Origin of the sequence: Vibrio sp. 1F263 (assembly GCF_041439035.1) — a bacterium.
Lineage (GTDB): Bacteria > Pseudomonadota > Gammaproteobacteria > Enterobacterales > Vibrionaceae > Vibrio > Vibrio tasmaniensis_A.
This window is the reverse complement of sequence record NZ_JBGONI010000039.1, coordinates 1-41046: the sequence shown is the minus strand read 5'-3', so window position 1 is coordinate 41046 and position 41046 is coordinate 1. Positions and strand designations below refer to the sequence as shown.

42 protein-coding genes and 5 pseudogenes are annotated in these 41046 nt (G+C 42.4%); 33 read left to right on the top strand and 14 right to left on the bottom strand.

Features of this window, described 5'->3' with window-relative positions:
* Positions 1-54: 54 nt before the first annotated feature.
* Positions 55-566: pseudogene (locus tag ACED25_RS19525) on the top strand (IS630 family transposase); the annotation flags it as partial.
* Between the two features lie 198 nt (positions 567-764).
* Here ACED25_RS19525 and ACED25_RS19520 read toward each other — a convergent pair.
* The 9 genes and pseudogenes from ACED25_RS19520 to sctN form a co-directional block, all read right to left on the bottom strand.
* Positions 765-1164: pseudogene (locus ACED25_RS19520) on the bottom strand (IS3 family transposase); the annotation flags it as partial.
* A gap of 114 nt (positions 1165-1278) precedes the next feature.
* Positions 1279-2331, bottom strand: a complete 1053-nt coding sequence (gene sctU, locus ACED25_RS19515) for a type III secretion system export apparatus subunit SctU (protein WP_017096437.1) — start codon at positions 2329-2331, stop codon at positions 1279-1281.
* 287 nt (positions 2332-2618) lie between these two features.
* A complete protein-coding gene (gene sctT, locus ACED25_RS19510; RefSeq protein WP_029222875.1) occupies positions 2619-3401 on the bottom strand; it encodes a type III secretion system export apparatus subunit SctT in 783 nt (260 codons plus the stop codon).
* Positions 3398-3664: a type III secretion system export apparatus subunit SctS gene (sctS, locus tag ACED25_RS19505; RefSeq protein WP_017096439.1), complete on the bottom strand. Its 267-nt coding sequence runs from the start codon at positions 3662-3664 to the stop codon at positions 3398-3400. The genes sctT and sctS overlap by 4 nt, the downstream gene beginning before the upstream one ends.
* Before the next feature lie 13 nt (positions 3665-3677).
* Complete coding sequence (vscR, locus tag ACED25_RS19500) at positions 3678-4328, bottom strand: SctR family type III secretion system export apparatus subunit VscR (RefSeq protein ID WP_017096440.1); 651 nt, start codon at positions 4326-4328, stop codon at positions 3678-3680.
* A complete protein-coding gene (sctQ, locus tag ACED25_RS19495) occupies positions 4325-5290 on the bottom strand; it encodes a type III secretion system cytoplasmic ring protein SctQ (protein ID WP_029223742.1) in 966 nt (321 codons plus the stop codon). Before sctQ ends, vscR begins: the two co-directional genes overlap by 4 nt.
* On the bottom strand, positions 5290-6219 hold the full coding sequence (locus ACED25_RS19490; protein ID WP_371695901.1) for a type III secretion system needle length determinant: 930 nt from the start codon (positions 6217-6219) through the stop codon (positions 5290-5292). The genes sctQ and ACED25_RS19490 overlap by 1 nt, the downstream gene beginning before the upstream one ends.
* Before the next feature lie 9 nt (positions 6220-6228).
* A complete protein-coding gene (locus ACED25_RS19485; protein ID WP_017096443.1) occupies positions 6229-6690 on the bottom strand; it encodes a YscO family type III secretion system apparatus protein in 462 nt (153 codons plus the stop codon).
* Positions 6687-8009: a type III secretion system ATPase SctN gene (gene sctN / locus ACED25_RS19480; protein WP_017096444.1), complete on the bottom strand. Its 1323-nt coding sequence runs from the start codon at positions 8007-8009 to the stop codon at positions 6687-6689. The genes ACED25_RS19485 and sctN overlap by 4 nt, the downstream gene beginning before the upstream one ends.
* 186 nt (positions 8010-8195) lie before the next feature.
* On the opposite strand from sctN, the gene sctW reads away from it, so the two are divergent.
* From sctW to vopD, 12 genes are read left to right on the top strand one after another with little or no spacing between them, the layout of a single operon-like run.
* Positions 8196-9089 (top strand): type III secretion system gatekeeper subunit SctW, encoded by an 894-nt coding sequence (gene sctW / locus ACED25_RS19475; RefSeq protein ID WP_017096445.1) that lies wholly within the window; start codon positions 8196-8198, stop codon positions 9087-9089.
* Entirely contained in the window at positions 9070-9354 is a 285-nt protein-coding gene (locus tag ACED25_RS19470; RefSeq protein ID WP_017096446.1) for a TyeA family type III secretion system gatekeeper subunit, read from the top strand. Before sctW ends, ACED25_RS19470 begins: the two co-directional genes overlap by 20 nt.
* Positions 9341-9715: a type III secretion chaperone SycN gene (sycN, locus tag ACED25_RS19465; protein ID WP_371695900.1), complete on the top strand. Its 375-nt coding sequence runs from the start codon at positions 9341-9343 to the stop codon at positions 9713-9715. Before ACED25_RS19470 ends, sycN begins: the two co-directional genes overlap by 14 nt.
* Positions 9712-10089 (top strand): type III secretion system protein VscX, encoded by a 378-nt coding sequence (gene vscX / locus ACED25_RS19460; RefSeq protein WP_017096448.1) that lies wholly within the window; start codon positions 9712-9714, stop codon positions 10087-10089. Before sycN ends, vscX begins: the two co-directional genes overlap by 4 nt.
* A 5-nt stretch (positions 10090-10094) precedes the next feature.
* Positions 10095-10433 carry a type III secretion system chaperone VscY gene (gene vscY, locus ACED25_RS19455; RefSeq protein WP_017096449.1) on the top strand — a complete coding sequence of 113 codons (339 nt, stop codon included), beginning with the start codon at positions 10095-10097 and terminating at the stop codon, positions 10431-10433.
* Positions 10417-12543 (top strand): type III secretion system export apparatus subunit SctV, encoded by a 2127-nt coding sequence (gene sctV / locus ACED25_RS19450; protein ID WP_102249940.1) that lies wholly within the window; start codon positions 10417-10419, stop codon positions 12541-12543. Before vscY ends, sctV begins: the two co-directional genes overlap by 17 nt.
* Positions 12543-12977: an LcrR family type III secretion system chaperone gene (locus ACED25_RS19445; RefSeq protein WP_017096451.1), complete on the top strand. Its 435-nt coding sequence runs from the start codon at positions 12543-12545 to the stop codon at positions 12975-12977. The genes sctV and ACED25_RS19445 overlap by 1 nt, the downstream gene beginning before the upstream one ends.
* A gap of 40 nt (positions 12978-13017) precedes the next feature.
* On the top strand, positions 13018-13308 hold the full coding sequence (locus tag ACED25_RS19440) for an LcrG family type III secretion system chaperone (RefSeq protein ID WP_017096452.1): 291 nt from the start codon (positions 13018-13020) through the stop codon (positions 13306-13308).
* Positions 13309-13318: 10 nt separating this feature from the next.
* Positions 13319-15205, top strand: coding sequence for a virulence-associated V antigen (locus ACED25_RS19435; RefSeq protein WP_017096453.1), 1887 nt, complete (start codon positions 13319-13321; stop codon positions 15203-15205).
* A gap of 12 nt (positions 15206-15217) precedes the next feature.
* Positions 15218-15709, top strand: a complete 492-nt coding sequence (locus tag ACED25_RS19430; protein ID WP_017096454.1) for a SycD/LcrH family type III secretion system chaperone — start codon at positions 15218-15220, stop codon at positions 15707-15709.
* A 3-nt stretch (positions 15710-15712) separates the two neighbouring features.
* Positions 15713-16912 carry a type III secretion system translocon subunit SctE gene (gene sctE, locus ACED25_RS19425; protein ID WP_017096455.1) on the top strand — a complete coding sequence of 400 codons (1200 nt, stop codon included), beginning with the start codon at positions 15713-15715 and terminating at the stop codon, positions 16910-16912.
* Between the two features lie 9 nt (positions 16913-16921).
* A complete protein-coding gene (gene vopD, locus ACED25_RS19420) occupies positions 16922-17923 on the top strand; it encodes a type III secretion system translocon subunit VopD (protein ID WP_371695899.1) in 1002 nt (333 codons plus the stop codon).
* A 381-nt stretch (positions 17924-18304) separates the two neighbouring features.
* On the opposite strand, the pseudogene ACED25_RS19415 reads toward vopD, so the two are convergent.
* A pseudogene (locus tag ACED25_RS19415) lies at positions 18305-18619 on the bottom strand (transposase); the annotation flags it as partial.
* Positions 18620-18996: 377 nt separating this feature from the next.
* Here ACED25_RS19415 and ati1 point away from each other — a divergent pair.
* From ati1 to ACED25_RS19325, 18 genes are all read left to right on the top strand, one after another.
* Positions 18997-19446 (top strand): Ati1 family type III secretion system chaperone, encoded by a 450-nt coding sequence (gene ati1 / locus ACED25_RS19410; protein WP_017096458.1) that lies wholly within the window; start codon positions 18997-18999, stop codon positions 19444-19446.
* A 30-nt stretch (positions 19447-19476) separates the two neighbouring features.
* Positions 19477-20964: a VPA0450 family T3SS effector inositol phosphatase gene (locus ACED25_RS19405; RefSeq protein ID WP_017096459.1), complete on the top strand. Its 1488-nt coding sequence runs from the start codon at positions 19477-19479 to the stop codon at positions 20962-20964.
* A gap of 809 nt (positions 20965-21773) precedes the next feature.
* On the top strand, positions 21774-22268 hold the full coding sequence (locus ACED25_RS19400) for a YscW family type III secretion system pilotin (protein ID WP_017096461.1): 495 nt from the start codon (positions 21774-21776) through the stop codon (positions 22266-22268).
* 480 nt (positions 22269-22748) lie between these two features.
* Complete coding sequence (locus ACED25_RS19395) at positions 22749-23618, top strand: AraC family transcriptional regulator (RefSeq protein WP_017096462.1); 870 nt, start codon at positions 22749-22751, stop codon at positions 23616-23618.
* Between the two features lie 133 nt (positions 23619-23751).
* Complete coding sequence (locus ACED25_RS19390) at positions 23752-24732, top strand: T3SS regulon anti-activator ExsD domain-containing protein (protein ID WP_102249941.1); 981 nt, start codon at positions 23752-23754, stop codon at positions 24730-24732.
* A 12-nt stretch (positions 24733-24744) separates the two neighbouring features.
* Complete coding sequence (locus ACED25_RS19385; RefSeq protein WP_017096464.1) at positions 24745-25173, top strand: YscB family type III secretion system chaperone; 429 nt, start codon at positions 24745-24747, stop codon at positions 25171-25173.
* Positions 25173-27044, top strand: coding sequence for a type III secretion system outer membrane ring subunit SctC (sctC, locus tag ACED25_RS19380; protein ID WP_017096465.1), 1872 nt, complete (start codon positions 25173-25175; stop codon positions 27042-27044). The genes ACED25_RS19385 and sctC overlap by 1 nt, the downstream gene beginning before the upstream one ends.
* Positions 27045-27049: 5 nt before the next feature.
* A complete protein-coding gene (gene sctD, locus ACED25_RS19375) occupies positions 27050-28345 on the top strand; it encodes a type III secretion system inner membrane ring subunit SctD (protein ID WP_017096466.1) in 1296 nt (431 codons plus the stop codon).
* Positions 28338-28544: an EscE/YscE/SsaE family type III secretion system needle protein co-chaperone gene (locus tag ACED25_RS19370; protein ID WP_017096467.1), complete on the top strand. Its 207-nt coding sequence runs from the start codon at positions 28338-28340 to the stop codon at positions 28542-28544. The genes sctD and ACED25_RS19370 overlap by 8 nt, the downstream gene beginning before the upstream one ends.
* A 15-nt stretch (positions 28545-28559) precedes the next feature.
* Positions 28560-28808 carry a type III secretion system needle filament subunit SctF gene (gene sctF, locus ACED25_RS19365; RefSeq protein WP_017096468.1) on the top strand — a complete coding sequence of 83 codons (249 nt, stop codon included), beginning with the start codon at positions 28560-28562 and terminating at the stop codon, positions 28806-28808.
* Between the two features lie 3 nt (positions 28809-28811).
* Entirely contained in the window at positions 28812-29168 is a 357-nt protein-coding gene (locus ACED25_RS19360) for a YscG family type III secretion system chaperone (RefSeq protein ID WP_017096469.1), read from the top strand.
* On the top strand, positions 29168-29800 hold the full coding sequence (locus tag ACED25_RS19355) for a YopR family T3SS polymerization control protein (RefSeq protein WP_017096470.1): 633 nt from the start codon (positions 29168-29170) through the stop codon (positions 29798-29800). The genes ACED25_RS19360 and ACED25_RS19355 overlap by 1 nt, the downstream gene beginning before the upstream one ends.
* Positions 29801-29808: 8 nt before the next feature.
* Positions 29809-30153 (top strand): type III secretion system inner rod subunit SctI, encoded by a 345-nt coding sequence (gene sctI, locus ACED25_RS19350; protein WP_017096471.1) that lies wholly within the window; start codon positions 29809-29811, stop codon positions 30151-30153.
* A gap of 2 nt (positions 30154-30155) precedes the next feature.
* On the top strand, positions 30156-30899 hold the full coding sequence (sctJ, locus tag ACED25_RS19345; RefSeq protein WP_029223148.1) for a type III secretion system inner membrane ring lipoprotein SctJ: 744 nt from the start codon (positions 30156-30158) through the stop codon (positions 30897-30899).
* On the top strand, positions 30883-31557 hold the full coding sequence (vscK, locus tag ACED25_RS19340; protein WP_017096473.1) for a SctK family type III secretion system sorting platform protein VscK: 675 nt from the start codon (positions 30883-30885) through the stop codon (positions 31555-31557). The genes sctJ and vscK overlap by 17 nt, the downstream gene beginning before the upstream one ends.
* Positions 31536-32171: an HrpE/YscL family type III secretion apparatus protein gene (locus ACED25_RS19335; RefSeq protein WP_017096474.1), complete on the top strand. Its 636-nt coding sequence runs from the start codon at positions 31536-31538 to the stop codon at positions 32169-32171. The genes vscK and ACED25_RS19335 overlap by 22 nt, the downstream gene beginning before the upstream one ends.
* A 422-nt stretch (positions 32172-32593) precedes the next feature.
* Positions 32594-33034, top strand: a complete 441-nt coding sequence (locus ACED25_RS19330) for a type III secretion system chaperone (protein ID WP_017096475.1) — start codon at positions 32594-32596, stop codon at positions 33032-33034.
* Between the two features lie 12 nt (positions 33035-33046).
* Positions 33047-34024, top strand: a complete 978-nt coding sequence (locus tag ACED25_RS19325) for a hypothetical protein (protein WP_017096476.1) — start codon at positions 33047-33049, stop codon at positions 34022-34024.
* 97 nt (positions 34025-34121) lie between these two features.
* Here the strand turns inward: ACED25_RS19325 and ACED25_RS19320 are convergent.
* The 3 genes and pseudogenes from ACED25_RS19320 to ACED25_RS19310 form a co-directional block, all read right to left on the bottom strand.
* Positions 34122-35160: pseudogene (locus tag ACED25_RS19320) on the bottom strand (IS630 family transposase).
* A 638-nt stretch (positions 35161-35798) separates the two neighbouring features.
* A complete protein-coding gene (locus tag ACED25_RS19315) occupies positions 35799-37268 on the bottom strand; it encodes a hypothetical protein (RefSeq protein ID WP_017096479.1) in 1470 nt (489 codons plus the stop codon).
* An 11-nt stretch (positions 37269-37279) separates the two neighbouring features.
* Positions 37280-37738: a CesT family type III secretion system chaperone gene (locus tag ACED25_RS19310; protein WP_017096480.1), complete on the bottom strand. Its 459-nt coding sequence runs from the start codon at positions 37736-37738 to the stop codon at positions 37280-37282.
* A gap of 577 nt (positions 37739-38315) precedes the next feature.
* On the opposite strand from ACED25_RS19310, the gene ACED25_RS19305 reads away from it, so the two are divergent.
* Together ACED25_RS19305 and ACED25_RS19300 are read left to right on the top strand one after the other, a co-directional pair.
* On the top strand, positions 38316-40346 hold the full coding sequence (locus tag ACED25_RS19305; RefSeq protein WP_371695897.1) for a hypothetical protein: 2031 nt from the start codon (positions 38316-38318) through the stop codon (positions 40344-40346).
* 61 nt (positions 40347-40407) lie between these two features.
* Positions 40408-40827: a type III secretion system chaperone gene (locus ACED25_RS19300; protein ID WP_017096482.1), complete on the top strand. Its 420-nt coding sequence runs from the start codon at positions 40408-40410 to the stop codon at positions 40825-40827.
* Positions 40828-40950: 123 nt separating this feature from the next.
* On the opposite strand, the pseudogene ACED25_RS19295 reads toward ACED25_RS19300, so the two are convergent.
* Positions 40951-41046: pseudogene (locus ACED25_RS19295) on the bottom strand (IS5/IS1182 family transposase); the annotation flags it as partial.

The window sequence follows — 41046 nt, the reverse complement described above, 5'->3', positions numbered from 1 at the left end:
TGATCTTATTCTTCGTGCTGAAGGATTAGAATGCGGTGTTCATGGCACGCTTACACCTTATCAACCAAAATATCTCATGGCTGGATACGTACTGGTCAGGATAAAGTGATTGAAACAACGGGTGATCGCAGCAGATTGAACATTATTGGTGCACTGAACCTGTCGGATATTGGTGCCACCATTGTTCACGATTACGAAAGCATTAACAGTGAAAGTATTGTTCGCTTTTTCTGTAAGTTAAGAGAGAGCTATCTGTTAGCCCATAAGCTTCATATCATCTTAGATGGTGCAGGATATCACCGCAGTGACTTAGTCAAAGATGCGGCGTTTGTCCTAAATATCGAACTGCATTATCTTCCACCTTATAGCCCAAACCTAAACCCAATAGAGCGGCTATGGAAAGTAATGAATGAGAAGTCGAGGAACAATGTTTACTTCAAAAGCAAACGGGACTTCAAGGCGGCAATAGGTCAATTTTTTACTGTGACTCTTCCAGAGATCGCAGGCTCTTTGACATCTCGAATTAATGATAAATTCAAGTTCTCAAGCCTGCATCTTCAAGTTGATTGGGTATATAGCCACTATCATTATGTTCAATCGTGTGAATCTGTTCTTGTAGGCGTTGTTGATCAAATCAGCTTGAGGTTCAACGACGCCATATTTGACTAATAGTTAGCTTCTAACAGGCATACCTAGTCCTATGACTTTGTTTATAGCTTTGACATTCGCCCTAATGATCTGCTCCAGTTAGACTGGAGAAGGTATTAAGCGACATATTGTTTTTCAAAGTTAATTGGGCTTAGATACCCAAGAGCCCTGTGCCTTCTTGTTCGATTATAAACAACTTCGATGTATTCAAAGAGTGCTTGAAGCATCTCTTCTCGCATCATTATCGGCTCGTCTTGGACAGCTTCTACTTTCATTGAGTGGAAAAAGCTTTCAAAACAGGCGTTCCAACAATTACCACGACGGCTCATGCTTTGAGTTATACGATATCGACAAACTCTCCGCTTGCCATCTGTCTTGCGTTTTTGACTTTCCATTCACCTTCGCCATCAACCATTGGCCAGTCGCATCAATGGCTAGGTGCTGTATTGCTTTTCTCGTTTTTGGCTTAAATGAGACCTCTACTTTCTTTGCTCTACGATTGAGCCTGGTGTAATGCACAACCAATAGCTTACGGAGAAATGGATCATTTTCATGTCTTAAAAATTGTATCTTCAAGTTGAGTGAGTCGAGTACTAGCGATATTTACCTTGAACCACATAGTTTTCTCGCTTATTGCTCTTCAGATTGCTCCAGAGACGCAACCCAGCGCAGGATCTCTGCGGTGGCTTCAATAAGATCGCCAGGAATGTATTGGTCTAACTGCCCATCCGCATATAACGCACGTGCGAGCGGTACTTTCTGCATCACCGGAACCCCTTCTTCTTTGGCAATCGCAATCATACGCTTTGCCATCGCATCAGTCTCTTTTAGGGTAATCACAGGCAGAGGTGTTTCGCCCTTTTTATAGTACAAACCGATGGCAATGTGTGTTGGGTTTGTAACCAGCACATTCGAGCGTTTAACGTTATCTCTTTGGTTAGAAGTTTGCATTTCTTGGTGCAGTTGACGACGTTGACTTTTTATTTCAGGGCTGCCTTCCATCTCTTTGTATTCACGTTTCACTTCATCTTTGGTCATCTTTAACTGTTTAGTGTGGTCGAACTTTTGGTAAGAAAAATCGGCTGCGGCAATCACAATAAAGCCTACCGCAGAGATAATCATCAATTGTTTGATTAATACGCCAGTGATGATCGGTACACACTCTAACCCACAGGTAGGTATCTGCAGTAACGTGTTTAAGTTACCTTTCAGCGTTATCCAAATAATGCATGAAAGTAACGAAACTTTGAGAATGGACTTAATAAACTCAATGATACTCTTTAACGAAAAAATTCGCTTTGCCCCTTCGACTGGATTGATCTTCTTGATGTCCGGTTTGACAGACTCGCCACTAAATAGAAAGCCGAACTGTCCCATGTTAGCCATGATGGCGACTAAGGTTGCAATCAAGAGGATCGGCGCAAGCAGATAAACCATTTCTTTGGCGATGGCGATAGCTACGTCGAGTAGTGCATCTTGAAAGCCCTGATATGCCAATTTGCTTGGCAGTAAAATTAGGGCAGATATGTGCGACATATAGTAATCGGCGAATGCAAACAACACGACAATCAAAGACAGAATCAATGAAGATGAAATGATTTCCTGACTTTTTGCAACTTGCCCTTTTTGGCGGGCATCCCTGAGTTTTTTTGGGGTGGGGAGTTCAGTTTTTTCTCCGCTCATTATTAGGACCTGTTTATTTATTTTGGTTGAATTTTGTTCGAGATAAAGCGTTTTAATCAGGTGAGAGGCGGACGGCTAATTCCTTTTCGCCGAATCGTTCTAAGTAAATCCCTCTCAACAAAGAGTAAAACGTTTTAGCTGAACTCTTTGGACGGCGTTTGTGGTTTCTTTCCACTGCATTATAGGTTTATCGAATAGAGTTACCACATTTCAAAGCATCTATTTTTGCAAGAACAATCTACAAGTCGCTGCAAAAATAAGTTCGAGAGATAAGCAGACTCTAGCGATTACCAAATAGTGTTTAGCTGCTCTGAGAACAGTGCGATTTCAGAGAAAAGTGCTTGAAAGTGGTTCATCATCAGAGCCAGATACACAATCAATAACACACTGGCGATGGCACTTTTGATCGGCATTGCCAAGAAGAAAACGTTGAGTTGTGGTGCGAATCGGCTGATGAGCGCAAGCCCAAACTCGGCAAGGAACATCGCCAGTACTATAGGCGCAGACATCAAAACTCCAAGCCACATTAATTGCTCAAATTGGTCGTAGAAAAAGCGTGCCCACCCTTCTGTTATGGTTGGAAAAAAACCTATCACAGGCCATGACGAGTAACTGGAAAATAGCGCATAAAGAAAAGTGACAAAGCCACCGCCCGAGAAGAACAAAGTGATCAGAGTTTGAGTCAACAATACCGCCGTTGGCGTCGATTGCGAACCGAGGGTGGGGTTAAACATGCTCGCCATGGCTGCGCCTCGCTGGTTATCCACGAGAAAGCCTGCCGCCTCGATTGCCCAAAAGGGGATCGCCGCAATAAAGCCAATGAGCAGACCCAATAACACCTCTTTCCCCAAGATAACCATTAACCAGATTCCATCCGTTTCTGCAGGTAAATTTTGTTGATTAATTATAGGAAATATAAAAAGTGCAAGAGAACACAAGATTCCATTTCTCACCATGGTGCCACCCAGCATTTGCTTGTTTAAGATCGGCAGGAATATAAAACAAGCCATTAACCTAGGAAGCGTTAAGCTGTACAGGAACAGTGCGTGGTGCAAATCATCGTAACTCATCGTATTTGCGGGATTTTATCTAAGGTCAATGTTGCAAACGAATGCAGCTCGGCGCCCAACCACTGTGCGGTAACAAACAAGGTAATTATGACGGCAATCAGTTTAACGACAAATCCCAACGTTTGTTCTTGAACTTGAGTCAGTGCTTGGATGAGTGAGACTAAGGTGCCAACAAACGCCGCAACCAGAATCGGTGGCAGCGACAAGAATAGAACAAGCGTTAAAGCCTGAGTGGCAAAGTGGATTATTTCGGCCGGATTCATATTTCTCTCCTCACTATCCGTAGCTGAGTACTAAGCCATGAGTTAGCTTGGTCCAACCGTCAAGTAACACAAAAAGCAGTAGTTTGAATGGTAGCGAAATTGTCATCGGCGATACCATCATCATCCCCATTGCCAGTAGGATGTTGGACACGATTAGGTCGACAGCGATGAAGGGCAGATACAACAAGAAACCAATCTCAAATGCCCTAGTTAGTTCACTGACCGTGAAGGCGGGGAGTAACAACAATAAGCTGTCTGACTCTAAGCGGTCGAAGTACTTCTGTGGCCACAAGGTTCTCGCAGCATCGGTAAAAAACACCGTTTCAGTTTCACGGATGTGTTTTTTCAAAAACTCTCGATATGGCTGCAGTCCGCTTTCAATCAGCCCTTCAACACTGTCGGAATCTTCTAGGGATATTTCATGTTGTGTAACGTAGTCGTAGGTTTCAAATCCTACTGGTGCCATAATGAAGATCGACAAAATTATCGCCAATCCGTACAGCGCCATATTGGGTGGTATTTGTTGTACACCCAGTGCGTTTCTCAATAGAGAGAACACCACAGCAAGCTTTACGAAAGAGGTCGCCATCATTGCAATGAAAGGAACCAAAGCAAGTAGGGCGAGCGTGACGATTAGGTTCAGTTCATCAGGTAACTGGATCATGCTGGCTCCTGACTACCGCCAAACAATTCGAGAACGCGAACACCTAAGCGTTCATTGATGCTCACAAGTTCACACTCACCAATAATTCTTCCGTTTGCTCGCATAGTGACCGGGTTTGAAATTGGCTGGTTAAGCTCAAAGGTAAAGCCAGGTTGTAGCGCGTTAAGTTGTTCTAAAGTTATGGTTTGCTGACCAACATCAAAAGTGAGTTCAATTGGCAGTTGCTTGTGGTCGGTAAGTACTTCAGAGCTATTGATATCGTTCATATTGGTTTCTTTATCTAGGATGTGGAGTATGGTTTCGTCGAGTTGGCATCGCCAAAGGTTTTGATTGGATATCTGAAAGAGCACTTGATGTTGTGCGATGTGGCAATCATCGAAAAACACCACATCCCCCAATTCCAGTTGCTCGAATTGGCTGACTGCCAAACGTGTTTTGCCAAAACTCAACCAGAATGGTAGTGCAATATTTTGACTTAGGTAAGATGGTGCTTGTGGCAACGCGCCAAGTAGCACATCTCGACCTTCATGCACCCAGAGGCTAAGAGATGCGTCATCACGGTTGATGGTGAGCATCAATACATTCTCTTGCTGAGTTTGCTGTTCAAGAGGTTGTAACTTGCTTAAGACAGGAAGCTGCCCAAAAAGACGTTTAATCACATCGGTGTATGGTTCAATCTGGCTATTGAGTAACGCCAATTGCAATGAGTTTGGTAGTGATTCAAAAGCCGTTGAGTCAAGCATGTCATGTAACCACAACTGTAATTGCGCACCACAAAAATCTATTTTGATCGTTTGCCCTCCAATGAATAACGCCAAACGATAGCCAGTAAATTGAGGTTTTGGCCCTAGCGTAACCGACAGGCTGTTGCTCAGGCTATCTTGAAAGTGGCATTGTTTCGCACATAGTTGATTGCTTAGCGAGATGCTTGATGCGTCGACTTTAGGGAAATTAAGTATCATCATTCGTCCTCAGGCTTCCATTCATCATAAATACTGCGTTGTTGTCGAGAACGTTGTTGATCTTGTTGTTGGTTCATTTGCTCGCTGATTGAGATTCGAATCGGTTGTTCAATCCCCAAGCGTTGTAAGCGCTCAACCAATTCTTGTTTAGCGTTTGGGTTGATTAGCGAAAGGGCATGCTCTTGTTTAATTAAGACGCTGTAACCAGAACTGTCGTGCTTAATGGAGATCTCACCACCTTTCAATTGACCTTCATTGAGAAACAGTCGGACCTCCTTCTCGTTCGCTGTTGGGAGAGAAACATAGATCTTTTCGACCAACTTACTAATCAGATCGTTCACGTTTCTTGCCGAGCTGCGAGGTGTTTGCGCTTCCATACTCTTTAGGATCACATCACCTTGAGTAGTCGGTTGGTTTATATTCGCCGCCGAGTGCAGTTTGGTGCCCACTTCAGAGGTTGAATGATGTAAATCAATGCGCTTTAAGGGTTTTAGCTTCTCTTCAAATGCGGACAACGTAGCTTTCGCTTCTGTGTTAATCTGCGCGTTACTTAAGGTTACCGCTTCTTTTACTGTCGTATCGGGCTTTAGTCGCTGACCATTCAAGACGTTTTGCACAGAGGTAGCGGCTTTACCATCAAACTGGATTGGCGCTGGTTGAGTATTCAAGCCTTTTGGGAAACCGTCAATAATGTCTTTGGGATCGAGATACAAGCCATCAAGAGATGCGCTTGAATCCGTTGAATCCGTTGAATCCGTTGAATCAGCTTGGTCTTTGGCACTCTTTTGCTGAAGATTGGCTGGCTGAGTTTTAGGCTTCAGAGCATTGTTAAAGATAGACTCAAGTTCTTCCGAGACGTTAGTCGCGGGACTCTGTCGAACCTTTTTGGGAAATCCTGCTGTGTCTGGGTGATCGTGTTTGACTCGCATTTTTACCTTCTATGAAACAATGGCACTACGAAACTCTTCTTGTTCGAGCTCTTCTTGGTACTGCACTTGACGTATTTGTTCAGCGATTTCTTGTTCGTTTAGCTGAATGAATTTTTCTTTGGTTTTATGAGCGGCGATTGCTTCTTTTTTTCTCTCTTTGAGCCGTTGAGCTTCTTGCTCCAATACTTTTTTGGCTTCAGCGGCTCGCTGCTTTAAATCGGCTTCTCTTTCCCTCAATAGTGCGATTTCTTGTCGCAATATCTCGAGTTCTTTTAGCACCACCATTTTCTGCTTCGCTTTGGTAAATCGTCGCTCTTCTTCTTCTTTTCGCCATTGGTGATAATCGACTACGGACTGCTCGGATTTTCGCCTTATAGAGAGGGCGTTGTTGACTCGGTACTCTTGCTGCTGAACTGCACTGTCAGCTCGCTCGGCACGAATCGTTTTGATCTCTAGTAACTGCTCGATCATAAGCCCGCGAGTCCTTGTAACTGAGTCACGGTTTCGTCGAGCTCACTTGTTTCGTGTGTGCCTTGACGTAAAAACGCTCGGATATCATCACTTTGATCAATGGCCATATCCGCGCGGTTATCAGCACCATGTTGGTATTCGCCAATTTTAATCAGCAGTTCAACTTCTTCATATTTTGCCAGCATTTCACGCATATGAGCTGCCGATGCTTGATGAGTTTTATCCACGATTTGGTTCATTACACGGCTTGCTGAACGAAGCACGTCAATGGCTGGGTAGTGGTTCATTGCGGCCAGTTTCCGAGAAAGAATAATGTGACCATCAAGTATTGATCGGGTCTCGTCGGCAACTGGTTCTGTCATATCGTCACCTTCTACAAGTACGGTGTACAGAGCGGTGATGGAGCCTTTGTCTGATTGGCCAGCACGTTCCATCAGTCTTGGCAATGCAGCAAAAACAGAAGGCGGATAACCTCGTCGTGTTGGTGGTTCACCTGCTGCCAAGCCGATTTCACGTTGAGCTCGGGCAAAGCGAGTGACAGAATCCATAAGCAGTAGGACGCGTTTACCTTGGTCACGGAAGTACTCTGCGATGGAGGTGGCCACAAACGCAGCTTTGGCACGTTCCATTGCAGGTCTATCTGAGGTTGCTACGACTAACACCGCCCTTGTCATGCCTTCTTCACCAAGGTCGTGTTCGATAAATTCTTTAACCTCACGCCCCCTTTCGCCGATAAGGGCGAGAACTGTGACATCAACGTCAGCGGAGCGGATGAACTTGGCGAGTAGGGTACTTTTACCACCACCAGCCGCGGCAAAAATACCCATCCTTTGTCCTTCGCCGCAGGTGAGTAATCCGTCTATCGAACGAACCCCCATGGAGATGGGATTTTCGATCAATTTTCGTTGCATCGGTGGCGGTGCATCTTTGTAAACTGGATACCAAGCACTCGGTTCTTTATTTTGGGTGCCATCAAACGGGCGACCCAGTCCATCCAGTACCTTACCTAACAAGTGGTTGCCAACGCCTACTTCATGCATTTTTCCAAGTGGACTCACTTCGGTGTTGGAGGAAATACCAAGCATGTTTCCAAGTGGAGTAAGTAACGCGTGATGTTGCTGAAAACCAACCACTTCCGCGAGAAGCGACAAGGTTTGGTCAGGGTTGCGCAACTCACAAAGTTCCCCAACACGAACACCAGGAACCACGGCTTTGATGATGGTGCCAGTAACTTGAGTAACTCGGCCGCGGATTTGTATCAAACGAGTTTGTCTGATAGCAGATTGTTGCGTTTCGGTGATGTATGAGAAATCGTTCAATTTAGGAAATATGCGTAATAACTGGTAGTGATAGAGTAGAAAGGATGGGGCAGTATTTATAGTGACTATTGGTCGGGAGTTTTTAGAAAACTAAAAATGCCCTAAAAAAACACGTCTGATTTTGACAGCCTATTGCAAATACAACATTTACACTCAAGTCATATTGTACGAAAGGAGTGCAAATGAGTGAGTATTATCAACAATCAAATTGCAACGGGTAACAAGTTTGACACGCCAATTCGAAGCGGTCATGAGTACGTACGTTCTGGGGAGTCAATTGGTGGAAACTATCGAGGCGAGAGCGTCCGAGTACACAATGCTACTCAATCATTATTTGACGCAATGGAGGAGCTGACGTCATTAGGCTCAGAAAAAGCAGAAAAAGATCTAACCAAACGTAAAGTAAAAGATGGTGGTCTTCGGGTTAATGAAGCTCATGAGTTGGTGTCTGAATATTTAAGGAAAGTTCCTGATCTTGAGAAGAACCAAAAGATCAAAGACCTTGCTACCAAGATGGCGGGTGGCAACTTATCAACGATCGCGCAGCTACAAGCTTACCTTAATGGCTTTTCTGAAGAGAAGAGTCACCAGTACCTTGCATTAAAGGCGGTAAAAAAGTTTCTCGGAGCGAACCCAGAAAGTAAGAATCTGTTGGCGCTGATTGACCAAGCCCTTCTGAACTTTGAGCAAAATCCAGATTCTTGGTCTCAGATTGATACCGAGATTCGTGTGTCGAGCTTTGCTGATGAATATAGCAAAGAGCAAGACTTTAGCAGTTTGCACCAACTACGCGGTTTCTATCGTGACACAGTACACAGTTACCAAGGCTTAGGCTCGGCATACAAGGATGTGGTTGAGCGATTTGGTGAAAAAGAGGTGTCCACCGCCGTCGACTTTATGTTGCAAGGTATGAGTGCAGATTTAAGTGTTCAAGGCAGTAATATTGATTCGGTTAAGCTGCAGCTTTTGATGTCAGATATGCAAAAACTTAAGACGCTGAATACCCTTCAAGATCAAGTTAGTAATATCTATCAGATGTTTAAACCTCAGCAGGCAAGCCATGGCTTATCAAGTTACTGATTTAATGTCGGATGTCATCGACTTAGTTGAGCAGCGCTGGGTGGGAAGCGAAGAGATATGGAACTTAGTGAACGCCATGAAGTTGGGGGCCATTGAGCGACAAATTAGTTTTTTACGAGAACTGCACAACTTAGTTCGGCATATTTCCATTGATGTGTTTAACGACGAAGAACAGCGGCAAAACCTAATACAAGCAATACAAAAAGTGCTTGATGAAGCGATTGATTTAGAAGAAGAGGAAATTTGGAACGATGAATTGGATTGATGCGTCAGTGGATGATTTTTGCCGAGGAATGGGGCTTGAAGCCGTAAATTTCTCGTCGGCTGGACGTGTTCAGTTGAGCTTTGAACAAAGCGGCACCTTGTACCTTGAGACATATCAGGATTGTTTGTTTCTTATGTTGGTAAAAGCGCTGCCATGGCATCAATCTAATGAGTCAATTAAAAAGGCACTGAGCTTTTGTCATTCAGGGCAAGGGTGGCCATTCACTATTAAAACTGGGCTGTTCGATGAACAAGCGTTAGTTTTCTCAGCGCAAATTGAAGGCGATGAAGTTACCTTACCAACCATAGAACAAGCATTCGCGTTGCTAGTTCGTTTGCATAACGACGTGGTGAACTCATGAATCGGATTAGTACATTAAACGTTGGTATTGAAAGTTTTGCTCATATCTCTCTTGAGCAAGTCGAAAGCGACTTTCCACAACGTTTTCAACTGCTACCTGACGGTCAAGCCATCGCGACGCACCTAGAGAAATTGTATGAACTTCGCCCTTCAGAGCAGTACTTGATGCCACTCGCTAAGCCAAAGATTACACATACAGACTTACTTCGCCCAGAAAAATACCGTCAGCAGTTTGATATAACTCTGCAAAGACTTCAAGACTTGGCGAAGAAAAATGGTTCTCATACGCTAACTCAAGCAGCGGAAACGTTGCAAACTACTCAATTAGATCAACGTTATCTCACCATGGCGTTGAATCTACTGATTCAGGTTTAACTCCCATGTTACAAGCAAAAGATGTGGAGCTATTGCTTATCCACGGGGCTCTCCAAGTTCAATATAAAAAACCTAAACAAGCAATTATGTTACTCGAAGCGCTGTTGGAAATCGAACCTCAGCATAAAGAAGCTCGCCAAACATTAGCGGTAGCATGCCTGGATTTAGGGCGGTACGCTCGTTCAATCGAACTGTGCGAAAGCTTGTTGGAAGCCAACAACTCTAATGAAGCTGGTTTATGGTTTTGTCTTAGCCAAGCCCGCTGGAAACAAGATGATGTTGAGGGCGCGCGCCGCGCTCATCGCTGTTATATAAAATCTCTAAATAGTGAACCAAATGAATAAGTTGATCGATATTATTAACAAGGTTGGGCAGCGTAAAGACATCATGCTTGCCGTGATGCTACTGGCAATCGTCTTTATGATGATCTTGCCTTTACCTACGACATTGGTGGATGTACTTATCGGTACCAACATGAGTATAGCGGTCGTCTTATTGATGATTGCTATCTACATTACATCCCCCCTAGAGTTCTCTGCATTCCCAGCGGTTCTGTTGATCACTACACTATTTCGCTTGTCACTTTCTATCACTACAACACGACTTATCCTGCTGCAAGGTGATGCTGGTCAAATCGTTTCTACCTTTGGTAACTTCGTCGTGGGTGGTAACCTGGTCGTGGGCATCGTAGTTTTCCTGATCATCACAATCGTTCAGTTTATGGTGATTACTAAAGGTTCAGAAAGGGTAGCGGAAGTCAGTGCTCGATTCTCCCTTGATGCGATGCCGGGTAAGCAAATGAGTATAGACGGCGATATGCGCGCCGGGGTAATCGATGTTCATGAGGCGCGTCATCGCCGTTCAGTGATTGAAAAAGAAAGCCAAATGTACGGCTCTATGGACGGGGCGATGAAGTTCGTAAAAGGAGACTCTATTGCTGGTCTGGTGATAATCGTGGTGAATATTCTTGGCGGTGTAACCATAGGTGTGACTCAAAAAGGCATGTCAGCGTCGGAAGCATTGGAGCTATTTGCTGTTTTGACCGTAGGTGATGGCCTGGTATCGCAAATTCCGGCTCTCTTTATCGCGATTACTGCCGGTATTATTGTGACGCGCGTTTCGAATGAAGAGTCCTCTGACCTAGGCTCAGATATCGGAGCACAGGTTACAGCACAACCAAGAGCTTTGTTGATTGGCGGTGTGTTGCTAGTGTTGTTTGCGCTTATTCCCGGTTTCCCGAAGGTTACCTTCTTTGTTCTTGCTATTGTAGTCGGTGGTGGCGGCTTTTTCTTACTCCATAACAAAAAACAACAAAGTAAATTAAGCAGTGCCGACTTACCAAGTTTTGTTGCCCAAGGCGCGGGCTCGCCAGCCGCCAAATCGAACAAAGCGGCACCTCAGCGCAACAGCAAAGGAAAACTAGGTGAACAAGAAGAGTTCGCTATGACGGTACCGCTGCTAATCGATTTGGATGCTCGCTTACAAGAGAGCTTAGAAGCCGTCGCTTTGAATGATGAGCTCGCACGAGTAAGACGAGCGTTGTACCTAGATCTCGGCGTGCCGTTCCCGGGGATTCACTTACGATTTAACGAAGGGATGAGCAACGGTGAATACTTGATTCAATTGCAAGAAGTGCCAGTTGCCCGCGGTCGGATTCAAAGCTTAAAACTGCTGGTGACAGAAGATAATGAGCAGATCGATTTGCTTGGTATACCTTACGAGAAAGATGACGATTTTCTACCGGGAATTTCGAGTATTTGGGTAGACCACAGTCATAAAGTAAAACTAGAAAACAGCCAAGTGGGCTTTTTAACTCCCGACCGTATTTTGACTTACCACCTATCTCATGTGCTAAAAGAGTACGCCCAAGATTTTATCGGTATCCAAGAGACTCGTTATTTGCTAGAGCAAATGGAAGGCAGTTATTCCGAATTAGTAAAAGAGACACAGCGTATTGTGCCTTTGCAAAAAATGACGGAAATCCTACAACGCCTTGTCTCTGAGGATATTTCTATTCGTAACTTACGAGTGATCTTAGAAGCAATGGTGGAGTGGGGACAAAAAGAAAAAGACGTGGTTCAGTTGACTGAATACATCCGTTCAAGTTTGAAACGCTATATTTGTTACAAGTACGCCAGCGGTCAAAATATGTTGCCAGCATACCTGTTAGATCAGAGCTTGGAAGATATGCTCCGTAACGGTATTCGTCAGACTTCGTCGGGCAGTTACTTAGCGCTTGACCCTTCCGTTACTCAACAGTTTGTCAGCGACGTTAAGCAAGCAGTTGGTGATTTGAGCCGTATGCCAAATAAACCAGTGTTAGTGGTGTCAATGGACGTACGCCGTTACGTGCGAAAATTGATTGAATCTGAATACTACGATCTGCCAGTGCTGTCTTTTCAAGAACTAACGCAACAAATTAATATTCAACCTTTAGGCAGGGTGGGAATGTAATGGCATGTGTACTCAGTCAGTCTTTAGTGACGTCAGGAATCAAAGTGAGGCCTTATTTCTGGCAGAAAAGCACTATCTTACTTGGCCATCGCTACGAATACGACGGTATGGAGCTCGTGTTCCGAGTAGACGATGGTGAAATTATCATCGTTTTGTTGCGAAGAATTACTCCAAACCAAGGTTTGAGCAATCCTTTCTCTGCACTGTTTTTACTCGCAGAACATGCTATCCGATTGTACCCACTCAACTGGATCATTCGTGGCAACGTTGACGTATTGCGTGGTAGCAATATGAGTAACCAAAGATTAGCGCAATTCTATTTGGGAGCCTGTGGTGCGAGTCACGATGAACAAGATGATTGGTACTACTTGCGCCTGAGTGACTACCGCCCACTTAAAAAGAGAAAGAAAGTAAAAACTCTCGACTGTTACTGACAGCATCTAATAGATGCTTCGCTTTAATATAGGTATCAAGATGAAGCAACCCTTTACCGAAACCATTGAAAAATCAGAACTTGCTATCCTTACTGCAGATGACAGAGCTGAAGTGTTCAATGAACTACTTGAAGGATTAGGTGTTGGTCCAGTAGCAGGAAATATTCTGCTTGATGGGTTAAACGCCGATCCCAAACTGATGAAACAAGCAGAACATGAATTGCTCGAGGAAGTACAACGCCGCAGACAACAACAACATCCGCTCCACGGCACTAATGCCGAAGGCTCTAGGCGCAAGCGGCCTGTGTTACTTCGTGGCATAGTAATTTAAAGGTTTTTAAATGACGGATATAAACAGAAGAAACCCAGTAGGTGGGGTAGGACCTCGACCAGAGCCGCAGACCTCATTTCAGGATCGTTTGGCTGATAAATTGGCTAATATTTTAGGGGAGCCAAATGCGGCTAAGTTGAAGGCGTTGATTAGTCAATTGCCTAAGGTGTTAGGGCGTAGTGAACAAGATAGCCTTGATCTTTATGCCAATTCATTGAGGAAACTACTAGAAAAACAAGCAGCATTTACTGGCACTGCTGCAGTTGATACTGCTGCTCATTGGATGAAATCGTTGCAAAATCAAGCGGTGAATGGTCAGATTTCACCTCAAGACTTGGTAAACGGAGTCAACAAAACACTTACTTACCAATTCCGAACTTGGTTCGAAAAGCAGTTAAGTGACAAGGTAGACAATTCGCTCCCTACAGACTTTATCAATCAGTTCCGCTTAGGAAGCCAGAGTACCCAAGAAGAACAAATAGCTAACTTAGATGCCGATGCACTTAAACAAGCTACTGCGAAGATCAGTGTGTTTATAAATTCACTTTCTCAGCAAATGAGCTCTAGTAAGGTTCGTGAGAACGCTATTTCTTTTTTGCGTAATGCATTTCGCAATCTAGGTTCGGTAGACATCAACGAGCTAAATAACTCGGATTATTTATTAACGAAAGAAAGCTTCAAAGCAGCAGTTTTAGCACAGCTTACTAGATCTTTAAATAATGCAGGTCTTACGCTAAGTGGCAGTGATGCACAACTTTTGGCAAATAAAATCACTTGGCTTCCAGGTATGTCTAAGCAGGAGCTTAGAGGAGGGCTGAACGATCTGGTGAACCAAGTAAAAGGTCAATACGCAAATGCTTATGGAGCAGGTTCGGTTAGTAAGCTGCAAATAGTACTTGATGCGGCAATTGCAAAGCTAAGGAGCTCATCTACGGATATAACGCTCTCTAGCTTATTCTCGAATATGGCTGTGAGTCTTATAAACACTCAAGTCGATGCCTTTTATAGCAGTCTTCACGAAGTGCAGAAGTTCCAAACTCCACAACAACAGGTTGACCAAATAAAACAGCATACAGCACGAGATATAAGATTTCAGTTTGAAAAAATGATGTTGAGGAAAGATGTTGGTATCGACTTTGCCACTCGTCATAAAAAAATGATGAGTAACCTAGCCGCTCTGAAAGCTCGTTTAAGTAAAATCACAGAAGATGAAAAGAAAATAACGGTAGGGACTGACGGTCAAAGGAAAGCAGATGTTAAAGCTGAGCACTCGTTAACCTCTCGTGATTTGTTATCTGTGATTGATTCGACTATTGGCGATCGTTTTGATGAGCGCGTGCTGTTTTCTTTAAATGAGCGTCGAGTGAACCGTCTTGAAAAGCGTAACGAGAAGAAAGAGGAACTCCAAGAGCTTACGACTAAACTAAAAATATTTGGTCAAGTCCAGACTACCATCAGTACAAAGTTATCGGAGATAATTAACTCAAGTACTGGTGGTGGGCATTATTATCCAGACAGGCAGCATTTTACTTATAAACATTTCGGATATGAGACTCAACAAAAGTTTGAAAAAGGTAAGGAGTTTAAGTATTTAGAAAAACATATAACTCCAAGGGTTGGTTCTGATGGAGTTAAATACTTTACTCACAAACAATTTTTAGAGCATGCAGGAGTGACTGTTAGTCGCGATGTATATTATAACAATACAGATAACAAATACCTTAGTAATTTTTCTAGCTCGGTTTCAAGTAAGTCGAAGCCAATTAACGATTCTGTACAGTTAAAAACTACTGCGTTAAGCGACATCAGTTCCCAATACAACGCAACTGTTGAAGCTATGAACAAATTTGTTCAAAAGTACCACAATATTTTGCAAGCAATCCTACGAGCGATTTAAGGATAAATAACCATGACTACACAAAACCCGGTAACTGACCCATCTCAAATGCAAGCAGAGGAACTCCTTTCGTTTCTTGAGGAAGGTGGAACGTTAAAAATGCTGCACGATGTATCAGCAGATACCATTGAGCACATTTACGCTGTTGGATTCAATTTTTTCCAATCAGGAAAAATAGAGCAAGCCGGTAAGATATTCCAACTGCTTAGCATGCTTGACCACTACCAAGCACGATTTTTTATTGGTTTAGGAGCTGCTCGTCAAGAACTGGGTGAGTACCTGCAGGCGATTGACGCCTACAGTTATGCAGCGCTTGTAGATATTAATGACCCACGCCCACCTTTCCACTCTGCAGAGTGTTACCTAAAACTTGAGCAATTAACAGAGGCAGAGAGTGGGTTTTACAGCGCGAAGGGGATGTCTGCCGGAAAACCAGAGTATGCAGATTTGCATCAACGCGCAGGCATCATGTTAGAAGCGGTGAAAAACAAAAGGAGTAACTAGAATATGAATTCTATCGCACTAGACCGCACTCAGAGTCAGGCATACTTACCGGATTCTGGTCAAACAATGTTAGATAAGGTTACTAAGACTGCATCTCACGTGTCAGCTTCAGTAACGGTTGAAAACGTAAAAGGTAAAAAATCTGAAGTACCGAACACTGGTAAAGTTAAAGTTCAGCTTGATGCACCGAACGCTGCAGTTAGCGATAAGGTCAATGAATTAACGCTGAAAGCCATGAATCAACTACAAAAAATCGTTGATTCGATTGCCAAGGTTTTACATGCGGTCGCCGACAACACGGGCTCACTAGCAGTGAAAATCCTGGCAGGGTCAGCCGATGACTTTGAGGTAGAGCTAGCTGCTATCACAGACAAACTGAAGAGCGTACAAAACAAGCTTAAGATCCAAGAAGTAAAAGTAGCGAAAGCGAAACACGAACAAGAAATAAAGGATAACGAACAAAAACTCAAAGAGTCTGAAGCTGCGGCTAAAGAAGCGAAAAAATCGGGTCTGGTTTCCAAGATATTTGGGTGGGTCAGTGCCGCAGTTTCGATTATAGTGGGCGCTGTAATGGTGGCAACTGGTGTTGGAGCAGCAGCTGGTGCACTAATGATTGCCGGTGGTGTATTGGGTGTAGTCAGTATGGCTATGCAAGAACCAGCTGTTCAAAATGCAATGAAAGAAGCTGGCATTAATGTCGATGCTCTCAGCAAAGTTATGATGGCTTTAGAGATTGCGGTTGCGGTTATTGGGGCTGTTGTGACGTTTGGCGGCGCGGCTGCGGGCGGTATTGCTAAATTGGCGGGGAAAAGTGCCAGTAAAGTAGCACAAAAAATCACTGATATTGCGACTAAAGCGGCAGCTAATATGGCAAAAGTTGCAGATATGGGTTCTAAAGCAGCCACGACGACAGCTAAAGGTATTCGATTTGCTGCAGAGTCATTAGATCTTCTTTCTAATGTTGGTAAAGGCTCTGCCGATAGTGTTCATTCCAATAATAAAGCTAAAGTGACAGAAATTAATGCGGATCTTACTCAGCAGAAAGCGGAGAAGGTGCTGACTCAATCGGTTATTGATAAGCTTAAAAAAGAAATCGCTAAGATGATGGAAGGTTTCCAAGAGTTGATGAATGTCATCATGCAGATGATTCAGGCGAAAAGCGAAACGATGGAAACGGTAATGAATCGTCCAGCGACGGTTTAAGGAGAATTTATGTTAGATAAAATTGGTAAGACTGGGAATGCAGATCTATACGGTTTGGGTGAGATAGATAAAACGACTAAGGTTGAAAAAGCCCCCGAGACAAAAACCGAAGCAGCGGTTCGTGGTAACGATGAGACGGCGGTGTCAGGTGCTAAACATTATCTTTTGGAAAGACCTAAAGCGCCGAAAAGTGGAGAACAAGCTCGCGTGGTTGAAAAGCTGATGACCGCTTTGGCACCAACAGCAAATCTGCTTATGAAAACCCTAGAAAAAGCACTTCATGGTCAATCTGGAACTCAATCATCGTCAAATACGGTTTCGGAATCTCTTGCTTTGATGACCTTACTGTACCAAGTTTCGAAGTTAAGCCGAGAACAACAAACACTTGAACGTGAAATCGCGGTTGAAGCGAATGTAGCGAGCCTTAAGAGTCAAGCACAAGAGCTAAATAAATCTGCTAAAGCGATGATCGCAATGGCTGTAGTTTCAGGAGTTCTAGCCGGTGTAACGGCAATTTTGGGCGGAATAGGTTCTGCTAAAGCTGGTAAACAAATTAAAGCGGAAGCATCGACTAATACATTACTGAAAACACAAAAAGCTGGTGTAGATAAGGCTAATGATTTGTTGAACAATGGTGGGTTATCGAAAACTCAACAGCAACAGTTAAAGCGTGTTCAGGATGTCGGGCAAGACCGTCTTAGTAATTTGACTGATAAATTGACAAAAGGGGGGCGAAAGTTTGACAAAGCTACCACCTCTAATCAAGCGCGAAATTCGATTCTTCAGTCTCTTAGTCAGATGGCAAACTCAGCATCAAATGTAGAGCAAACTAAAGCTCAGGCTCGCGGTAAAGAAGATGAAGTTCTAGCGACACGTGCACAAGCATTGAAACAGAAAGCTGACGAAAATATTGGTTTTCAAGATAGTATGCTTAAAGAGCTGCGGGATCTGTTTCGCTCAATTGCTGATAGCCAAAACCAAGCATGGCGAGCATCTGCTCCTACCGTTTAAAACCACTGCGGATTAGAGTCCCCTTCTTCTAAAGTAGGTTGGCAATTTTTAGTAAGTCAGTAATGCAAGTTACTGGCTTTTTTCATGCATTTTATTTGGCAAATTCACACCTAGACTGAAATGCCGCCTAATTTCGTTAGACGTATGTATCAACTCTTCAATAAGCGTTTTAACTCGTTAAGATTTTTGTCCTGAGTCAGCAAGAACTCTTCCTTGAGGAGATCATTGACACGCTTATCTACGCTTTGTTGCGATTATCAACCCAATAATAAAACCCACTCCTAGCATAAGTTCATAGCCATTTTACTTTAGATTTTCCGCGATGTGTGGAATCCACTCATTCTCGGCGTTGTTGATCAAATCAGTTTGAGGTTCAACGACGCCAAAAACTTTGAGACCAGTCGAGTCAATCGCTATATGGCGAATAGCTCCTTTGGATTTATTGCGATATTTGACCTGAACTGTCTTCGAACGGTTGCTGATACAGGTGTAGTCAGGGGACGTCAGTGGAACATCCAATAGCTCAAAGATAGAACCAATAAAGCCTTGAAGAGCACGTAATGGCGGATAGAAGATCCCCTTAATCATCAAGGCAGTTTCAATCGCGGTATCAGAATACTGGAAACCTCTACCACGCTTGCACAGAGCCTTATTGTATTCCGCCCAGTTAGTTATCTTCTTTTCCGCTTTACCCATGTCACCACCGTTCTAACTACCATAAAGGATCAGATCACAAGACTTGGAAAAGGTTCAACTGATTTAAGCAACAATGCATTCATTCTCTGTTACTAGGAGGACGATGAGCTTAAGAAATTACAATGCACAGGTGGGTGAAACTTATGCGATGAGCAAAGCGTTGAACAAGCTTACTGGGTTATAAAACTTGTCGTATTGACTAAGAAGCACACGAAACGGTGCGAATCTGTCTCTAAACTAAATTAAGCATCAAAGCCTCTTAAAGTTCATTGAGTATAAAAACTTCCGCCCGTATTTAATATCTTGCCATTCCCTCATCTTTATAATTCTTCTCACTACGAATAAGAACCCTCAGAAAAATACACAGAAGGAACACAATGGATATTTATCAGGAAAGTATCAGTTTTTTAGGTAACGGCGTGGATTTTGATGAAAACGGATTATTTCAATGTGAGTTATCATCGGATACGAATAATCATGATGAAGCACTTTTCTTAACCGTATTTAAGAACGAAACCACCATTAGCTTACACATGTCTCTCACCAGCCCTGTGGAGTTGCCAACCCCTCTTCCAGAAACGATTGCTATCGCGATTGGTGAACATGCTCTGGAACCTTTCCGTGGTGGTTTCGGTATCGGTCTAATGCCTGATAGCCGAAGGTTAACGAGCTACAAGGTTATTTTTCTCTCAAACAAACCTCAAGATTATGTGCAGAACACTTTTCAGCAACTGTTAGAAAGAATGGAGCAATGGCACCATTTTATTGAGCAAGCGGATAACGCAGAGACAATCCCAGAAACACTTCCTGCTGGGATCTTTGTTTAAGTTCCCTTATTTAAAATACGAGTTTAATGTATGTCTACAATTCAAATTAATAGCCAGCATCGAGGTAATTTAGACCTCGCAGATATTCAAAATATTAAAAGTAGCGCCAAAGAAGGCGATACCGTTAAATTTGGTTCTGTATTTGGTAAAGAGTACAGCGTAACTAAAAATAGCGATGGTGACGTTACTCTAAAACAAAAAGAAAACCGAAGCTTTTTTAATCGTTTCTTTAGTAAAGCCGATTCTTCAAAAAACGGTGATTTAAAGCTGAATCAGATGAATCAACAACTGCATAAAAAAGAAGGCAGCGGCAACGTTAAGGTCTTAACTTTGACCTATAACCAAGCAAACCAAAAGATGCCGGAAGACACAAAGAACTACTTCCAGAACCTGATTCAAAAAGGTGACTATGATGTGGTTTTGTTTGCGGAACAAGAGTCTAAATTGCTTGCTAACGATCTTGAGCTTGATGGTATGAACCTTCTGAGTCAAAACAAAATGAAAGTTATGACGAAAGGTCTTGGTGAAGGTGTTAGCTACACTTCAATGTCCGTTTTTGCAAAAGACGGCGTCGATATTAACGTCAAAAAAGAGTCTGAATACCGTCATGGTATCGGTGGTCGAAACATGGAATTCTTCATGGGTATCACTGGTAACAAAGGTGGCGTAAAAACGGCTCTAGAGATCAATGGTCAAGCTCTAAACGTCATTTCTGCACACTTGGATTCTAACAAAGAAGTCAAACGTGAATTCGAAGGTAACAAGTTGATGGAAGGGAGCAAACCGCATGAAGAGGTTCTGATCACTGGTGATCTGAATGAGCGTGAAAAACGCACCGCTCAAGGTTCTGATGTGATGTACGATCCAGTCGCACATGATGATACGCATTTAGCCAAGCATGGCTTTAAGTTCAATCCTCTTAATAGTCACACTTACATGCAGCTTGATAAGCACACTGGTAATATTAAACAAAAAGAAGGTCGTGACCGACCTGACTTCGGTGAGCTCGATAATACTGGCTTAACAAATAAAACAGGCAACTTACAAAACCATGAAACCAGTGTTATCACTGAAGGGTTTGATAATGTCAGCGACCACAAGCCAGTACAGTCTACATTTGAAGTAAGAGGCTCCTCTCAAAAGCTGATTGAAAACGCACAAACACATACAGCAGAAGACTTCAAAAATGAAGCAGCGTACTTAAATCCTGGTACTGATCCGGCAAAAGCGACGTTTGATGATGTGACCTCAGCGAATCAAGCTCGCCTTGGTCTAGAAAACTTGAGTAGCGATGAACAAGCGTTTGTAAAAGAGAACTTCACTAGCTTTATCATCGGCAAAGATGCCATCTTTAGCCAGCTAACAAATGGCTTTATGGAAGAGATGCGTCAGCTTCACACTGCTAACCTGACCACCGGTCAACTACAGACTCAACAAATTGAATTGACCGAGAAATACGAACAGCTTAACCGCAAAGTAAACGCTCAGTTTAACCAGCAGTTCATTGCCAACCTTTAAGATAGACTCACCAGAATACCTATTTGTGAATCTATCTAGATGAATAGGAATGATGAATACAAAAGGTGATCGTAAGATTGCCTTTGCGTTCGATAGTAATCAACCTATATATACTCAAAAAGCGTTTGACGCATTTCGTTTCTTGTCATGATCTGCTCGCCTTGGCTCGCTTCAATTTTAGCTGGATAGAAGAAGTTTAAACTCAAGAATTTGTCGATATAAAGGATTAACGAGTGGTTAAAACTGAATTACGCAACAAAGTCGTCTGCTGTCAATAAATTATAATTTTGGATTGTTAACTTTAGCTAACAAGACCTGTTTACGACAGAAATGTATTCCCTTCGTTGTGAGTGATGGCGGGTAATAAGGATAAAACTAAGTGGTATCTAGGACTTTTTTTTTATTTTTTTGTTGTTAAATTATTGATTTTATTGATTTGTGTAAAAGTGATGCAATCGAGTTCATCCTTTATTTATAAAGATATTTCATTAGAATATAGATAGTTAGCAAGAACGGATAGAAAGCATGTTGCATATCGAGGGTTCAGCGCATTATATGATGAGGTCAGTTATGTTTTTGAGAAGCATGATTGCTTGATTTACTTTGGCGAACTGCCAAAGCAACGATTGCCCTTTTCTAAATGGTGCCAGTAAACGATGTATTTCATAAGTAGATAGTCGCGACCGTGCAAAGAGGCTATGCGTGCTCCATACGAAGGGGGGTCTCTGTATTGATGATACTAATTGCAGTGGTCAAATTGCTCCAGCCCTTGATAGATAACAACGGATAACCATAGCGAGTATAGCGAAATGCCCCTTATTACTGGATTAAACCGCTTTGATGCCATGGGTAACCATAACTTTGTCACTGACAATTTAGATGAATACTTGTCTCCTATGAAAAAGAACTCTTATTGCTTAATATTCCTTGCATTGATGCTAAGCGGTTGTGCAACCAAAAACCCAGTGTCAAATGGGTTTTCTAATCATCTTCAAGGAGCACTATTTGGTTGGATAACGTTTGATAATTACACCGCTCCAGTGAGTACATTTCTAAGCGTCGATGTGTGTCAGGTTTTAGATAGTCAGTGTTTTACTGTTTTACAACAAGAGTATCAAGGGGTTCAGTTACCCGTTCAATACTCGTTTGTTATTGCTCCGATTCAAGCTGGAAATGGCGAGATGAAAGTGCGCGCGATATTGCGTTATCAAGGTGAGATTATCGCAAAAAAGGAAGAGCGATATATCTTTACGCAAGGCAGTGTATATACCAACTTAAACCTAGAGGCTTATAATAATTACTAGGAAGTAATATTTTCCTTTATTATTATGTTTAATGCGTTGGAGGATATCCTAGTTCTAGGTATATTTAAAATAAGGTCATTGGGTTTTTTATTATGTAAGCATCAGTTCCTTTGAATATATATGGCTATCCCCAGGTGCTTTAATAAAGCATGTCGCACTTATTGGTTGGAATGTAAATCAAGCGAACTTTAAAAATACCACGTTCATGTGTTTAATGTAAAATTTCTTTTTGTATCACTAGTTGAAAATTAGAAAATACTAATTAACTATCAAAAATATGTCACGACGATATCAAAAATACTTTTTTGCCAGAATTATTTTTGCTATCGAAGTTAGCGCTTGGTTATTCGTTATTATTCGGGTTGGATGGTAGTGTTATGGACTATTTATTGGTAATCGGTCTGCATTTGCAATCGCACTGCTGGCTTCGACAGTTTCTCTTGTTTGAACTGGAGGAATTAAAATTATGAAGGGTAGAAAATGGATGTGTTAGGCCGACTAAACGCCGAAAGGGTCGACTCGCACTTGCGAAAAATTCATGGTGCGTGCTGCTATGAAAAATACGATGAAGTGTTTCATTCTAGCCAGTCTCATATTGTTATCGTTCACAATGGTCAATTGAGGGTGCAAACCGGGGGTTGTACGCTAGACGTGGTCGCTGGTCGAGGGGTTTATCTTTCTCAAGGGGATTACTTACTAGAATACACACCGATAGGCGGTCAATATGCGGCTTCGGTTATCGAATTTGACAATGAACTGGTGAGTCAACTATTGCAAAAGCATAGTGACCTTTTGATGTCGTTGCCAAAGGTTGAGGATGTACAGTCTGGATTATTCCCTTTTACTCTAAACTTATTGATAGAACAGACGTTATTAGGGATTAATACTCTAGAAGAGCAATCTTTTCCTGATGCTATTATGCGCTTAAAGTATGAGGAAATGCTCATCTTGTTACTGCATGGTGACCAAGGTGAACACCTCTACGCGTTGTTATCACAACTGACAAATCGAACCTCAGAGAGACTCCGTCGCTTTATGGATCTTCATTATCTTAAAGAGTGGAAACTGACAGACTATGCTCAAGAGTTTGGTGCGAGTCTGACTACGTTTAAAGAGCTTTTTAACGAATATTATGGTATCTCCCCTAGAGCTTGGATCAGTGAACGTCGTTTATTACACGCTCACAAACTATTGCTCACAAGCAAGATGAACATTGTCGATGTTGCGATGGAAGCGGGGTTTTCAAGCCAGTCTTACTTTACACAAAGTTACCGTCGTCGCTTTGGAACGACACCAAGTAAGGTCCGTTCTGGAGATGATCCGGTAGTAATTGTTAAGCGAAATGTCTGACGACTAAAATTTTCTGACTAATTTTGAAAGGCATTAACGGGTGTAAACCCTATTATGCTCAGCGTAACGATGAACAAAACTATTATCTCTACTTCCTTCTGGATTGCTCGAAGTAGATACGGAGAAGATTAAAATGAAAAAGCAGCATTGGCGACGCCGTTCGCTTTTTCCTAACAACATTGTGCTGCAGAGGAAGGTCACTGTATTGCAGCGAGGCGCAAGGTACGAGGGCTTACCTAAATCAACACAAGAGCTTAACGTTGTTAATGTAAACCACAGACAGCTACTCAGTGAAGGTGTTCTGAGTTACGACCAATTGTCTTTACTGCAGCGCTTGCTTGATCGTAATGTTGTTGATTGTTTATGTGCAAGTCAGCTAATTAAAACATATCAAAAGCTTGGAACGTGTTTAGACCGCTCTGCTATGCGCCTTTTCTTAGAAGTGGGTGGGCAACTAAGTGACGAACGGGTGTTGAACTCTTTTGAACAAAGACTGGATTACATTAATCAGCGATTAGGTTACCGCTTCAATCTAGCGTCACCTAAGACACTAATTCTTTCGATGTATTTAACCTTAAATGAATGGTGCAATCAGCAAACGGATCAGAGGGCGCTACAAGACTCCATCAAGCTTGAACAGTTAATCAATCAACTGAGTATTCAGAAAGAGTATTGGATGAGATTGTCCGGAGAAGCGAGTAGCACATTTTTTGCTGAACAACAGTTGGATCTCATTGAGAATCAGCATAGTGAATTGCATGACCAACTTCGCGTTCTCAATGAGCAACAAAATCAAGTTATTGAATCTCATCGAGCACTAGTTGAAGAGTGGAAGCCAACTCTAGATAAACTCAAGGACTTATATGAGTACAGTAGAATATCAGATAAATTTATATCTGAATGGAAAATATGGTGTAGCCAGGCTCGAGTACAAGCTCCTGAGCTGAGCGATATTTGGGATGCATGTGAGCTTGTGTTCAGCGATCTAAATGCCGTCGCTAAAATTTGGCAATGGTTTCAAGATATGCAAACCGTTGGCAGAGTGGATCATTACTACGTTGATATTCAAAACAATGAGTGCGGGCAAGCTTGTAACAATCTCAGGCAGATTTAAATAGGACTAAATATGTTAGATAAAATGATGAAATCCCTAGCGGAAACGTTAAGGGAGGGGGATTTTATTGCCTCAAGTAATGGTTCCTATGATATCGAAGTTGACCAGATGCAGCTTAATATTAGCCAGCACTCATCATGGATCTTGTGGGAAACCGTACTCCCATTTTATTTTGAATCGCACCTTGATTTTCAAAAAGAGCAGGCGCTAAAACATTGTATGCAGCTCTCCTTGAAAACGTTGCGAGATACACGCAGCACGTTGACGGTGAATGACAAAGAACAGTTGATTATGCAAGGGAAGATGATTATGGAAAGTGCAACGACAGAAGAGCTTTGCACGCAGCTTGCTCAGCACGTAAATTTAGTGGAGCAGTTCAATGATTTGCTCGAACATCAACGTGTTAATCATACTGTTAGTCACAGTGTTTGGATCCCATAATGCTTGCAGTTTTAAAGTCACAAATAAGCAGAATCGTGCTGTCAGTAGTGTACGTTTCAAGTTTGATAATAGCAGTTCCTTCACATACCTCTGAGCTTGATTGGGTCGATCAACCGTTTCGTTATTACGCGGACAATGATTCACTAAAAGAACTGCTGAATAACTTTGGCGCAAACTACCGTGTTTCAGTGTCGGTTAGCGACAAGGTAAATGACCGAGCCAGTGGTCGATTTTCACCAGAAGATCCAGCCGAGTTTCTCGATTATCTGGCACAGGTTTACAACTTGATGTGGTACTTCGACGGTGCAGTGCTGCATGTATACAAAGCGACAGAAACCCGTTCACAATTGTTGCAGCTCGAACTGTTAACAGCTCGCGAATTACGTAGCACCCTGATCTCGACAGGAATTTGGGATTCTCGTTACGGCTGGCGTGCAGCGGAAAATAAGGGGCTGGTTTACTTAGCTGGCCCACCGAGATACGTCGATTTAGTTGTGCAAACGGCAGAAGCACTGGAAAGCAGACTGGTACAGAAATCCAATTCAACAGATGAATTGTTTGTCGATATTATTCCCTTGAAGTATGCATCTGCGACAGATCGAGAGATCAGTTATCGTGACCAAGGTGTCACGGTTCCTGGGATTGCTTCGGTACTAAGCCGAGTGCTTTCAGGTGTTCAAACTCAGGTTAAAGTGGCGAAAAAGAACGAAGAAGTAATAACCAATACGCCTAAGAAAATTGCTAATGATGTCTCTTTACATAGCGGTGCATCGGTTGAAGCAGAACCAGGTTTAAATGCAATCATTGTGCGTGATACAAAAGCTCGATTACCGCTGTATCACAAGTTGGTGGCGCAGTTAGATCAACCGCAGTCAAGGATCGAAGTCGCACTTTCTATCGTTGATATTAGTGCTAATGACTTAAGTCAGTTGGGTGTTGACTGGCGAGCTGGTCTTGCAGTGGGTAACAACAGTATTTTGGACCTCAAAACAACTGGTGACGTAGGTAATGGTGATGTCAAGCTTGGTAGTGGGCAAAATTTTAAGTCTCTGCTTGATGCGACGAACCTAAATTATTTATTGGCTCAAATTCGTTTGCTTGAATCTAGAGGTAGTGCGCAAGTGGTTTCCAGACCAACCTTGTTAACACAAGAAAATGTGGAAGCGGTCCTTAATAACAGCAGTACATTTTATGTCAAGTTGATAGGCAAAGAAACCGCAGCACTAGAGAAAGTGACTTATGGAACGTTATTGAAAATTGTACCTCGCATCGTTGGCGACCGTTTGGTTGAAAGACCTGAAATCAATTTGAGTCTGCATCTAGAAGATGGTGCGGAAATCCCCGATGGTGACATTGATGGTGTTCCTTCAATTCGTAAAACAGAAATTAGTACTTTGGCAACGGTAAAGCAGGGGCAAAGCTTGCTGATTGGTGGAGTATACCGTGATGAAATTAGCAACAAGCTTCGAAAAGTTCCTTTGTTAGGAGATATTCCATACCTCGGCGCTTTGTTTAGAAGCACGGAAAGCTCCACGAGAAGAACAGTACGTATGTTCATTATAGAACCAAGAATTGTTGTCGATGGTATCGGAGACAACGTACTTATCGGAAATGAATATGACTTAAGGCCAAAGATTGGCACGTTGAATAGTATTTCCAATAACAGTGCAGGCCTTAAATCAGCACTTGCTTTGTACAGCTGTACAAAGGAAGTACAAGCAGTACGTTATCAGCAAGATTTGTTGTCACAAGGAAAGTCATCGTTGTTAGCAGAATGTGAGCTTCCTACGGGGCAGAAAGGGTGGAGAGTACAAATTAAAGAGTGTAATGGCTCAGAGAATCATTGCGTTCGACCATTAGAGGAGCAGTAACCTCAATGCAACAATGGAAAATTCGTATTCTTTCCGGTGTTCATTCCGGAGTGGAAGTCACTTTACCCAACGATTCATTGGTATTGGGTAGTGATGACTTTACCGCTGATTTAGTCTTAACCGACTCTGGCATTAAAGCAAGTCACCTCGTTTTAGTTTGCGATGGTGAAACGGTTTCACTACGTGAGTGTGAAGAAGTCTCAGTCAATAACGAAATTATCGCCGTTGATGCCGGTGGCGTTGATTTGTCGCGAAAAGCCTTGGTTTCTGTGGGTCGTTTAACATTTGCTGTTGGTTATTTGGAAGATGATTTAGTTATTGAGATGGCAAATGACGTAGCAAGCAAGCAAGCGAAACCAATTGGCCATAAACCATCATCGGGTTGGAAGAAAATGCTGCTCATCGGATTGATTTGTGGCCTGATCCCAAGCGTTATCTTTATAGGTATTTGGTACGACCAAGTGCATGCGAGCGACAAAGACGTAATCACAGAAGCGGAGCCGATAGTCTTGGTACGTAATATTCTTAGTGAACTCGAGTTGAACGATGTTCGCGTTGAATGGAATGCCAATGCTCTACAGGCTGTACTTGAAGGTTACGTAGAAGATAGAACGCAAAAGGTACAACTGCTTGGTCGAATTGATGCATTAGGTATCAACTACAAGAGTGACCTGAGAACGATGGAAGAGATACGTCGTGGTGTGCGTTTTATCTTACGAAACCTCGGTTATCACCAAGTAAAAGTAGAAAATGGTAACGAGACAGGTACGCTGCTGTTAACGGGTTACATTGATGATGCAAGTCGTTGGAACCAAGTTGAGCAGATCTTAGAACGAGATGTCCCAGGGCTTATCGCTTGGAAAGTAGAGCTACAAAGGGCGGGGGCATACATGGTTACTCTAAAAGAGTTGTTAGGAGAAGCGGAGCTCTTAAAGAAAGTTCAGCTTGTTACTAGCGGTGATCGTATTGAAGTTCGTGGCGAGCTTGATGATGTTGAAACAACTCGATTTTATGGTGTAACGAGAGATTTTCGAGAGCAGTATGGCGAGAAACCATATCTTGTCTTGAAATCTATTCCTAAAGTGAGCAAAGGAACAAACATCGATTTTCCGTTTCGTAGCGTGAATTTTGGCCTATTTCCTTATGTCATCCTCACTGACAATGTTCGTTACATGGTAGGAGCTCGCACTCCTCAAGGGTACCGTATTTCAAGCGTTACTCCGGCAGGAATTGAACTCGTAAAACGCGGGCGGGTAATCACTATTGATCTAGAGTATGAAGGTGAAAATAACAATGACTAATCTTGAGCAGTTATTACAAGGCGATTCAGGGCAGCAAGAAAAAGAGGTGATCATTTTTAAGTTCAAGCAAGCGCAATCAGCGATAAAGCGTCAGCTCCATCTTGGCTGTTCACCAAAAGAATACCAGTTGCTACACAAACAGCACGAGGCTTATCAAGCAGCATTAGCGGTAATTGAAACATTTCTAGACAACAAATAAAAGAAGGCGATATATATGTCATTTTATGATTCGAGTAAAGGCGTTAACCTCGACGCAGTTAAAGCTAAATTGTTACAGCAATCAAAAACAGCGAATGAAGCGGTAAACACCGCGATCAAAAACTTAGAAACGAACGCAGACGATCCTTCAAAGCTTGCAGAGCTACAGCATACAATCAACAAATGGTCTGTGGTATATAACATCAATGCGACCACAACACGTGCAATCAAAGACGTGATGCAATCAATTCTGCAGAAGGTATAACCTATGGATAAAGGCATGTGTTTACTTCTGGCTGAGACAGCGTTGATGGCAACCGGTCTGCATCGTCATGAAGAGGCAAATACCATTGCGGAATGCCTTGAGTTGCAAGGTGATGCAGAAGAAGTCGTTGCTATGATTCGTTCAATGAGTTTGATGAATCGTGGCTTGTACGAGGACGCTCATCGTTTACTTGAACCGCTTTGCGTGACACGCCCAGACTTAATCGGTCTGGCTGCGCTAGCGGCAGGAAAAGCTGGGCTCTTAAGCAAAGCCGAATCGTGGTTAGATATGGCATTAAAAGGCAATGAAGAAAACCAAGCCTTTGCCATGAGTTTTTCTAAAGACATCAGGAACCTTTAATGAAGGTTGAAAGCCACGGAATCAACAACATGCTCAGTCAGGTGCCGAAAGCACCCCGGAATGATACACCTGATGCGAACAAGATGAACCGTTTGATGAGTGAGAACCCACCAGATAAGAACATACCGACTACGAAAAAAAATACGGATAGTGTCACGCGGTCTAAAGGTAGAACAGCAGCTATTAAAGAGTGGTACGAAGCACTAAAACGTTCTGGAGACTTCAGCGCAGCAGCGCTTAGCAGAACGCTTAAAGACGCGTTTATTTCGCCTAGTGAGAAAAAAAAAGCCTTATGGTATGCCTTTAGTCAGGAACAAAGCGCAAAAGGCACTGATAAAGCATCACCAGAATTGTTGGCATTATTTAAGCATGAGCTGTTGGGCAGTTTTTCAGGGCGCTTGCTAGCGACTCCCCCTAAAGACCGCCGAGAGTTGAAAGCGTTGCTTTCTGAACATTTCCCACTTGGTGCGCAAAAAGAACAAGCGCTTTGGCACTGTTGGGGTGAGTTGAAAGACATCCCTGCCCAAGCTCCAGTATTGGAGGTGGTCCGAAAAGAACTGAGCTTTGTTATACAAAAGAATGCCATGGTCAAGAACATGTTGAGTTACAGCCACAAACTAGACCTCTCATAGGAACGGATATGATTAATACGCAGTACACAGAAGTGATGCAAACCAACCTCGAGCAAGTGCAAGACGCACAAGCTGAAGCGGGACTTAGTGAGCGTTTCGAGCAAGCGATGCTATCGCCTGAGGGAAACCACGGTTTAGAAGGTGGCTTGTTAGAAAACATTAGCGAACTGAAAAACACCATCGACAATGCAAAAACTAACTTAACCGATAGCATGGCAATGGTTGGTGACGACCCTGCTCAGCTCTTGCAGATGCAATGGGCGTTGAGTCGAATTACCTTTCAAGAGGAGCTGATTGCCAAGACGGTAGGTAAAACGACACAGAATGTAGAAACATTGTTGAAGGCCCAATAGTCATGATGAAGACAATACGTGCCGTGTGCATGTTACTCGTGTTATTTTTAGCTGGCTGTCAGACGGAGCTATACACTGGAGTAAGCCAGAAAGAAGGCAATGAAATGCTGTCTATTCTGCTTTCTGAGGGGGTCGTGGCAACCAAAGAACCGGATAAAGACAACACCATAAAATTGATGGTAGATAACGCTCAAGTCGCATTTTCGGTTGATGCTCTGAAACGTAAAGGCTACCCGAAAGAGCAGTTCTCAACACTCAAAGAAGTGTTTCCGAAAGATGACCTGATTTCGTCTCCGATTGCAGAAAGGGCGAGGCTTATATACGCGAAATCGCAAGAACTATCATCAACGCTGTCACAAATTGATGGAGTGTTAGTGGCACGCGTTCACATTGTACTTGAAGATAAAAACCTTCGTCCAGGTGAACGTCCAACTCCTGCTTCTGCATCAGTGTTTATTAAACACGCAGCGGATGTGGCACTCGACTCTTATGTACCTCAAATTAAGCAGTTAGTGAACAATAGTATTGAAGGGCTTAACTACGAACGTATTAGCGTTGTCATAGTACCATCTTCGGAAGTTCGTGTGACGGCTCAAAGCAAGCAATTTGAAAGCATTTTGTCTATTCAAGTGACCAAGGACACGGCAAGCAACTTGATTGCTATCCTCGTTTTCTTGTTACTACTTATCATCGGTTCTAACGCAGCGACGTTTGCATGGTGTCGTAGGAATGCGCAACGTGGTTAATTCTGATACGCCAGTTTCTCAGATTTATCATCAGTTTAATTATTGTCCTTGCAGTTATATTGATGAGAGTTGGATAAGCAAGAAACAGCCTTGGTTATTACGAGTCCAAGACTGGAGACACCAGGCTGCGATCAATCAATGGTGTATTGAAGAATGGCAGCTATCAACGATTACTGATCATGTTTTTAATCATCCATTTAATAGTTTGGTGTTACTTCCAGTTGAAACGACTAACAAATTACTGTTGCTGATTGGTGGGGCAATGTATTGTGAATCGATGCGCCAAGTTGTCTTGAAACAACCAAAGCAGTGCCTCAATCATATTTTTGGTGTCGATGAAACGCGTTTTTTAATTCAACACGGGCCAATGATGATCTCAAATTGGCCAAACGGTTGGCAAAAAACATTGCCGGCGAGTTTAGATGAAGCCAGCTTTGAAAAGGCAGCCCGTGAACTTGGGTATCTATGGGTCACATTTTTACTGGAGAAATCACCATCAGAGCTTGTACAAAGGTGGCAGTTCAAGCTCGATTGTTCATTAACCCAAACAAAACTCAGTGCTGATTGGTTCGATGAAACGCATCGAGATCTTGCTTATCGACTTATAAAGAAAATCGCAAAACAGGTAATCCCTCAATGGTTTCATTTGTTGAAATAAAAACTGACAACTTGCAGTTGGCTACAGGTCTAAAGATTCTCAAAGCAAAGGATTATGTGAGTTATTTAGATTCGCAACACTTGGTTGAAGCTGCACACTCTAAAGCCGAGAGCATTATTACAAAAGCTGACGATGCTTATGAGTTAGAAAGACAGCGTGGTTACCAGGATGGTATCGATCAAGCGAAGATAGAGAGCGCAGAAACTATGATGTCAACGCTTGCACGATGTAATGAGTACTACTTGCAAGTCGAACAGAAAATCACTGGCGTAGTGCTTGATGCCGTAAGCAAAATTATCAGTAGTTTCGACGATGTGGAAACAACGGCAATAGTGGTGAGGGAAGCGCTTCAGCTGGTCAGTAATCAGAAACAAGTGATTCTGCACGTGCACCCCGAGCAAGTGACAGAGGTGCGAGATAAGGTTTCCTTAATACTCAGTGACTTCCCGGAGGTCGGCTATGTTGACGTTATTGCAGATGCGAGACTCAAAAATGGTGGGTGCATACTGGAAACTGAAGTCGGTATTATCGATGCCAGTATCGACGGGCAACTGCAAGCTCTTAAGCAGGTGATCACTAAGCAATTCAGTGAGCGCCAACAGATACAGTCTTGACGTGCTTATCTTTAACTCTCGAAAGCTCAGAAAAACGCTGGGCTTTTTGAGCTTTACTTTCTATTCACTGTACCTTTCTACCATTTCTCTAGTTTTATCTTAGCTTCCCATCCGATCTTTATAAACGGCTTAAAATGAAAAAAAGCCGACCATATCTGGCATATTCTGTGACTGTTATTGAGCACAATACTTACATCAACGGGAACTCTGATTATCTTAAAGGCTCTATTAACTATCGCCTCATAAGAGAGTAACGTTCGTTCAGAATACTGAATTTGTTTTTCTAAAAACGGTTAATCTAACAAAATTAACCAGCAACAATGGAAAATAAAATAATGTGATAGGTGTATTTAAATTCGAAATTTTATATCTTTTATTTTAAATAGATACATCAATATTAAATATCAGGATGGTAGGTGAGTATGGATAAGGTAAATACCTTACTAATTGAGCTTGGTAACACACTCGATATTGAACGGGTGACTGCATATGATTATCAAATGTGGACAGTATATATGTCTGCAGGCAAAGAGATTGAAGTTCAAGGCTTGGATGAGAGAGAAGAACTGTTACTTTCAATCAAGGTTTGCCAAGATGAAGAGTCATTTGAAATTAAAAAACTGAAAACACTTTTGGAATATAACTTCTTATACCGGGAGTCAGGTGGGGTACAGTTCTGTATAGACCCTAAAAACAATGAAGTACACATGCAGATAAGTATACCACTTACCTCAGAAGTGAGTCGTGTTTCTATCCTGATTACTCAGCTTATGGAGCTTTGTGAACTGTGGAAGCAATATCTAACGGCTCAGTTTCAATCGATTGAGCAACATAAAAAGCTGCATACTTTCATCTCTGTTTAAAAGGTTAGGGTTATGGTAAATATCAATACATCACATATGCATTCGCTGAGCGAACTCACTGCACAGTTATCTACACAAAACCAATCGGACGACAAAGAAGTTCGGGCTCACGGAGGCAAGGACATCTTTGTTAAAGAAGGTGCGCCGAAAAACACAAGCGTAAGCTCTCGTATCAATCACCAAAACAAAGCGAAATCGATCGTCGTTGATCTATTGGTTAAGCAAGGTCTGCCAAAAGGTGTCGCCAAAGCTATGATGCAAAACGTACTGAATGGTGAAAATAAGTTGACTCTTGGAAACCTTAAAGACCTAGAGCGATTATCGACAGGGCCTAGAGAGAATTGGCCAAGTGTTTCAAGCACTTCAAAACCATCCAGCGCAGGTAAAACCGCTCCAGCAGATGCCTTGATTAGAAAGCACCAAGCTACACTGCAAAAGTTGGGTGATTTCGCTTGTACTGACCTTAATACCTTCGGTGATAAGAGATCTGAGTTCTATCAAGCGAAAGCGAAGCCAAGACTAGAAGGCTTCTACGCAAATCCAGCAAGAGTTCAACAAGATAAAAAAGCGACCATGTCAGCAAACATGGTTCAAGTGGCGGCTCAAAGAGGCAATAGCCCTCAGATGGGGACACTTCAAAACATTGCGAAATCCGTTCAGGACGCAAAAGCCGGTTGCTGTACTACGTTTGCCTTTGCCGCGGCCGCTGAAATGATTCAAGGGATGCAGGGTGATGCGAATCAAAACACTAAGGTCGAAGTAGTGGCATTCAAGAAAGGACACTCAGGCACGCACTTGTATGTTTTGGTTGGTAGACAGGACGGTAGTGATATCAAAGACCCAAGCTCATGGAATAAAGATGTGAAAATTGTAGACCCTTGGGCAGCTTCAGCATTTGGTGCGAGAATGTTTGGTGATATTGCTCATCCACCGGTTTCCAACATGTTCCCACCATCTGAAGTGATTTTTTCTAGCCACAAACTGGACTAAAGATTCCATAATCGGTTGCTAATATTTACTACCAAAAAGGAGCAGTATTACTTTGCTCCTTTTATTTTTTTAATGTAAGTGATATCAATCTGGAAAATTAACTGCTCAAGTCTATCCATTCTCTAGCGCACATTTTCGATACCCTTTTCGGCACTTCAAGAAACCTATTCCACGCAACGCATACCTTGGAAACAATGTCCTCATAGTCTTCGAAGCTTTGGTTCGCTAAGTAGTGTTGTCGTAACCAACTCCATACTTGTTCTATCGGGTTAAGCTCTGTCGAATATGGGGAAAGTTTGATGATACTGACATTATCAAATTTGTGGGCGATATCATCGGTATGCCAACCTGCGCCATCCATTATTACTACAGCATGCCTTCCTTCCTTTGTCTGTGATATCGGATATTTGCTTTAAGTGTTAGATCATAATGTCTTTATTGACCCAAGGCACAACCATAGCTTCTCCAATCCCTCAGCTAGGACAAACAGAACCGAACAGGTAAGCGTACTCAAATTGCTGCTGTTTTGGCGCCCTTGGGCGCGTTCCTGTTTCAGCCCACAAGCGTGTCGTTGTGTTTTGTTGTCCGAATCTAGCTTCGTCTTGAAACCAGACATCAACACTCTCCAGCCCAATATGACCGAGGATCTTAAGGATCGTTTCTATTTTGAATTTTTTAAAATCGTCTTGGATTTGCTGTGATTGTTTGGGGTGTTTGGATCGAGAAGTTATCCAAGAAAAGCCCATGTGGTCGAGAAGATAATAGATAGAATTAGGGTGGTAGTATTTATCAAAGTTTTCCACGATGTAATCATGTATATCGCTCCCGACAAGGCGCCCGCCAGAAGGGGACTCTGCTTCTTTCTTAATGAACGCGCTGAGTTGTTTTCGTTGCTCTACATTGAGGTATGCAGGCCTGCCTGTGCGAGGTTTCTCTTGAAGTCCTTCCAATCCTTCTTCAAGAAATGTCTGGACCCATTTGTTTACACTAGTTCGACTGACTTTGAGGTATTTAGCAATTTGAGTGTGCTAGTGACCTTCTTTGAAGTGGGCAAGTGCTAGTAAACAAACCTTCATTTGAATGGTTTTTTGTTGGCTTGCTAGTTTTTTAAAATCTGTCTTATTAAGGCTATCCATAGCTATTTTCTGCAAGAGTTCGACGACCTCAATTAGATCATATTTTTACTTTAATGGGTGTTACTGATTGCCTGTTTGAAGTCCTTTTTGGCTCGTTATGTGCGGTGCGGGCGCAAAAGGCTGGTTTGATATTCGTGAATACATTATCGGACACCATTCATATGATCAGTGCTTATGCTTCATCAAATAAGCTCGTGTTGGGGCAGATAAAAACTGAGTACAAGCTAAGTGGCATTTGATTGCGAAGCCAATAGCGATTAACTATCGCGGGGCCCTTTCAATACCTCGTCTAGGCTCGGAATCATCGCTGATATCAAATTAACGGATAATAATAGGCTATTCGAATATCAAAGGTTGGCACACAATGAGGGACTATCCGTCAACGGCCAACCTTATATATGATTCTATTGAAACTGTTCTTCAGTTCAGCTTGAGTTGCTTATCCTCTTTCAAATCTATTGCCCGAGATACTTGGCTTGGCGAGAATGTCGGGTTTTGAAAGCGAGGCAACAATTTGTAGAGCCAATGCTTCTAAATCAAAAACTGTTAAACAAGGTATACAAACCAAGGGAACTCGTCCTTTGGGAGCGTGTAACGGAAAAATTTCATCGTCAATAACTTGGGTATGATATTGACGATTAAATCCAGCCTTCTGCTAAGTACATCAACCTTAGCTGACTTGGTGAACCAAGCTTTTCTAGCGCCGAGAGTTGGCCTTGATCGAGGTTCGGGCTTTTATCCAAGTATACTCGTCCGTTCGGTGTATCTAGAGGGAGCTTGTAAGTCAACGTCTTATTGATATCCTGTGCCTTTCCTTGGTCGATAGATCTTACTGCTGGCATTAGCCAGTCCCAATCTTCTTTGAGCAACTTCTTAAGTGCACTGTTGGCCTCTGACTCAGTTTGGCTCGGTGTATCTTCGATACTCAATTTATTCGTTGATCCAACATCTGGCACCAAGTTCTCACTTGCATCAGAGCCCAACATTTTCTTAAGCGTTAAGCGCGCCAATTCCATATCCTGAGCTTCTTTCGGTGCTTGAGGTGATGTCATAGATTTGTCTTCTTTTGGGCCTAGGTACGCAATCAAAGCACGTCCTGATGCAGCATCTTGCATACTAAAGGAGAACTTCCCTTTGCTGTTAGACACTTCAATTCGAGGTAACACACCAGACATAGGTTCTTGGTGAATTTGCTCTTGAACTTCGTTGTTCAGACAGTAGGAACTCGCTTGACCGGCTACAAACCCAGAACCAGTGATTAAGCCAGATGCTGCTACACTGCCTAGCGCTTCTTTTGCAACAACAAGGACACCAGTTGTGCCCACAGAGGTGACACCAAATGCACCAAGGCTTCCCGTCGCCATACCTAAGGTCGCTCCAACCGCACCTTCAGCAGATTGAGTGGCGTGCTCGTGCGCTAATGCTTGTTGTATCGGCAATGCCAACCTTTGGTCATGACCGGGCAATTGCGCAATCTGTTCTAGTTGGTGATAGTGCGCCTCAGCATCACCATTGACTGCCGACTTATGTAATTCACGCCCCGTGGCGATCAACAAACCAACACCTGGTAACGCCAAGTTAATTACTGCGTTGATACCAGTCCCTTTGATTGTTTCTTTTGCCATCTCAAGCAGTTCAGCACCTAAGCCGTCCATTTTGCCTGGGTATTGGTTTTCGATGCTGACTTGTAAGCGTGGGTCTTTGCTGATCGAATCGAACGTGCTTTTTAGATTTTTATAAGCTTTATCGTCAATCTTCACTTCATCTAATAGGCTTACGACTTCGAGGACCTTACGCGCAGTTAAAGGCTCGCCACGATACCCTGCTGTGCTCACAAGAGAGAATGCCAATAATGCCGTTTCTGGTTTTTCTTCTTTTAGCAGCGCCTGTTTTAAATCAAGGTGGGTCTTAATATTTTCTTGGTGGTACTTTTGATATGTAGATCGCAATATGGTGTCACTCACTGCCGTGAACTTTTGCCCTTTATGAAAGGTCGACGGCTCTTTGGCTTTACCGTGCTTACTGATCACCCGCTTATCTTTTTGTGCCGCGACAGTACGAAATTGATCCAAGCTCGGAATCTGGCTTTGGCTAGTTGAAATTACCATGGGTGAACTCCTTAAACTCTAAGTGTCTCAATGTGGGATTGTTCTGGATTGATAAATTGGGTTGGGTCTTGGTCTAACATTGCAAATCGAGCCTGCCAGAGTAGGGTTTGCTCATTTAGAAGGTGAAACCAAGTTGATAGGCTCGCTGCGTTTAAGTACTCAATCGGCTTTCTGCCCGCAAGAACCAATTGCCTACCATTTGGTGCAAGTGAAAGGGTCAAGCTCCCATCCGCGATACCGAAATAGTTAGCATGCGCAATGAGTTCAAGACCTTTCAGTCTCAGTTCACCGCTTTTTTCGAGACCGCCAAAAACCACCGATAAAACAAAATCGTTTTGATCTGCCTCACTAAAGTAAATAACGTAACGATCATCAACTAATAATTGGCAACGATTTTCTTCAGCAAAATAAAGTGGAGGTAGTTCATTTATTTCACAAAACTCTTTTATTAGAACTTGTAATGTGTTCATCGTTTATTCCTTCTATTTTATCTTGCTAGTAAACAACAAATAGTATAATTACGATGTCGAAAGTGGCTTTTATTTTGTTGATTTTCTAAACTGTCGTGATGTGTAGCACAAAGAACAAATGAATTTAATCGTCTTTGTTACGCAATTAAGCTCTCTAGTGTGAGGTTCCCCTGAACAGTTCTTGATGCTCAAGAAGAGTTATGCTGTAAAGCTCTTTGCGAAGTGTTTGGATTCACCGCAGTGGGTAAACAAGGATCGGACTCTGTCGTCAGAGTCTGTGTTTACCCCCTGAAGTCTTCGAGAGCAGAGCTTAGTAACGGTTCTATTGGATTTAGTGAGTTGCCAGCTTGCAAGCATACTTACAGCAGGAGGGGGGGAGTATAGCAAACTGGCTAAATCACTGGTTCTTATAAATTATCGTTTTTACTTCATCTAGCTGTTCTTAGTCAAGGTAAGGAGGTAGTTCGCCCCCTTTCATTTCGATATATAAAAAAAATAGGCCAATACTGAGAGCCCCCCTTGGCACTCTTAACCTATACTACCCTCTCGGTGTTTATATAGGTTCTAAGAGGTCACAATGCCTACTATCTCAGCGATTCATCAACCGATGAACTCAACAGCAATAAAGAAAAGCAACCACGCAGAATCAACTCAAAGTATCGTAAAAAGTGTACATGCCTCATCAGCAAAACAAACCTCTATAGGTTCAAGCGTCGCAAGCCCAACGACTGGCAAGTCTCATTTCAATCACGCCTATACATCACCAAAAGGGACACAAGAATTCTACTCGCAAAACAAAATGTCTTTTTCACAAAAACTAGAAAACTTTTTATCCGAGTATTTGATAAGTAAACCTGGCAGTGAAAAGAAAAGAGTAAAAGAACTGTCAAACATTGCGAATGTAACGGTAAGCAAAGATTTCAACGTCACCTGCCCACTTCCAAGTAAAGTCGGGGGCTTTAAACAGTTACTTTCAGATATAACAAAAGGACACTCTCCAACTAAAGGTGAGTTCTACCCTAAATTTAAAGCTCTAGTCCAACAATCTTTCAGCGAGATTATTTCTCTAGCACCGAAGAAAGGCCATAAAGATACTATCGAACTCAAGTCGCCATCGGTCGTATCACCTTTAGTTGATAGGCCTGTGTCAGATACTAATGTGACATCAAAAACCGCGCCTACTTCACTAGGAGTAACATCAGAACCAAGCCTAGAGACATCTAAGGGCAGCATAAGCTCATCAGAAAAAACAACCATAGAAAAGAGCAAGCAAGCTGACAATCAAAAAAACGCGACTAAAGAGCAAGTAACAGACGTTAAGTTACAAAACTATTATGAGCATGAGAGCACTTCTATCAAGAAAGAATTTGAATCACTATTTAACGCATATGCTAGCTCAAGCACTAAACATGCTGAATACGCACAGAGCTATTCTTATGATTGGTCAATGACATACTCTAATGGGTGTTACCAACTTGAATCATTACCTAAAACGGCTGAAGAATTTGCAAGTAAGTTTTGTAAGCTAACTGAAGAGCACTCCCCTAATGGTTCCTTAGGGAAGTTAGTAAAAAAAGCGTTAACAAATAAGACAACATTAGGGCAGATGTTGAGAGTTAACAAGGCCTCTACGCTAGGTCCTATGTCTCAACTGTTGCCTACAACACTGAAGGTGGTATTAAAAAGCAACTTATCTACCGAAACCGCTGCAACCTTCCAAAAAGTAGTAAAACAGGAAGTGAGCGAACAAGAACAACTTAATGCACTAAAACAGAAACAATTACCGTCACAGCTACAAAAGCTTGAACTTCAAACTAACCTCTACCAATCTAATGTAAAAGAGTTTCCAGAAGCAGATTTAAAATGTCGTAACTTCCAAAAAGCTTTAGTAAAAGCAGTGAACAGAACTAATTCTGTTGATAAAAATAACGAACTACAAAGAAAAACAGAATTTAGAGGGCAAGGAACAGTGTTTAAAGAACTAAGCCCTAGCATAGATTTACCTGAAAATGATCAAAGTAAACACACGCTATTCGATACGAACAAAACCTACGGTATTGGGGACTTTGATAACATTGTAAGCAGTAATTTTGTACTCAAAGAAAAGACAGACTCATTCGAGAATCACCTATCAAGGTTAAATCAGAACATTGGCTTCCATATCGAAAAACTTCCAAATGAAGCCGAAGTCGCCAATGTAAACACACTCGGCATTAACCCATTAAATATTGATGTAGATAGAATGATGGCAAAATTGACGAATCTAAAACCTCTATTGTTAGAGCCAAAACCAAGTTGGAGAAGCCGACTAATTCAGCTGTTTCACCCTAAAGGTGCCGAAAACGAAGCTGAACGTCTGTCTTATCAATATATGGATATTTCACACTTACAGGCACTGAAAGACGATATATCAACCAGTTCGGAGGCAATGAAATTAACCGACCTATCGAATAAACCTTGGATGCAATATTTAGTGGCAAAGCAAGTTGAATCACTAAAATCAGATTGCCAAAGTTATAAATTGGGGCCATTTACCATCGCCTCTCCAGCGAAAAAGCAACTAGATGCACTGCTAAGTTCGAACGAATGGCTACAGAGCAAAGCTTAAAAACAAAACTTGATGATCGCACGTGATCCCTTGTTTTCGCAAAGTAAATTATTGAGGTGTAATGTTGAAATTTGAAGCAGTATTATCAGAACTTGCTGAACTATGGGGAATTGAGATCCCCGTTGAATCCGATGCGATTGAAATAATCGATAATCAGGAAAGCCTTTGGGTTCTAGAATCGCCAAAGCAATCAGATTTATTTACCTTGTATACCCCTCTACATGTCATTGTAGACCAATATAAGATGAGTGATTGGTTAAGTTTAAATATGCAGCGGGACTTACTTGGAAGCTGCTGGATTGGACTAAACAACGAAGAACTATGTCTAGGCGTGTCCTTACCAAAGGATAAATTTGACCATAACGAGCTGAATAATATTTTTGAAAATATGCATTTAATTAAAGATAAGGTTCATGCTTTACATGATTGCAATGAAAATGTTCATATTGATCTGGCTTTAATTAATGTGAAATTTATGTAGCTAACGGGTAGATAAAGTTACAACTCATTTTATCTGAATCGCGAGGTGACAAGTTTGCGTGTCATCAGCACGGCTTTGTTGCGTAATTCAGTTAGAGCAGAGCAGCCCCATTTCGTGCGTTTCTTAGTCAATATAGCAAGTTTCAGGCATACCTAACCCAGTGGGCTTGTTCAACGCTTTTATCATCGCGTAAGTTTCTCCCACTTGTGCATTGTAATT

Bases quoted from the DNA above. Each gene is read 5' to 3' on its own strand.
- ACED25_RS19315 (WP_017096479.1), bottom strand. From the start codon at position 37,268: ATGGTAATTTCAACTAGCCAAAGCCAGATTCCGAGCTTGGATCAATTT.
- ACED25_RS19405 (WP_017096459.1), top strand. From the start codon at position 19,477: ATGTCTACAATTCAAATTAATAGCCAGCATCGAGGTAATTTAGACCTC.
- vopD (WP_371695899.1), top strand. From the start codon at position 16,922: ATGTTAGATAAAATTGGTAAGACTGGGAATGCAGATCTATACGGTTTG.
- ACED25_RS19330 (WP_017096475.1), top strand. From the start codon at position 32,594: ATGGATAAGGTAAATACCTTACTAATTGAGCTTGGTAACACACTCGAT.
- sctT (WP_029222875.1), bottom strand. From the start codon at position 3,401: ATGAGTTACGATGATTTGCACCACGCACTGTTCCTGTACAGCTTAACG.
- vscR (WP_017096440.1), bottom strand. From the start codon at position 4,328: ATGATCCAGTTACCTGATGAACTGAACCTAATCGTCACGCTCGCCCTA.
- sctS (WP_017096439.1), bottom strand. From the start codon at position 3,664: ATGAATCCGGCCGAAATAATCCACTTTGCCACTCAGGCTTTAACGCTT.
- ACED25_RS19400 (WP_017096461.1), top strand. From the start codon at position 21,774: ATGCCCCTTATTACTGGATTAAACCGCTTTGATGCCATGGGTAACCAT.
- sctF (WP_017096468.1), top strand. From the start codon at position 28,560: ATGTCATTTTATGATTCGAGTAAAGGCGTTAACCTCGACGCAGTTAAA.
- ACED25_RS19370 (WP_017096467.1), top strand. From the start codon at position 28,338: ATGACTAATCTTGAGCAGTTATTACAAGGCGATTCAGGGCAGCAAGAA.
- ACED25_RS19485 (WP_017096443.1), bottom strand. From the start codon at position 6,690: ATGATCGAGCAGTTACTAGAGATCAAAACGATTCGTGCCGAGCGAGCT.
- sctC (WP_017096465.1), top strand. From the start codon at position 25,173: ATGCTTGCAGTTTTAAAGTCACAAATAAGCAGAATCGTGCTGTCAGTA.
- ACED25_RS19310 (WP_017096480.1), bottom strand. From the start codon at position 37,738: ATGAACACATTACAAGTTCTAATAAAAGAGTTTTGTGAAATAAATGAA.
- sctU (WP_017096437.1), bottom strand. From the start codon at position 2,331: ATGAGCGGAGAAAAAACTGAACTCCCCACCCCAAAAAAACTCAGGGAT.
- sctD (WP_017096466.1), top strand. From the start codon at position 27,050: ATGCAACAATGGAAAATTCGTATTCTTTCCGGTGTTCATTCCGGAGTG.
- vscX (WP_017096448.1), top strand. From the start codon at position 9,712: ATGAATCGGATTAGTACATTAAACGTTGGTATTGAAAGTTTTGCTCAT.
- vscY (WP_017096449.1), top strand. From the start codon at position 10,095: ATGTTACAAGCAAAAGATGTGGAGCTATTGCTTATCCACGGGGCTCTC.
- sctI (WP_017096471.1), top strand. From the start codon at position 29,809: ATGATTAATACGCAGTACACAGAAGTGATGCAAACCAACCTCGAGCAA.
- ACED25_RS19360 (WP_017096469.1), top strand. From the start codon at position 28,812: ATGGATAAAGGCATGTGTTTACTTCTGGCTGAGACAGCGTTGATGGCA.
- ACED25_RS19470 (WP_017096446.1), top strand. From the start codon at position 9,070: ATGGCTTATCAAGTTACTGATTTAATGTCGGATGTCATCGACTTAGTT.
- sctJ (WP_029223148.1), top strand. From the start codon at position 30,156: ATGATGAAGACAATACGTGCCGTGTGCATGTTACTCGTGTTATTTTTA.
- ACED25_RS19300 (WP_017096482.1), top strand. From the start codon at position 40,408: ATGTTGAAATTTGAAGCAGTATTATCAGAACTTGCTGAACTATGGGGA.
- ACED25_RS19390 (WP_102249941.1), top strand. From the start codon at position 23,752: ATGAAAAAGCAGCATTGGCGACGCCGTTCGCTTTTTCCTAACAACATT.
- sycN (WP_371695900.1), top strand. From the start codon at position 9,341: ATGAATTGGATTGATGCGTCAGTGGATGATTTTTGCCGAGGAATGGGG.
- ACED25_RS19490 (WP_371695901.1), bottom strand. From the start codon at position 6,219: ATGCGAGTCAAACACGATCACCCAGACACAGCAGGATTTCCCAAAAAG.
- ACED25_RS19305 (WP_371695897.1), top strand. From the start codon at position 38,316: ATGCCTACTATCTCAGCGATTCATCAACCGATGAACTCAACAGCAATA.
- ACED25_RS19430 (WP_017096454.1), top strand. From the start codon at position 15,218: ATGACTACACAAAACCCGGTAACTGACCCATCTCAAATGCAAGCAGAG.
- ACED25_RS19445 (WP_017096451.1), top strand. From the start codon at position 12,543: ATGGCATGTGTACTCAGTCAGTCTTTAGTGACGTCAGGAATCAAAGTG.
- ati1 (WP_017096458.1), top strand. From the start codon at position 18,997: ATGGATATTTATCAGGAAAGTATCAGTTTTTTAGGTAACGGCGTGGAT.
- ACED25_RS19440 (WP_017096452.1), top strand. From the start codon at position 13,018: ATGAAGCAACCCTTTACCGAAACCATTGAAAAATCAGAACTTGCTATC.
- ACED25_RS19335 (WP_017096474.1), top strand. From the start codon at position 31,536: ATGGTTTCATTTGTTGAAATAAAAACTGACAACTTGCAGTTGGCTACA.
- sctQ (WP_029223742.1), bottom strand. From the start codon at position 5,290: ATGATACTTAATTTCCCTAAAGTCGACGCATCAAGCATCTCGCTAAGC.
- ACED25_RS19435 (WP_017096453.1), top strand. From the start codon at position 13,319: ATGACGGATATAAACAGAAGAAACCCAGTAGGTGGGGTAGGACCTCGA.
- sctE (WP_017096455.1), top strand. From the start codon at position 15,713: ATGAATTCTATCGCACTAGACCGCACTCAGAGTCAGGCATACTTACCG.
- vscK (WP_017096473.1), top strand. From the start codon at position 30,883: ATGCGCAACGTGGTTAATTCTGATACGCCAGTTTCTCAGATTTATCAT.
- ACED25_RS19355 (WP_017096470.1), top strand. From the start codon at position 29,168: ATGAAGGTTGAAAGCCACGGAATCAACAACATGCTCAGTCAGGTGCCG.
- ACED25_RS19325 (WP_017096476.1), top strand. From the start codon at position 33,047: ATGGTAAATATCAATACATCACATATGCATTCGCTGAGCGAACTCACT.
- ACED25_RS19395 (WP_017096462.1), top strand. From the start codon at position 22,749: ATGGATGTGTTAGGCCGACTAAACGCCGAAAGGGTCGACTCGCACTTG.
- ACED25_RS19385 (WP_017096464.1), top strand. From the start codon at position 24,745: ATGTTAGATAAAATGATGAAATCCCTAGCGGAAACGTTAAGGGAGGGG.